This window comes from Clostridium sp. AF22-10, assembly GCF_003478725.1.
Classification (GTDB): Bacteria; Bacillota; Clostridia; order Lachnospirales; family Lachnospiraceae; genus Otoolea; species Otoolea fessa.
The window spans coordinates 57672-115342 of the sequence record NZ_QUFZ01000004.1 but is presented as its reverse complement, the minus strand read 5'-3'; the positions used below and the strand labels follow the sequence as shown (position 1 = coordinate 115342).

The following is a 57671-nucleotide window of genomic DNA, read 5'->3' as shown; positions in this document are numbered from 1 at the left end:
AAAGCCCGGTCAATCTGGAGCGGGCGATGCTGGCGGGCGGACGGTTTGGCGGACATATCGTCTCCGGTCACATCGATGGAACTGGAACCATCCGGGATGTGCGCCGGGACGGAAATGCCGTCTGGTATACGATTCAGGCCCCAGAACCGATTCTGCGGCTGATTGTGGAAAAAGGATCGATCGCGATCGACGGAATCAGCCTGACGGTCGCACGGGTGGATCACGTATCATTTTCCGTTTCCATCATCCCGCATACACTGCAGGAGACAGCGCTTGCGTTTAAGAGGGCAGGCGATATCGTCAATCTGGAAAATGACTGCATTGGAAAGTATGTGGCGAAGCTGATGGGAGTAGAAGAAGAGGATAAGGCAGGAAAGGGCATGACAAGAGAATTTCTGCAGCGATATGGATTTTAATAGAGGAGGAGAACAATGAAGCAGTTTGATACAGTTGAAAAGGCTCTGGACGAGCTGAAACAGGGACATTTAATCCTGGTTACGGATGACGAGGATCGCGAAAACGAAGGCGATCTTATCTGCGCGGCAAGTTTTGCCACGACAGAAAATGTCAATTTCATGGCGACGCATGCGAAGGGCTTAATCTGTATGCCGATGAGCGCAGAAATCTGCCGGAAGCTGCAATTCCCACAGATGGTGATGGATAACACGGATAACCATGAGACGGCGTTTACCGTATCGATCGACCATAAAACGACGACCACCGGTATTTCTGCCGAGGAGCGCGGTATTACGGCGCGCGCGTGCGTGGATCCGGACACAAAGCCGGAGGATTTCCGCCGTCCGGGACATATGTTTCCGCTGATGGCGAAGAAAAACGGCATTCTGGAGCGCAACGGTCACACAGAGGCGACGGTAGACCTGATGCGGCTTGCAGGGCTGCCGGAATGCGGTCTGTGCTGCGAGATCATGCGCGAGGATGGAACGATGATGCGGTCGGAAGAATTATTTGCGATGGCAGAACAATGGGGTCTGGCGATGATTTCCATTAAACAGCTGCAGGAGTACCGCAAGAGACATGAAAAGCTGGTCGAGTGTGTGGCAGAGACGCGGATGCCGACGAAATACGGCGAATTCCGCGCGTATGGCTACCTGAATCTCTTAAATGGAGAACACCATGTGGCACTCGTCAAGGGCGATATCGGAGATGGGAAAGATGTACTCTGCCGCGTGCATTCGGAGTGCCTGACCGGCGATGCATTTGGTTCCCTGCGGTGTGACTGCGGACAGCAGCTTGCGTCGGCGATGACCCAGATTGAGAAAGAGGGACGAGGCGTTCTCCTTTATATGCGGCAGGAGGGACGCGGCATCGGGCTTTTAAATAAGCTGCGCGCCTACAAGCTGCAGGATGGCGGCATGGATACGCTGGATGCGAACCTGGCGCTGGGATTTAAGGGCGATCTGCGGGAATACTACATTGGGGCGCAGATTTTAAAGGATCTGGGAATCAAGACGCTGCGTCTTCTGACCAATAACCCGGATAAGGTATATCAGCTTTCGGATTTTGGCATGGAAATCAAGGAGCGCGTGCCGATTCAGATGGAGGCAACGCCGTATGATGGATTTTACCTGAAAACGAAGCAGGCGCGGATGGGACATATTTTGAATTTTAAATAGAAAAAGTGACAGGCGAAAATAGATCGTCGGAAAGGATGGTACTTATGCGTACATTTGAAGGAAACGTAGTAGCGGAAAATAATATGAGGATCGGAATTGTGGCGGCACGATTCAATGAGTTTATCACCTCGAAACTGGTTGCAGGCGCGCAGGATGCGCTGCGTCGTCACAATGTCTCGGAGGAGGATGTAGATGTTGCGTGGGTTCCAGGTGCTTTTGAGATTCCGCTGATTGCGTCGGAGATGGCGAAGTGCGGAAAGTATGATGCGGTGATCTGCGTGGGTGCAGTTATCCGTGGAAGCACAAGCCATTATGATTATGTGTGCAGCGAGGTTTCGAAAGGAATCGCACAGGTTTCTCTGGCAAGCAGCGTGCCGGTTATGTTCGGTGTGCTGACGACGGATACGATCGAGCAGGCGATCGAGAGAGCGGGAACAAAGAGCGGAAATAAGGGATTTGACTGCGCGATGGGAGCAATCGAGATGGTGAATTTGCTGCGGGAGATCCGGAAGTAAAAATAATCAGGTAATCGGGCATCGAAAAAGCCAGGACTGCGGAATGCTGCAGCCCTGGTTTTTTGTCTTAGGAAAATTCGTCCATGCGCCAGGTTTTGGTGTTACCTGTTTTTGTTTGCTATCATGTTACTCTGTTTTCAACAGCCCCTGTTCCGTATAATATTTCTCAGCTCCCGGATGCAGCGGAATAGGAAGCTGGCTGCATATATATTCCGGATCAGATAAGTTACTTAAGGAGGGGTGGGCGCTGATCAGTTCTTCACGGGATTCGTCGAGAATCTTGGTGATGGTGTAGACCAGCTGTTCGTCCATGGATGCGTCCACGCAGAGAAGGCATTTGATTCCGAAGGTTTTCAGTGTCTCGGTTTGTCCCGGATAGGTACCGGCTGGGACGGTGGCGCGGACGTAGAAGGGGCTGGCTGCAAGAATTTTTTGCAGTTCTTCGTCAGTGTACTCCAGCAGGCGGCAGGGCGTCTGGCTGGCCAGGTCGGTCAGGCTGTGGACCGGGATTCCGGCGAAGCTGTGGACGGCGTCGAGTTTACCGTTTAAGACAGAGTCCACGCTGGCGGAGAAGCTGTAGTTTTCAAGGGCAGTGTTGGCAATATTGAGCCCGGCTGCCTTGAGAGCGGTGCGGGCGGAAAGCTCCGTGGTGGATCCTTCTGGTCCGACGGCAATGTGGTGTCCGGCGAGTTCATGAACGTAGGAGATATGCTCGGATTCCGGCGCCATCCAGGTGGACAGGCTTGAATAGACGGCCCCGATCGCCCGCAGGGATTCGACCGGATGACCGGAAAATTCGTCCGTTCCCTGATAGGCGGAAAATGCCACATCGCCGCTGACCAGTCCCATATCAAATTGTCCGTTTTTGATATTTTCCACGTTCGTGTAGGAACCGTTGGAGGCGCTTAAATTGACCTTGAGCTGTTCATCATGTCCGCTAAAACAGAGGCGATGGCACTGCCAACCGGGTACATGGTTCCGCCGCTGTCGGCAGTTCCGATGGTCAGAACGTGCAGCTCTTCGTCTGCTTCGTTGGGATGGTCGTTGACCCGCGCATCTGCGGAGGTGCTGCCGGAACAGCCGGAAAGTCCGAGCAGGAAGGTAAGAAGCATCATTGGTGCCAATTTTACCAGTTTTTTTATTTTCATAGATCTCACCTTTTCGTAGTTTATCAGTATATAGAAAAAAACGCAGCGGTTCTGTCGAATGCTGCCTTAGCGATTAAAAGAATATTAAAACTCTATAAAAGTATAACATAAAAAACAGTGATAAGACAAGACCAAGGAAGAGGAAAATATAAATGTAACTGTTCACAGGTAGGCACTTTTGGAACCGAAAGTGCCGTAAGAAAACGTGGTGGCAGCAGGAATTTGCCGTATTTAAATGCGAAGCCACGGCAAATTCCGTTACTGGGCACGTATGCGTGAACAGTAACAAAAAAGAGCGTCCGGTTTATGTGGGGGAACCGGACGCTCTTCTTTCAGGTTACATTTTCAATTGAGCTTTAGGTATGTTGTTATATAAAAGATGTCTTATATGAAGTGTTCCTATCTCGTCTCAGTGATTATTTTGTAATCAGGCTGGAGAAGATGGAAAGGAAAATCGGGTTGTAAATATCGTCGATGATAACTGCGAAGGACGGATACAGAACCCAAGCAACGGTGTGCCATCCATACTGATCCATAACGGCTTTCTCGTTTGCTACTGCGTTCGGACCTGAACCACAGCCCCATCCACAGTTACCAGCTGCCATAACAGCTGCACCGTAATCGCGGCCAAATACGTTGAAGGATACGAAGATTGCAAAGAGTGCCATCAGGATAGCCTGTGCAAGGAGGATGATACCCATCTGACCAGCTACCGGAGCCAGCTTTGTGATATCGATGGTCATCAGAACCAGTGCCAGGTAGAGTTCCAGGAACATATGCTCGATAGCGTCGATCTCCGGAACCGGGAATTCGATACCAGCTGCATCCATGATGTTTCTTGCGATAGCACCTGCGAACAGACAGCCGATGAATTTCGGCATCTCGATCATTGGGATGTTGTCTAACAGGCAGTAGATCGGCATACCAAGTGCTGCTACAAGCAGAGACAGGGCAAATGCTTTGATCATACGGGTGTTGTTAAGAACAGCTGCTGAACCTGCTTTTGCGGATTCCGGTCTGTCGTTCGGGTCAGATTTCAGACCGTGACGGGAAATCAGGAAAGCTGCAACCGGGCCACCGATTAAGGAACCCATGATGTTGCCCATAGTACCGGCTGCTACACCGACTGTGGTTGCATCCGGAGCACCCATGTTCTCGAAGATAGGACCAAATGCAGAAGCAGTACCAACACCGCCGGACATAGCTGAGGAAGAACACTGCAGAGCCAGAAGCGGATGAAGACCGATGGCGCTGCCTACCAGGTAACCAACGACATCCTGTAAGGTAATCAGGACACAGGCTGCAACTGCGATTGCGATACAAAGCTTTCCGCCTGCATGCTTTAACATCTTGTAGCTGAAGCCGAAACCTACGCACAGGAAGAATAAGTTCTGGCATAAGTCTTTCACGATTTTTGCATCAAAGGAAAAACCGATGATTCCGGAACCCTTGATGATAGATACAACAACAGAAAAGATGATACCGGAAATAACCGGGGCCGGTATTGCATATTTTCTGAGCAGGGCGCTGTGAGCGACAATCGCGCGTCCTAAGAAGATAACGATGGCTGCGAAACCAAGTGTGGTCAGATACTCGAACTGGAATGTAGCAATCGCACCGTCCGCTGCCGGTGTGTAAGTTCCAAAGTACCCCATAATGTGTTCTAACATAGAACTTCCCTCCATTCTTTTTTAAGAATTTGTTTATTTCTTTTATAAGCAGTTTATAAGATTGAAAAAGGGAAGTCAATTTATGTAATTTTAAATACAGTTTTGTAAGTATTGTAAATAAAAATGACTATAAGAAAGCGACTGCAGTATAGATACGGTTCTATGATGAATCTGTACAGCTGTAGCCGCGAAAAGGCAGGAAAAACCTGTATATTGCTGGAAAACGAAGTGGCTCTTATTTTCCGGAATATCGTAACTGTTCAGTACCTTCACAGTCACGCGCAAAAATCCATTAAAAATTGCCTGCGGCAATGGGATTTTTGCCTGCTGGCCCATGTTTTCGTACGGTCAGCGCAGTAAATGCGCAGACCTACTGAACAGTTACGGAATATCTATATTTAATAGAAGGGCGTCCACCGGTCTGGTAATCGATCATGCTGACCAGTTCGTTGGTTTCAACCAGGTAATTTAAGTACCGCCGGACTGTAATACGGGACAAATGAACCTGTTCCGAAATCTGTTCGCTGGACCAGACCTCCTCCGGATGTTCGGAGAGAAAGAGACGGATCAGTCCAAGGGTGTGTTCATTTAGGCCCTTTGTCAGCGGAGCGCTCTGGGAGGAGACATCCGGGACGGAGAAGAGGCGGTCGATCTCCGCCTGTCCCAGGTCAGAAGCGGACGCCGATGTTTTCAATTCCTCCTGACGTTTCGCAAATCGTTCCAGGGCAGCTTTGAAACGGTCATATTCAAATGGTTTGACGAGATAATCGGTGACGCCGCGGGAAATAAGCCGGCGGACGGTCTCTGCGTCGTTGGCAGAGGTTACCATGATGATCGCAGGGGTCATGCCAGCCGCGTGGAGCTGGTCGATAAATTCGTCACCGTTCATCTGAGGCGTGTAGTAGTCGAGAATAATCAGGTCAACCGTGCAGTTCTGCAGATACTGCAGGGCAAGGATGCCGTTTTTGAAAGTTGCCTCCACGTGAAAAGAGGAGGTCAGCTCGACATACTGTTTATTGATGGATGCAACCATCGGATCATCTTCTATAATAATGACTTTATACATTAGATTCTGTCTCCTTTCGGGTAAATGTCAGGGTGAAGCAGGTGCCCTCGCCAGGCTCTGTGTCGATATCGATGGTTCCGCCGTACTCCTCCACCAGCTCATGAACTAGGAAAAGCCCGGTTCCGCGGTTCTCGCCCTTGGAGGAAACACCTTTTTCGAAAATATGATCGAGCAGCTGTGGCTGTATGCCGTGCCCGGTGTCCTCGCAGGTGATGATGTTGACGTCTGGGCGGCAGTAGATGCCGATGTGGATCTCGCGCGGGCTTTCAGATGCGTTAATGACATCCGGACTGGCGGTGTGATCGTGGCTTAGCTCTTCAATGGCATTTTCCATCAGATTGCCGAGAATGGTGACAAATCCTTCCACCGGGATCAGCAGATCATGGTCGCGGCAGGTGCTGTCGGCGCTGACCTGCAGGCGGATGCCAAGCTCGGCGGCGTGCATCATTTTCCCGATCACAAGCGCACAGATCTTTGGAACGCGGATGCAGTTGGCTGTCTCACGGACGGACTGGCTGGAGACAAGGCTGCTGTTGGTGATAAAATTCATCGCCTGCTGAATCTCCCCGGTCTGTAGGTAGCCGAGAATGATGTGCAGCTTATTTAAAAATTCATGGTTGAACGCGCGCAGCGTGTCCAACATATTGTGGGCGCCGGAAAGCTCGTCGGAGAGACGCAGGAGGTCGGTGCGGTCAAATAAAACGATCAGGACACCTCGCGCGCCTGTTTACCGCGTCCATGGATCGGCACCTCCTTGACGATGAGCTGGCGTCCGGCGAAGCTGATGCTCTCGTGCGTTACACTTTCGCCGGTTTTTATGACCTGATCGAAAGCGGTCTGTGGAAACAATTCCTGAATCGTTAAGTGGGTGAGCGGAGGGTCGTTTGCAGGACGACCGAGTATTGTGGAAACTTTCTGGTTGGCAAAGAGAATTCTGCCGTCCAGATCGGTTGCGGCAAGTCCCTCGTCGATCATATTCATGACCTCATCCTGGCGGGTATAAATATTGACGAGTTCTTCCGGGTCATATCCCAACAGGGAGTCGCGCAGCAGGGAGAACATTGTGTGCGTCAGGGAAATGCTGACGATCATCATGATCAGGAATATAATTATATAAAAGAACAGCAGACTGCGGTGCTGGGCGGACAGAGTAGCGGTGAACAGGGAAACCATTACAAAACCGACGATCTCTCCGCTGCTGTTTTTTACTGCGTGAAAGGCGCGCCGCTGCATGCCGTGCGTGCCGTAGCCGGTTGTGATATATGGATCGCTTCCTGCCAGAATAGCGTCCTCGTCACCTGCCACGTAGGAATCGCCGGTTTTCAGACGGTTCGTGTGGTAAAAGCGCAGTCCGTTTTTATCACTGATGAGGATGACATTGATATCTGGTATATTCAAAGAAAGAGAATCCAGGTCGCGGGTCACGGTGGAATCAGGATAGCCGTTTTCCAGCATGGCGGCGACATCCGGAATTGCAGCAATATAAGAAGCAGTACCGCTGATCAGTTTGTCCATATCCTTTCGCTGTCTGGAAATATCAAAAAACAGAGTAAAACCAAGTGAGATGAGCACCAGGGTAGCGGAAAGGAGCAGAAAGGATCGGTACAGATTCTGTTCCAGCGCTGATTTTCCTTCCTTTATCTTCATATATAAAACCTCCGGAATTTATTTGATGTAGGAAATGAGTTGATCCGGTCTGCAAAATGTGTAAACCAAAACGATGATTAAAGTTATTATAGTAAAAAAAGAAACGATCTGCAAGAAAGTGTGAAAGTTTACAAGGCGCTGGATGGCGAATTGCAAAGTGGCCGGGTTATTGTTCACGGGTAGGCACTTTTGGAACCGAAAGTGCCGTAAGAAAACGTGGTGGCAGCAGGAATTTGCCGTATTCAAATGCGAAGCCACGGAAAAAGGTTGAAAAACAAGAAGAGATCGATTAAAATGAGAATAGTTCGAATTAGAGCATTTGGTTAAAAAATTATGCAAAATTAAGGCTGCCAGCACAAAATTCCATTTAAGGTATGACAATCCGTCGAAGTTGTGCGCAGCAAGAGAGAAAATACTGAATATTTGCTGCAAAATTTACAAAAAACCACTTGCTATTTTAGGAAAAGTTGGGTACAATACAAACAGGGTTGATTAATATTTAACAATCATGAAGATGAATTTCTAGGAGGAATGAGATCATGGCAGTAAAAGTTGCAATTAATGGTTTTGGTCGTATTGGTCGTCTGGCTTTCAGACAGATGTTTGGCGCTGAGGGTTACGAAGTCGTAGCTATCAACGATCTGACAAATCCGAAAATGTTAGCTCACCTGTTAAAGTATGATTCTGCTCAGGGCAGATACGATGGACATACGGTAGAAGCTGGCGAAGATTATATTGTAGTAGATGGCAAGAAGATTACTATCTACGCAAAGGCAAACGCTGCTGAACTTCCGTGGGGCGAGATTGGTGTAGACGTAGTTCTGGAGTGTACCGGATTCTATACATCCAAGGCAAAAGCACAGGCACATATCGATGCAGGCGCTAAGAAAGTCGTTATCTCCGCACCGGCAGGCAATGACCTTCCGACTATCGTATACAATGTAAACCACAAGACACTGAAACCGGAAGATAAGATTATCTCCGCAGCATCCTGTACAACTAACTGCCTGGCTCCGATGGCTAAGGCATTAAACGATTATGCTCCGATTCAGTCCGGTATCATGTCCACCATCCACGCTTACACAGGCGATCAGATGATTCTGGACGGACCGCACAGAAAAGGCGATTTAAGAAGAGCAAGAGCAGGCGCTGTCAACATCGTTCCGAACTCCACCGGTGCTGCAAAAGCGATCGGTCTGGTTATTCCGGAATTAAACGGCAAGCTCATCGGTTCCGCACAGCGTGTTCCGGTTCCGACTGGTTCCACTACTATTCTGACAGCCGTTGTTAAGAAAGCTGACGTTACTAAGGAAGCTATCAACGAGGCTATGAAGGCAGCTCAGACTGAGTCCTTCGGCTACAACGAGGATGAGATCGTTTCTTCCGATATCGTAGGTATCCGCTATGGTTCCCTGTTTGATTCTACACAGACTATGGTATCTCCGATCGGTGATGACTTATATCAGGTACAGGTTGTTTCCTGGTATGACAACGAGAACTCCTACACAAGCCAGATGGTTCGTACAATCAAATACTTCGCAGAGCTGGCATAATTTTATCGATTCGATAGAAAATCATAAGGATTCAAGATGGGTCCGGTCCTCGGTCGGGACCGGACCTGTTTTTTATTCTTTTATAATGTAAAGGAGACAGGATATGCTGAATAAAAAATCCGTGGATGATATCAATGTAAAGGGCAAACGCGTTCTGGTACGCTGTGATTTCAACGTACCGTTAAAAGAAGGAAAGATCACCGATGAAAACCGTCTGGTGGCAGCGCTTCCGACGATCAAAAAACTGATTGCGGACGGCGGAAAGGTAATTCTCTGCTCCCATCTTGGCAAACCGAAGGGAGAGCCGAAGCCGGAGCTGTCTCTGGCACCGGTAGCCGTTCGTCTGTCTGAACTTCTGGGACAGGAAGTGAAATTTGCAGCCGATCCGGAAGTGGTTGGAGCGAACGCAAAGGCAGCCGTTGAGGCGATGAAGGATGGCGAGGTTGTTCTGCTTGAGAACACCCGTTACCGTGCCGAGGAAACCAAGAACGGTGAGGCGTTCAGCAAGGATCTGGCATCCCTGTGTGATGTCTATGTGGACGATGCATTTGGTACTGCACACCGCGCACACTGCTCAAACGTAGGCGTGACCCAGTATGTGGACACCGCAGTAGTTGGTTACCTGATGCAGAAAGAGATAGATTTCCTTGGAAATGCAGTAGATAACCCGGTCCGCCCGTTCGTTGCCATTTTAGGCGGCGCGAAGGTAGCCGATAAATTAAACGTTATCTCCAACCTGCTGGAGAAGTGCGACACGCTGATCATCGGCGGCGGCATGGCATTTACCTTCTTAAAAGCACAGGGCAAGGAGATTGGAAAATCCTTAGTCGATGATACAAAGTTAGATTATTGCCGTGAGATGGTAGAGAAGGCGGCGAAGCTTGGCAAGAAACTGCTTCTTCCGGTTGATGCAGCTGTAGCAGCATCCTTCCCGGATCCGATCGATGCACCGATCGAGGTACAGAATGTATCGGTTGACGCTATCCCGGCTGATACGATGGGACTTGACATAGGACCGGAAACTGCAAAGCTGTATGCAGACACCGTAAAATCTGCTAAGACAGTTGTATGGAACGGACCGATGGGTGTATTTGAGAACCCGACTCTGGCACAGGGTACAATCGCAGTTGCAAAAGCACTGGCAGACACCGAAGCGACCACGATCATCGGCGGCGGCGATTCTGCAGCAGCGGTCAACCAGCTTGGATTTGGCGACAAGATGACCCATATTTCTACCGGCGGTGGCGCTTCCCTGGAATTCTTAGAGGGAAAAGAGCTTCCGGGCGTAGCGGCAGCGAATGATAAATAAATAGAAAAGAGGAATAGAATAGTCATGGCTAGAAGAAAGATCGTAGCAGGCAACTGGAAAATGAACATGACGCCGTCGGAGGCAGTAGCTCTGGTAGAGCTTCTGAAGCCGCTCGTTGTTTCGGAAGATGTAGACGTTGTATTCTGCGTACCGGCGATTGATATTATCCCGGTTGTAAAAGCGTGCGAGGGAACCAACATCGCAGTCGGCGCTGAAAATATGTATTTCGAGGAGAAAGGTGCTTACACCGGCGAGATTTCCCCGAATATGCTGACCGATGCAGGCGTTAAATACGTGATTATCGGACATTCCGAGCGCAGAGAATACTTTGCAGAGACCGATGAGACGGTCAATAAGAAGGTACTGAAAGCATTTGAGCACGGTCTGACCCCGATCATTTGCTGCGGCGAGACTCTGACCCAGAGAGAGCAGGGCATCACGCTTGACTGGATCCGCCAGCAGATCAAGATCGCATTCCAGAATGTGACCGCAGAGCAGGCAAAGACAGCTGTGATTGCATACGAGCCAATCTGGGCGATCGGTACCGGCAAGGTAGCGACCACCGAGCAGGCTGAGGAAGTGTGCGGCGCGATCCGTGCGTGTATCAAGGAAGTGTACGATGAGGCGACCGCAGAGGCGATCCGCATCCAGTACGGCGGTTCTGTATCTGCAGCATCGGCTCCGGAGCTGTTTGCACAGCCGGATATCGATGGCGGTCTGGTAGGCGGCGCATCCTTAAAGGCAGATTTTGGAAAGATTGTAAATTATAAATAAGAGATGGGTAAAAGGGGGCTGTCGCACGTGTGAGGCGTGGCAGTCCCCTTTTTGCCAGTAAAAAAAGAAGGTGAAGGTTTTGACCTGAAACAATCAAAATTGTTGGTTCATCCGGTTGTTTCAGAAAAAACGGTTCATTTCATGGAAGGAAAGGAAGAAGAAAGAGATGAAAAAAAAGCCAACCGTATTAATGATTCTCGATGGATACGGCATGAGAGATACCTGTGAGCACAATGCCGTGTGTGAGGCAAAGACACCGATCATGGATCAGCTGATGAGCCAGTGCCCGTTTGTGCGCGGCAATGCCAGCGGTCTGGCGGTCGGTCTGCCGGACGGACAGATGGGTAACTCGGAGGTTGGACATTTAAATATGGGTGCCGGACGTATCGTGTACCAGGAGCTGACCCGTATCACGAAATCAATCGAGGATGGCGATTTCTTTGAAAATCCGGAATTTCTGGCAGCCGCAGACACCTGCAAGAAAAATGATTCCGCCCTGCATCTGTTTGGACTGGTATCAGACGGCGGCGTTCACAGCCATCTGACCCATTTATTCGGACTTCTGGAGTTCGCAAAACGTCAGGGACTTAAAAAAGTGTATGTGCACTGTTTCCTGGACGGACGTGATACACCGCCGACCTCCGGCAAGGAGTTCGTAGCAGAATTAGAGAAGAAGATGCAGCAGCTTGGCATCGGCGAGGTGGCTTCCGTGATGGGACGCTACTATGCGATGGACCGTGATAAAAACTGGGATCGTGTCCAGAAAGCTTACGATGTGCTGACAAAGGCAGAGGGTGAGAAGGCAGAAAGTGCGTGTGCAGGCATTCAGGCATCCTATGATAAAGAGGTAAACGATGAGTTCGTCGTACCGTTCTATGTAGAGAAGGACGGAAAGCCGATTGCAACGATTCAGGATGGCGATTCCGTCATTTTCTTCAACTTCCGTCCGGACCGTGCAAGAGAGATCACCCGCGCATTCTGCGATGAGGGATTTACCGGATTTGCGAGAGAGAAGAAGCTTGACCTGACGTTTGTATGCTTTACCGATTACGATGAGACGATCGGGAACAAGCTGATTGCGTTCAAGAAGGAAGAGATTAAGAACACGTTTGGAGAGTTCCTGGCTGCGCACCATATGACGCAGGCACGTATCGCCGAGACCGAGAAATATGCACACGTAACATTTTTCTTCAATGGCGGCGTGGAAGAGCCGAACGAGGGCGAGGACCGCATTCTGGTTCCGTCTCCGAAGGAGGTCCCGACCTACGACCTGAAACCGGAGATGAGCGCACCGATCGTGTGCGATAAGCTGGTGGAGGCGATTGAGTCCGGCAAATATGATGTCATTATCATCAATTTTGCAAACCCGGATATGGTAGGTCACACGGGCGTGGAGTCGGCTGCGATCAAGGCGATTGAGACTGTCGATGCCTGCGTAGGACGTGCAGTTGAAGCCATCAAGCAGCCGGAGGCGTTCTCTTTATCTGCGCCGATCACGGTAATGCAGAGGTGATGGTCGATGAGGCAACCGGCGAGCCGTGGACCGCTCATACGACCAATCAGGTACCGTTTATCCTGGTCGGCGCTGACCCGGCGTACAAGCTGCGCGAGGGCGGACGCCTCTGCGATATTGTGCCGACGCTGATTGAACTGATGGGACTTGAGAAGCCGAAGGAGATGACGGGAGAGTCGCTGTTGGTGAAATAGGGAGAATTTTCGAATATATTAGGAAAGTATAAATATAACCGTCAATAAGAATCGGGAAAACTGCCATAAAGCAAGAAAAGATCATGAACAGAGAAATGGTCGGGGCTTGTTTTGTGGCAGTTTTTGGTTACTTCTCTCTTCCATTTCATAAGAAAATAGGATAAAATAAAATCATCTATGTGAACCGCTCGGAGGCTGTTCCAGGGCAGACATTTTTAGAAAAGAAAGTGTTATGCGGAAAGGAAAATGGGATGGCAGCAGATTCACAGGGAAAACAGGAGGAAACAAGCATGAAGGTAGCGGTTGTTACAGACAGCAACAGCGGAATTACACAGGCACAGGCGAAAGAGATGGGCGTATATGTCCTGCCGATGCCGTTTATGATTGATGGAACCGAGTATCTGGAAGATATAAATTTGACACAGAAGGAATTTTACGAGCATCTGAGCGGGGATCACGATGTGAGCACATCCCAGCCGTCCCCGGAGACGATCTTAAATCTCTGGGAAAAACTTTTGGAGGAATACGATGCAGTTGTGCACATCCCGATGTCCAGCGGGCTTTCGAGCTCCTGCCAGACGGCAAAGATGCTGGCAGATGATTTCGACGGAAAAGTACAGGTGGCGGATAATCACAGGATTTCCGTGACCCAGCGCCGTTCGGTGCAGGATGCGCTTGACATGGCGGCAGCCGGCATGGACGCGGAGGCGATCTGCAAAAAGCTGGAAGAGACAGGTTTGGATTCAACTATTTATATCACGGTTGACACATTAAAATATCTGAAAAAGGGCGGTAGAATCACACCAGCGGCAGCAGCGCTCGGAACACTTCTCCGTTTAAAACCGGTTCTGACGATACAGGGCGAGAAGCTGGACGCATTTGCGAAGGCGCGGACGATGAAACAGGCGCGTTCCATGATGATCACGGCGATCACCCGCGATCTGGAAAATCGGTTTGATGATATGACGGGAGAAAAAACGTATATTGATGTAGCGCATACCGACAATGATGAGATGGCGCAGGAGCTGGCAGCCGAGCTTCGGGAACTTTTCCCGGAGACGGAAGTCCGTGTAGAGCCGCTGTCCTTAAGTGTAGCCTGCCATATCGGACCGGGAGCGCTGGCGATTGCGGCAACGAAGAAGCTTGAAATCGGATCGTTGTTGTGAAAAACGCAGTTACAGAGCAGCATTTCGGGGTTACAGTTCACAGCCAATGTCAGGAAGTTAAGCAACCCAAGTAAGAGCGCGTGAATTGTAATCGTTCAGGACAGGAACATGAGAAGAATAGCAGAACATAAAAGAAAGATATGGAAAGCGATGGAGCACACGATCGGGATGAGAATCCCTCTGTTCCTCGCCTTTCTGATTCTGACGCTGGTTCCGCTTCTGGTACAGGTTCGTTTTACATCGGGGTATTTTTACCAGAGCCACGTGGAAGAACGGATGGCGGAAGCGCAGAACCGGTGTCTGATTTTAGCAAACAAGATACGCAGCAGTGATTATATCAATGTACTGCTGTCGGGAAATCCCAATCCGGCGCTGGATGCGGAACTTAGTACAACGGCGGATCTGATGAACGGAAGAATCGTGCTGGTGGACGACAGCTTTAAGATTTTGAAAGACACATTTGGTCTTTCCAGAGGGAAAACGCTGGTTGTATCGGATGTGTTAAAGGCATTTGACGGGGAAACTTCCAGCTATCTGAACCAGAAGAAAAAGTATTTCTATGTAGCGCAGCCGATTCAGGCAAAAAGCACGGATGCAGCGCCGATCGATTCGGATGTGGCAGCCGGAAATGGGAAAAATACGGCAGGCGTGCAGGGAGTCCTTCTTCTGATGGCGTCCACGGAAAATTCGGCGCTTTTGCAGGAGAAAATTGTGCAGAAGACGGGATTTTTGCAGCTCGTTATGTTCTGTTTTATTCTGATCGCAGATTTATTGGCGGCGGCTTGCCTGCTGAAACCATTCCGCCGCCTGCAGCAGCAGCTCGATATGGTGGCAGAGGGAAATCTGGATCAGGATATTGATGTAAAAACGTACCGGGAGACGCGGGACATTTCGGAGGCAGTCATGCAGACCATCCGGAAGCTGAAAAACCTGGATCAGTCGCGTCAGGAGTTTGTTTCCAACGTGTCGCATGAGCTGAAAACACCGCTGACTTCGATAAGGGTGCTGGCGGATTCTCTGATGGGGATGGAGAACGCCCCGGTGGAGTTATATCAGGAGTTTATGCAGGATATTTCGGCGGAGATTGACCGCGAGGGCAAGATTATCGATGATCTGCTGACGTTAGTCAAAATGGATAAATCATCGCCGGATCTGAATATTGCCCAGACTTCGATCAATGGTCTTCTGGAACAGATTTTAAAACGTCTGACCCCGATCGCGAAGCGGCGGAACATTGAGATCACGTATGAGAGCAAGCGGGAAGTATCGGCAGATGTGGACGAGGTAAAGTTGAGCCTGGCACTTTCGAACCTGGTGGAAAATGCCATCAAGTATAACCGCGAAGAGGGAAAAGTCTGGGTGACGCTGGATGCTGACCACAAGTTCTTTTATGTGAAGGTAGAGGATAATGGCGTGGGAATCCCGAAAGAATTCCAGGAGCGCGTATTTGAGCGTTTTTACCGTGTAGATAAGGCGCGCTCACGCGAGACAGGCGGTACCGGGCTGGGGCTTGCGATCACAAAGAATATTATTCTTCTTCACCAGGGCGCGATCCGCCTAAAGAGTGAAGAAGGCAAGGGAGCAACCTTTACGGTGCGGATTCCGTTGAATTATATTCCGTAGACAGCGTGGTTCTGGGCGGTTTAGAGGTTCGAGAGGGTTGCTGGTGCTGCGGTGTTCGAATATTTCGGTGTTTGAATGCTGCAGTGTTCGGATGTTTCAGTGTTTGAATGTTGCAGTATTTGAGGGTTGCAGTGTTCGAATGTGCGGTCAGGGCAATGTCTATTGTGAGATAGATTGCAAAATAACAACAGGAAATAATAAATGGAGAAAATAAGAAAAAAAAGCTCTGGAAAATGGGCAGGAAGCGTAAGTTTGTGGCTGATCCTTTGCCTGGCATGTCTGCTTCTTCTGAGCGGATGCCGAAAAAAAGAAGAGGTGCATCCGACGGCGGGTGAGGACGGCGTCTATCAGATTTATTATCTCAATTCGACGCGCACGGGGCTGGCGAGTGTTTCCTATCAGACGGAGACGGCGGACGCTGAGATCCTGATCGGGGAGCTGGCGGGGCAGATCCTTGCGGCACCGGAAAACCCGGAGTATCAGGCAGTTTTAAGCGATAAGGTTGAATTCCTGGATATTAACCGGGACAATAACGTGCTGACGTTGAATTTTAATCAGGAATATATGAATACGAAAGCGTCGCGGGAGATTCTGTGCCGGGCGGCGCTGGCAAAGACCTTTACACAGGTTAAGGGAGTCGATTATATCAGCATTAATTGCGAGGGACAGCCGCTCCTGGACACACATGGAAACCCGGTGGGCGCGATCGCAGGAAGTGATTTTGTAGACAGTATTTCGGATGTCAATTCGTATGAAAAAGTAGAGCTGACCCTGTATTTTGCCAATGAAGAAAAAGATGGTCTGGTGGCAGAAAAACGGGAAGTATTTCACAGTATGAACACGTCGCTGGAACGCCTGGTAGTGGAACAGCTGCTGGCAGGTTCCCAGAATGGCGGGCTTTCAGTGATGCCGAAAAATACAAAGGTATTAAACGTATCACTGACAGATAATACCTGCTATGTCAACTTGGATAGCAGTTTTATTTCCGGGGATATCGATGTGGCGGAGTATATTCCGATTTACGCGATCGTCGATTCGCTGACAGAGCTTCAGACGGTAAATAAAGTACAGATCACGGTCAATGGCTCGGCAGATGTGACGTACCGGAATGTGATTTCGCTGGTGCAGCCTCTGGAGAGAGAGGAGAAGTATATTGTGAAGTAACTGTCAGACAGAATGTATATGCCATGTTTGGAAGAGAGCAGCAATGGGATTTTGTTGATGTTTTGTAGAATACAAGAAAAGAGGAATTGAATATCAAACGACCGGTAATGTGGATGATGGTGGCTTTCGTACTTGGAGAGGTCGCAGCGTACCAGATGGGCATGACGGTGTGTTTTATAATTGCAGCAGCGCTTTTTGTGTTCATAGGAAATTGTGTCCTATGAAACACAAGGCACATTCTTTTTCACCTGCAGTTATAAAAACAGCAGAAGGACGGGTAGATTCGGACTTTCAGACAGACGCAGAACGCGTCTGGAATTGGAAAGATCCGATGATGTGCCGTGTCTTTCTGCTGTTTTTCTGTTTCCTGGCAGGATGGGGACGGATGATGGTGGAAATGCGCCCGGATGTGCTGGAACGGATGGTAACGCAGAAGGGCGGTTCGGCAGAGGTGGCGGTATCTGGAACACTGGATTCTGTTTCGGAAAAAAATGGCTGGTGTACGATGATTTTGACGGGGGTGGAGGTAGAGGATGAAAGTGTAAGAAAGGTACTGATATCGTGTAAAAGAGATTTACTGGAGAAGTATGAAGAAAAAGTTCTGCCACCCTGCGGAAGTCAGATTCATCTGACGGGAACTGCTGAGTTTCTGGAAGAAGCGCGCAATCCGGGGCAGTTTTCGTATCGGATGTATTATCGGGGACTAGGAATCAGAAACCGGGTAACGGCGGATCGGATTTTTATTTCAGAAGGAAAAAGTTCCCCTCTCCGAAGTCAGGCAGAATGCTTCCGGGCGTACGCGACGGCTGTTTTTCAGGAAATCTGTGTTCCAGAAGATGCAGGGATTTTCCAGGCAATTTTGCTGGGGGATAAATCCGGGTTATCGGAAGAGCTGCGCGAACGGTTTCAGGATAATGGGATTGCACATATTCTGGCAGTCAGCGGGCTTCATGTCTCTTTGATTGGCATGAGCGTTTACAGCGCACTGCGTTTTTGGGGCATATCGTATGGATGGGCGGGGCTGGGTGCTTCAGCGCTTCTTACCTTTTATGGTTTAGTAACCGGATTTGGAGCATCGGTATTCCGGGCGGTATTTATGGTAGAGGTGTCCTGTCTGGCGGCATATCTGGGGCGGAGTTACGATCTGCTGAGTGCGCTGTCGCTATCTTTGATTTTACAGGCGTGGCAGTCGCCGTATCTGCTCTTTTCGGCGGGATTGCAGCTTTCCTATGGCGCGGTTGCCGCGATTGGGCTGGAGACGGAGCGGCTGCGGAAAGTGGGAAAAAAGAGAAAAGAGCGGGAAGAGGAGGAACAAGAGAAAGAAAAAAAGAAAGGATATGAAACATTCATGCTCAGCTCGGCAATTCAGCTTTATACGATGCCGATTCAGCTGTATCACTATTTTACATTTCCGATGTTGGGAATTTTTCTGAATCTGATCGTGATACCGCTTCTCACGTATGCAGCCGGAAGCGGTCTGCTGGCGCTTGGAATTTACAGTATAGCGTTTGTAGGAGGAAAAATTGGGGGGATGGGCGGAGGCAGCAGCATTGCGGGAGTACTTTCGGCTTTTGGAGGTGCGGCATCGGGAATATCAGAAATACCAGAAATATTCAGAATAGCGGCAAGTGCATGTACGGGTCCGGGGCATTATATTTTTCAGTTGTATGAATGGCTTTGCATCCAGGTGGAACGCGTGCCGTTTCATTCCATCGTGGCAGGACGCCCGGAAATGTGGAAAATAGGGGTGTTTTATGTGGCGCTGGGGATTCGATATGTATGGAGTGTGGGAGAAGCAAGAGATAATTTAGGGAGAAAAGGGATTTTTCGGTTTCCAAAAGACTGGAATGCACAGGGAAAAAATAGTGTGTTTATTGCTGTGGCAGTAGTCTTTTTAGTAGTTCAGCCTGTTCATGGCTTTCAGATCTGGTTTCTCGATGTAGGACAGGGCGACGGCGTCTTTCTGCGGACGCAGGATGAGGCAATTCTTTCGGACTGTGGCAGCAGCCAGGATAAAAAAATCGGGAAAAATGTGCTGGAACCATTTTTGAAAAGTCAGGGAATCCGCACGCTGGACTGGATTCTGGTCAGCCATGCGGATGCGGATCACACGAACGGGATCGAATGGCTTTTGAAGGAGGAGGCAGATATCCGGGTGCGGAATCTGGCACTTCCGGCGGCGGGAAAAGGACAGGAGGCATATAAAAAAATGGAAACTCTTGCCAGAAAACGGGGGGCGGAAGTCTATTATCTGCATCGGGGAGAAACGGTGCGGGCGAAAAGCCTGGCGCTTCGGTGCCTGTACCCGGAGGCGGGGGAAAAGCCGGCCGAGGAGCGAAATAGTCATTCACTGGTGTTTGATGTCACGTATGGAAAGTTTAGTATGCTTCTGACTGGAGATATTGGAGTGGAGGACGAAAGAGAAATTCTGGCGATGGAAGAGGACAAAAAGGGGGAAAAGGTGACACTGTTAAAAGCTGCACACCATGGTTCGAACGGTTCTTCCTCAGAGGAGTTTTTGGAGTGCTTTTCCCCAGCTTTCACGGTGCTCTCTTATGGAGAGGGAAATACTTACGGGCATCCGGCGCCGGAGGCGGTGGAACGTCTGGAACAGACGGGGACGGAGATCTGGAGAACGGCGGATTCGGGGGCGGTGAATGTGTGGACGGACGGGAAACGTATGTATATCAAGGGATATAAGAAACAAGATTATGGGAAGGAAAGAGATAAAAACAGATAAAAAACTAATTGTTAACTATATAAAAATAATAGGTTGACAATAGAAAAAGGCTATGTTATGCTTGCAATCAGTTCTGCATCTGTTTCGACTACCCGGGATCTGGAACGGCCGCTGCTGTTTTAGATGGTTGGAACAGGGGTTGCGGAGAGAAATTTATGTACATGTGCGAGAATAGAATGGCTTCGGATGCCTGAAATCATTCAGATACCCAAGGAGGAAAAAGGTTTGAAACACATGAAGACAAAAGATTTAGTTTTGTGTGCGATGTTTGTCGCACTGATTGCAGTGGGAGCATTTATCAAGATACCGGTTCCGGTGGTTCCATTTACATTGCAGTTTTTATTTACGATGCTGGCAGGTCTGCTTTTAGGTCCGGTCAACGGGGCGCTGGCGGTTGTGGTTTATATCGTATTAGGTTTAATTGGACTTCCGGTTTTCACTCAGGGCGGCGGACCGGGATATATTTTCCAGCCGAGTTTTGGATATATCATTGGATTTGCGGTTGCGGCGTATGTGAATGGTAAGATTGCCAATGCCAAGACGCATCCGAGTTACCGGCGCCTGCTGGGAGCTAATTTTCTGGGACTTTTTATTGTCTATGCATTTGGAATGATTTATTACTACGTGATCAGCAATTTCTATCTGAATTCGCCGATCGCGTAGGAGCGCTGTTTTTATATTGCTTTGTTCTGGCAGTTCCGGGCGATATCGTGCTCTGTATTGTGGCTGCCATCATAGGAAAACGGATGATTCCGCTGATTCAGGGAGGGAGACTTGGATAAAAGATGAGCAAGGGGATTTTTATAACAGGTACGGGAACGGATATTGGAAAAACGTATGTGACAGGATTGATTGTGAAAAAACTGCGGGAGAGCGGCGTGAATGCGGCGTATTATAAAGCGGCAATGAGCGGCAATGAGCGGCGTGCGGATGGAAGCCTGATTCCAGGAGATGCCCTGCAGGTAAAAACAATGTCGGGAATCGGGCAGCCGCTTGAGGAAATGTGTCCGTATGTGTACGAGACGGCGGTATCGCCGCATCTGGCATCCCGTCTGGAGGGCAACCCGGTCCAGATGGAACGGGTGCTGGAAGATTTTCACAAAGTCTGTGAAAAATATGAGTATGTGACGATGGAAGGAAGCGGCGGAATTCTCTGTCCACTCTGCATAGACGAGGCGGATATCCGTCTTCCAGAAGTAGTAAAAGCGTGCGGGCTTGGATGCCTGCTGATTGCAGATGCGGGGCTTGGGACGATCAATGGCGTGGGGCTTACTGCCTATTATCTGAAACAACAGGGAATTGCCCTGAAGGGAATTATTTTCAACCATTATGAGGCGGGAAATCTGCTTCATGAGGATAACCGGAAAATGTGTGAATATTACACGGGCGTTCCGGTGGTTGCCTGTGTGGCGGATGGAGATATGGAGCTTTCCATGGATGTGGAGACGCTGAAAGGGCTGTATGCGTAAGAAAGAAGATAAAAAGGAGAAGAAAAATGATCTGGTATCCATATGAACAGTTAAAAACAATGAAAGCGCCTTATGAGATCGTGGATGCGAACGGGGTATATCTTTACACGAAGGATCAGAAGCTGATTGATTCGGTTTCGTCCTGGTGGAGTGTGATTCATGGATATAAACATCCGGTGATCAATCAGGCAATTATTTCACAGGTAGAAAAATTTTCTCATGTGATGCTGGGCGGGCTGACGCATGAGCCGGCGCGCAGGCTTTCAGAAAAACTGGCGTCCTGGCTGCCGGGCGATCTGGACTACTGCTTTTTTTCAGATTCCGGTAGCGTGGCGGTTGAGGTAGCGCTGAAAATGGCGCTGCAGTATTATATGAACCGCGGCGATGAGAAGCGGACGATGATTCTGGCGTTGGAACACGCGTACCACGGCGATACCTTTAAGACAATGGAGGCAGGCGATGATGAGGACTACCATTTTGTGCTGAAAGCCTATGGTGCAAGCCCGTATGTGGTTCACATTCCGACTGAGATCCCGGCGCTGGAGAAAGCATTTGAACAGTATCATGACAAGTTGAACTGCGTGCTGGTGGAACCGCTTTTACAGGGTGCTGGCGGAATGCGGATGTACGACATTTCATTTTTGGAGAAGGCAAGGGAACTCTGTGATAAGTACGGCGTGCTGCTGGTTTTTGATGAGGTGGCAACCGGATTTGGCAGAACCGGAAACCGCTTTGTGGCAGATCGGGTGCTTCCGGATATTCTGGTCCTCGGAAAGGCATTGACCGGCGGTTACATTGGTCATGCGGCGACTGTGGCAAATAAAAAGGTATTTGATGGATTTTTCGATGATAACCCGGAACATGCGCTGATGCACGGACCGACCTTTATGGGAAATGCCCTCGCGTGCAGTGCAGCGCTTGCCTCGATCGAGCTGTTTGAGACGCAGAACTATATGGAAAAGATTCAGAAGATCGAAGCTATCACCCGCCGGGAGATGGAAGGATTTACCGATCCGAGAATCAGGGAGGTCCGCATGATGGGCGGATGTGTCTGTGTCGAGGTATATGATCCGGCAGTCCTGAAAGGGTATCAGGAATATGCGTACAAACGCGGCGTGTTCAGCCGTCCGTTCTTAAATTATCTGTACGCGATGGTTCCGTATATTATCAAGGAAGAAGAGCTGGTGCAGGTGCTTCAGTGCATGAAAGACTGGTTTGCGCGGGGATAGGTAACGAAGAAACGTAACCGTTCACAGGCAGGAATTTTCTGAACTGAAAATCCCGTTACTGGGAACACATGTGTGAACAGTGAAACATCTACCTTAGAATAAAAATCTTAGAATAAAAAAAAATTAAGTATTTCTTTCTGAATGAATTTCATTTATGATAAAAGGAATGGAGTATTGTTTTAAGAAACGATACATGGATTGTGTTGCCTGCGATTGTGAATGGATAGGACAGAAGCAATCAGAATTCTAGTATAAAACTTACATTCGGGGAGAAATTAATATGAAAGAACAAATGAAGAAAATAGCGCTGCTATCGCTGTCATTGATACTGACATCGGCGTATTCTGTTTCGATCGTGCTGCCATCGCTGCTGCAGCATTTCAGTGAATATACAACCGCACAGGTGGAGATGTTGATCTCAGCACCGTCGTTTGCGATCACTGTCATGATCGTGCTGAATGCATGGCTGTCGCGTTATATGAAAGACCGTCCAATGATTGTGGGCGGTCTGCTTCTTTTATCGGTCAGCGGCATGGTACCGGTGTTTGTACAGGAATATCCGGTGATGTTCGCGTCCAGGATTTTCCTGGGGATCGGGATTGGGCTCATTAATGCGAAAGCAATCAGCATTTTCAGTGAATATTATGAAGGCAGGGAAAAAGCGGCGCTGCTCGGATACCGCGGATCGGCGGAGGTGCTGGGAAGCGCGGTTATGACGCTGGTTGCTGGAAAATTGGTGTTGATCCGGTGGAATCTGGCATTTTGGGTGTACGCGCTCGGATTTGTGATTGTACTTCTGTATCTTGTATGGGTTCCGGGGAATATGGAGATGGGAGAGAGTGCGGGCTCACAGAGTGCAGGGGCAGAGAAAGAAAGTCTGGAAGCGGAGGCAGATGGAAAAAGAGAATGCTGGAAAAAAGAAGTCCTGCCCATTGCTTATGCACTGTTTGCGGGATTTGTCATCTGCATCTACTGTTCCAATTCCCTGCGTGTCCCGATGCTGATTTTGGAGAAGAAACTTGGAACGGAGTCGGAAGCCAGCATCATTCTCACGCTCATGATGCTGATGGGAATAGCTGCCGGTGTTTATTTTGGAAAACTGACGATGTGGTGGAAGGAAAAATTGCCGGGGGTTGGATGCCTGATGCTTGGAGCGGGGATGCTTCTGACCGCATATGCGGGCAATCTGCCGCTGATTGGAATTGGCATTAGTATCGTTGGATTTTTCTATACCGTTCTGGTTACCTATTCCTTCCACCAGATTTCCGAGCAGATTCCGCAGTCTTCTATCAATACAGCCACATCAATCGTGCTGGTCGGCTGCAATCTGGGAGCGGCGTGTTCGCCGTTTGTGCTGAAATGGATGGGAAGATTCAGTGAGGGCGTGAGCGTGCCGTTTGTGGGGTATGCTGGGATGATGGGAGTATTAGGAATCGTTCTGATAGTAGTCACGGGAAGAAAGAAATAATACAGTAAACCAATAATAGGAATGACGGCAAAATCTGCAACCAGAACTGTATCGTACGGAATCTTCAGTTTAGAAAATTCAGAAAATTCCTACCTGTGAACAGTTATCTGAAATCGAACGTTTGTACTGATTTGTTCTGCTTTTATGTATACATTCATGAGTGGATTTGGTATAATAGAAATACTTAATGGGATTTTTTGTGTACTAGGAAATTCCTTGGAATCCCCTATTACACAAAAAGGCACATTCTTTATTTGTGAATTATATCAAATCAGGAGAAAGCAATGGATCATTTTGAGTTGGTATCAGAATACAGCCCGACCGGCGACCAGCCGCAGGCGATTGAAAAGCTGGTGGAGGGCTTCAAGGAAGGAAATCAGTTCCAGACATTACTGGGTGTAACGGGCTCTGGCAAGACGTTTACGATGGCAAATGTGATTCAGAAGCTGAATAAGCCGACGTTAATTATTGCACATAATAAGACGCTGGCAGCCCAGCTTTATTCGGAAATGAAGGAATTTTTTCCCAATAATGCGGTGGAATACTTTGTCAGCTACTATGACTACTACCAGCCGGAGGCTTACGTCCCGTCCACGGACACATACATCGAGAAGGATTCCTCCATCAACGACGAGATCGATAAGCTGCGGCATTCAGCGACGGCGGCGCTGTCAGAGCGTCAGGATGTGATTATTGTGGCATCGGTTTCCTGTATCTATGGTCTGGGAAGCCCGATCGATTACAAAAACATGGTTATTTCCCTGCGTCCGGGCATGGAGAAGGACCGCGACGAGGTCATTCACAAGCTGATCGACATTCAGTACAGCCGGAATGACATGGATTTCAAGCGAGGTTCGTTCCGGGTGCGCGGCGATGTGCTGGAGGTATACCCGGCGTATTCGGGCGGCGATGCGTACCGGATTGAGTTTTTCGGGGATGAGGTAGACCGGATCACAGAGATTGACACGCTGACGGGCGAGATCAAGGCGCAGTTAGGACATATCGCGATTTTCCCGGCATCGCATTATGTCATCCCGAAAGAGCGGATGGAGATTGCGGCAAACAATATTTTAGAGGAAATGAAGGAGCAGGTCGCTTACTTTAAGAGTGAGGATAAGCTTCTGGAGGCACAGAGAATCGCGGAGCGGACGAATTTTGATGTGGAAATGATGCGGGAAACAGGCTTCTGTTCCGGTATCGAGAATTATTCGCGTCATCTGATTGGTTCGAAACCGGGAGAACCGCCGTGTACGCTGATGGATTATTTCCCGGATGAATTTCTGGTGATTGTGGACGAGTCGCACATCACGCTGCCGCAGGTGCGCGGTATGTACGCGGGCGACCAGTCGCGCAAGAAAACGCTGGTGGAATATGGCTTCCGCCTGCCGTCGGCGCTGGATAACCGACCGTTAAATTTTGAAGAATTTGAGAGCAAACTGGATCAGATTCTCTGCGTTTCAGCAACACCGGGCGAGTATGAGGCAGATCATGAGCTTCTGCGGGCAGAGCAGGTGATCCGTCCAACGGGACTTCTTGATCCGCCGATTGAGGTGAGACCGGTCGAGGGACAGATCGACGATCTGATTTCGGAGGTCAACCGGGAGGTGGATCGAGGGTTTAAGGTGCTTGTTACGACGCTGACAAAGCGGATGGCAGAAGACCTGACCGACTATATGCGCGATGCGGGAATCCGCGTCAAATATCTGCATTCGGATATTGACACGTTGGAACGCGCCCAGATTATCCGGGATATGCGTCTGAATGTCTTCGATGTGCTGGTCGGCATCAACCTGCTTCGTGAGGGTCTGGATATCCCGGAGATTGCGCTGGTGGCGATTCTGGATGCGGATAAAGAGGGATTCCTGCGTTCGGAAACGTCCCTGATTCAGACGATCGGCCGAGCAGCGCGAAATTCTGAGGGGCATGTTATCATGTATGCAGATTCGATCACGGATTCGATGCGGGCGGCGATCGAGGAGACGGAGCGAAGACGCGCGATTCAGCAGGCGTACAATGAGGAACATCACATTACGCCGACGACGATCAAGAAAGCTGTCCGGGATCTGATCACGATCTCGCAGGCAGCCGAACCGGTTACGAATAAGGTAACGAAGGATCTGGAATCGATGGATCGCCAGGAATTAGAAAAACTTGTAAAGGAACTGACGAAGAAGATGAATCAGGCGGCAGCCGAGCTGAATTTCGAGGAAGCGGTCGTGTTGCGTGACCGTATGGTAGAGGTCAAGAAAATGTTGCTGGATTTGGAAAATTCGTAAATCAGAGGGTGGTTGGTATGGAATATGGCGCGCTGATGGAGATGGCGGTCCGGGCGGGGGAGATCATGCTGGCGAGCGGAGCGGAGGTCTACCGTGTGGAGGACACGATTCACCGTATTTTAAAGCATTCAGGGATTGCACGGGCAGATGTGTTTGTCGTGACGACGGGGATCGTGGCGACGATTGCGGATGCATCACTTCCGCCGCTTACCTTGGTAAAAAGGGTGGAAAACCGGGCAACGAATTTGAACCGCATCTATCAGGTAAACAATGTTTCAAGGGAATTTTGCAGCGGAAAATTGTCCGTCGGGGAGGCGCAGGAACGACTGGATCGGATTGCTAATACGACATTATACGGATTCTGGAAGAAATGCATTGGCTATGCGGCAACGACGGGATTTTTTGCGGTGATGTTTGGAGGCGGTCCGGGCGAATGCCTGGTGGCGGCTGTCGTGGGAGTCGTTCTTGCGTTTGTCCTGCGGGCGGCGTCCAACCTTATGCTGAATGATTTCTGTCAAAATGCACTTGGCTCGTTTGCACTGGCGGTTGCGGCGTATCTGCTGCGCCGTGGGGCATTTCTGGGAATGAGCCTGGATGTAGTGATTATCAGCGCAATCATGCCGCTGGTGCCTGGGGTCACATTTACGGCGGCAATCCGCGATACGCTGAATGGAGATTACAGTTCGGGAGTCGCGCGGATGGCGGAGGCAGTCGTGGTGGCGCTGGCGGTTGCGTCGGGCGTCGGTCTGGCGATCGTGGCAGTCCGGCTGGCGGGAGGATCGGTATGACAGAGATGATAAGAGAATTGATGATCCAGAGCGTGGGGGCATTTCTGGCGGTTTTTGGTTTTTCCCTGCTGGTCGATATGCCGCGGAAATATCTGGTTTATGCGGGCATTACCGGAGGTGCCGGATGGCTGGCGTACCTGGTATCGATGCAGGTGGGAACCTCGCAGGTGGCGGCGGCATTTTTTTCCAGTCTGGCAGCGGCTCTGCTGAGCCAGGTATTTGCACGCGTGTTAAAAGCGCCCGTCACGATCTTTCTGGTGGCAGGAATCCTGCCGACGGTGCCGGGCGCATCGATCTACCGGAGCGTCTATTTTCTGATACAGGGACAGACAAAATGGTACAATTTTTATCTGATCCAGACGATCCAGATAGCGGGGGCGATGGCGGTTGCCATCTTTATTGTGGATTCACTGTTCCGTCTGCTCCGGAATAAAGCGTCGTAGTGGAACTGGGCGGCAGGTAGAGACAGCCCTGAATCCTGCTAAAATAATAAATATGATCTGACAGGCGCTCTTCAGCGGGCACATCCGACTGATTGATCGCCTGAACCATTTCATTGAGTTCTTCCGGCGGAAGAGAGACGTTGCTGGGAGTGAGAAGCACTTCATGGATGCTGGACGGAAGGATAATCAGATCTTCGCCCAGGCTTTCGGCAAACTCTTTTAAGACGCGGGGATAGAGCATGCAGGCAGCGCCGTTGATGCCGCGCGAATTTGTCAGAACGTAGAGAGCGACCGATGGAAGAGCTTCCGTTTCAACGATGTCCTCCATTTCGAGCTGATTGAGGGTGGATTCGATGGAGCTGATGTGGTACGGCAGTATGCGAGGTGTGTTTTCTTCCGCCAGTATGCCGATCTCTTCCAGAGAAATATCCCACAGGGCAAGATGGTCGCTGTGTACCAGGGTCGTCATCTGTCCCTCCTCATTGTCAGTGAGGATCAGATAGAAAACGATCGCCAGATCGAGATACGGAATATGTGGGATGTGGGAGAGAAGCACCTTATTTTTAGCGGCGTGGATCAATTTGTAGGCAATCCGGCCGCGTACGGCATCAAAATCACGCAGTTCCTCGCAGATATCCTCCGAAAATCCTGGATTTGTCTCATACACCATCAGGATCTGATCGGTAATAATGGAGAGCGGCATCCCTTCCTCCGCTTCATTATAGTAGGCGTTCAGATAGACAGTCGGTGATAACCGTGAGCCGGGTTTCGTAAAGCTCAGCCCGTCGAGCATCAGTCCATTATTTTTCAGAACCCGCCGCAGGGAGACGTTGGCTTTTTTATTGAGGCGCGTCTGCACCATCGACTGGATTGTTTTCAAAAAAGTTTCATAGACCATAGAGTACCTCCTGAAATAAAATTGCAGATAGGGGATGCCCGCTTGCTCATGTAGGTTATGAATTTCAGCAAAATGAGAAACAGTTTCCCCGTGTGAATAAGTTTTAAGGAATCAAATCAAGAAGCAGTCATGAAGTTTGAGATGTGAAGAAAGATTGCTTAGTGATTAAAAAATAAATAAAAAGTTCAGAGTTTTAGCGTTTACCTTTTGAGTGCGTAAGTATGAAAATGGTCATGGAAATCATCGAAAAAACTGAACATGAGAATCGCAGGAACCAGTAAGATGTGAAAAAATTGCCTGCATATAAAGAAGCAGGTGCCAAATGCACCGATATCATGATTATACTGGAAAATGGGAAGATTGGCAAGAAAAATAACAGGGGAAAAGTGAAGTTCTGGTTGCGGATTTGTTGCTGTTCACGCATACGTTCCCAGTAACAGTTTGCATGACGCTCATAATGTGTGAACGATGGTAAATAAAGAGATAAGATGGCGTGACTGCGAGATGAAAACTAATAGCTGGCATTCGTGGTGGAAATAAAACTGAAAAATAACAAGAAAATACAAAATTAGTATTGACAAAATGCGACATATGTATTAGAATAAAACCATCAAAAGAAACAAGAAATAAAACAAAAAAAGAAGGGAGCTGATTCCACCGAAAACATAAAACTGGTTCAATTTTTTAATAAAAAAAATTGAACAAAGGAAAACCAAAATCAACAAGTAAAAATCAGTCAATCATCTATCATACATATTTAGAAACAGGATTCGGTTTAGTGATATGACGAGAAAGTATCATTAAAAAGAAGCGTTTTTTAAAAGAGAGATAGATAAGTGAAAAAAGAAAAAAATAAGATTGAACGATTCAGAAATTGTTGAAAAAGGAATCAAAATTGAATAAAGGAAAAGTTCAAAGAAAGAGGTATCATCCAATGGACGAGATAGTTTAAAGGGTATCGATAAAATGTCAATTTATCGATACCCTTTTTCTGGTTCATGGAAAGGCATCAAGAAGGATCTTTTCTTATATAAATATCAAATCCCTTGCAATTCAAACGGCGGCGTGTATTCTTCTTTTGCGCTGCTTTTTTCCTGCATAAAGCCTGTGTGAGTCCCAGCTCAATCGCGGCATCGACGACTTTCTGGTATTCGTAGCTTGTGATGCGACGGTTGATTTCCGGATATCTGCTGCTCTGGTAGAAGGGGGTGTACTGGCTCATAAGGCTTACCAGAAAATGCCCCTCCGGGAGGTTGTCGTGAATCCAGTGGAGCAGGCGGATGGAATCGTCTTTGTGTTTTGGAAGAACCATATGCCGCAGGATCACGCCGCGCTTCATGAGCTGGCAGGCCTGGCCATTTTCGGAGAAATCTTCCAATACCAGCGGACCGGTGTGCTTGATCATCCGTTTGACTGCTGCGGAGGCGACCGGAAAATAGTCCGGGGCGGCGGAATAGCGGGCGGACAGTTCGGAAGAGTAATATTTTAAATCCGGCAGCCAGATATCGATATAGGGAGCCAGCGCATCAACCGCCTCCAGCGTCTCATAACCGCCGCAGTTGTAGACGATCGGGATGAAAAGCTGCGGTTTGACCCGTTTTAAGACGGGCAGTAGCGACGGAAGGTACTGCGTCGGCGTCACCAGATTGATATTGTGCGCGCCCTGTGCCTGCAGTTCCAGAAAAATTTCCTCCAGGCGCGTTCCGGAAATATCTTTTCCAAAGCCTTCGCTGCTGATCTGGTAGTTCTGGCAGAAACAGCAGCGCAGTGTGCAGCCGGAAAAAAAGATGGTACCGCTTCCGTGCAGACCGCTGATACACGGTTCCTCCCACGGATGAAGCGCCGCGCGTGCCGCCCGGATACCGGCAGGGCTGTGACACCAGCCCTGTTTTTTTGTGCGGTTGATCTGACAATTTCGCGGACAGCAATGGCAGCTTTCGTAGGAGTAGGCGGCTGGTTCAGAGAACTGGACAGGCGAGCCGGCACTTGAATTGGGTAGGGGAATATATGTGTTCATAGGTTTTGCTTCCTTTTTTTATAAGATTTTTTGTAAAGGTAATTCCTTCAAAGCTTTTTTACATAGTTCAAATCTGTGTTGAATCCGAAAAATCGATCGTTATAATGTATTTATTCTACTAAGAAAGATGAGCAGTGTCAAATGTGATTACATTTAATACGAAAGGGCTGGACTTTGCACTGACGGCACTGTTTGTAATGATTTTTACGGAACAGTGGATCGGACAGAAGCGCCATTGGCCGGCAGGGACTGTATTTTATATGATTCTGGTGCAGATGGTATTTGTTTAGATGCAGCGTGTTTTTGCCCCGTGTGCATTGTCTTCGGAAACAGTGCTTTTTGTTTCAGATCCGGGTTTCCCCAGGATCTGGTTGATACATTTCCAGGCATCTGTCAGCCGGTCGAGGTTCCAGGCAGCGTTGGCAGGGCTGGTGGACGGCAGTTTGATTGCCTCAATGCCAGTCTGTTTACGGCAGAAGCGGTCGTACATTTTTCCGGACAGCCCGCCGTTTGTGTAAATCGCCTGGATGGAAGCGTGATCCAGGATAGAGGCGAGGTCGTTTGGAACAACATCGCGGATGGAACTGTCGCTGGATCCTTCGATGGAACAGCTATGGATGGTGTCCCAGACGGCGATGTGGTTCCGCAGCAGAAATTCCTTCTTTTCCTCGATGGAGGATGGAACGTCTTCCTTTCGCAGGCGCGCTAAGAGCTTCCAGAAACGATTCTGCGGGTGCCCGTAGAAAAAACAGCTTTCTCGGGATTTGACTGACGGAAAGGAACCGAGGATTAGGATGCGGGAGTCGGCGTCAAAAACAGGTGGGATTGGGTGGATGATGTGGGATGGCATGGTGGAATCTCCTTTTTGCGGATTATTGTTGTCAATTATAATAAATACGAAATCAATTTTCGACTTTGATCTGGCTTCATTTGGTACATGGACATGATACTCACGAACCCGCGCTATCGCGCTCTACCGCCCTGCTTCGCAGGACGGTTCGTTCGTTAGTGGCGCAAGAAAAGAATATGTCTGCTTTACAGCCGCATTCTTTTCTTCTGCGCTTATTATACCATGACCACTAAATTCGTGAAACACCTCATTAAGTGGTCAGGTATATGTTCTCACTAGACTCGAAAATACCTCGTCAAGTGTTCACATTATATCATAGATCAAAAATGATAGAATGTTTTTTTGAAACTCCCTTTTTACAAAAGTGTGTCTGATGCATACTAACTCATAATTATACGAAACACCACACTTTTATTCGTTTTCTATTCATTTCCGGCTAATGGGTATTCATTTTTACTCTAAGTTATCATGCAATTTATTAGAATGGAATTTTTGAAAGAGCCAGCACCTTGAATGGGCTGACTCTTTCAATGTCACCTGTAATTGACAAACTGGAATTGTTCTACTTCTTTATCTTTTTAATATCCTGATACAGCCCATATCCCAGAAACAGGATTCCAATAATAAACGCAATACCAGCCGCTATTGCTAAAAAAGGACCTACATATTCAAGACCTGCTGCAAATAAAGTGGCATTCCACGAAGCTACTCCACTCATAAATATCGCAGCAGAAATATATCGTGCAGAAATTAAAACTGCTGACATGAAACAGAAAATAGCACCTACAATTTTGTTTTCCATTTAAATCACCTCCAAATTCCGATTTTTCGTTCTCTGTGACTTCCCAATAAACGGGAATTTATCGTTTTATTCTGGTATAAAACTCTTTTTCATCTTGGTGATGAATATAGGCCCCATTTTTAATCTGCACACGCAAAGATGCCATATTATCCCTATGAACAGACATATATATTTCGTCTTCTTTAATAATGTGCCAGGCTTTTTCGATTGTCAATCTCAACCCTTCCGAGGCGTATCCCTTGCCTCTGAATTCTTTCTTTATTCCATATCCTATATGGCCTCCTCCGTTTGCAAGTGCAGGAGTAAGGTAATGACGCACGCGAAATAATCCTACTATTTTCTCATCATCCCATAAGAAAAAATCCGTTTCTGGAACCCATCCATCAGCCAGATCAATTCCCTTTTCAGCATTAATATAACCAGGCAATATTTTTATTTCAAATTCCTTTCTTGAACATCCAGACGCAAAATTCGTAAATCCATTTTCATTGGAAGGGGTATTAGTAATAAATTCGTATTCCTTTTCAATATCTTCCAAATTAGCTGATTTTAAGTACAACATAAAAAGCTGCTTCCTCCTATTTTTCTCAAAGAGTTCGGTCAATCCCGATTTGTATAACAGTAGTCTAACACACGTTGTTTAAAAATACTACAGCCAAGCCAATGTCTGTAATTTGCCCTAAAATTTCATTTTATGGAATTTGGACTACTTGATTTTCTAATTGCATACGCAATTCGTGAAATGTATCATTATACTGTTGATACATCAGACACACAAATGTAAATAGGGACTTTTTAAAAAGCAATTTTTCGAATAACTGTGACGAGGTAACTGTATCGGGAAGAGATACACAGCGGATAGTTTTGATGGCATTTCATATATGCAGAGAAAACACCTATATTTTATAAGGAGTTCACAAGTTTTTAATATTTTCACTTCTTGATTTATAGGCAATCTGCCACTATAATGGATAAGAGTACGCAGAAATTTGCGCGCTGACGGGGAAGAAAAGCGGGCATGAAGCCGGATGAGAAGCAGATGCGGCAGATTTAGAGGGCTTTTTAGTAACCTGATGTGGCAGATTCCGGATGTACAGTGACACAGAATGGAGAAAGTGTATGGATAATAAGGGAAACCAGAATAAAAATGGAAAAAATCCCCGCGGTCAGAATTATGCAGTGCTGATCATGACGATGCTGTTTACGCTTCTCTGCGTGGCGATGATGCACAACCTCTGGCAGGGCAGTCGCACGCACAAGATGCCATACAGCGAGTTTAATCAGATGCTTAAGGATCACGAGGTAGAATCGGTTGTGATTGGCAATGGAAAGATTCAGATCACGCCGAAGGAAGATTCGAAGAAATATGGCGGCAGCCAGGGAAAATACGGAAATCTGGTAGGAATGGAGTACTACACGATTCCGATCAACGATCCGGATTTGGAAAAGAAGCTGGATGAAGCTGGTGTTACGACCTATGAACAGGCAGAAGTGGACGCGACAGGCAGTATTATCATGCTTCTGCTCGAGTGGGTGCTTCCGATTGCAGCGATGTTCGTCATTTTCAATATGATGATGAAGCGCATGGGCGGCGGAGGCGGCATAATGGGTGTCGGCAAGAGCAATGCCAAAGTATATGTACAGAAAGAGACCGGCGTTACGTTCAAGGATGTGGCAGGCGAGGATGAGGCGAAGGAGTCTCTGACGGAGATTGTTGATTTCCTGCATAACCCGGGAAAATATACGAAGATTGGTGCGAAACTGCCGAAGGGTGCGTTGTTAGTCGGACCGCCAGGAACCGGTAAAACACTTCTTGCCAAGGCAGTAGCTGGAGAGGCGAAGGTTCCGTTTTTCTCTCTGTCCGGTTCAGATTTTGTGGAAATGTTTGTCGGCGTCGGCGCATCCCGTGTGCGTGACCTGTTCAAGCAGGCGCAGCAGTCGGCTCCGTGTATCATTTTCATCGATGAGGTGGATGCGATCGGTAAAAGCCGTGATTCCCGTCTGGGCGGCAACGATGAACGTGAGCAGACGTTAAACCAGCTCCTTTCGGAGATGGATGGATTTGATTCCTCCAAGGGTCTTTTAGTCATGGCGGCGACGAACCGCCCGGAGATTCTGGATCCGGCGCTGCTTCGTCCGGGACGTTTTGACCGCCGAATTATCGTGGATAAGCCGGATTTAAAGGGGCGTGTGCAGATTTTAAAGGTACATTCCAAGGATGTAAAACTGGATGAGACGGTTGATTTCGAGGAGATCGCGCTGGCTACATCTGGCGCTGTAGGTGCGGATCTTGCCAATATGATGAACGAGGCGGCGATCACAGCCGTTAAGAATGGCAGGAAAGCCGTTTCCCAGAAGGATTTATTTGAGGCAGTTGAGCTGGTTCTGGTTGGCAAAGAGAAGAAAGACCGCATCCTGAGCCAGGAAGAGCGCCGGATTGTTTCGTATCATGAGGTTGGTCATGCGCTGGTCAGCGCCCTGCAGAAGGATTCGGAGCCGGTACAGAAGATCACGATTGTGCCGCGTACCATGGGTGCGCTCGGCTATGTCATGCAGGTGCCGGAGGAAGAGAAGTACTTAAATACTGAGAAGGAAATCCGCGCGATGCTGGTCGGATTTTTAGGCGGACGTGCGGCTGAGGAGATCGTTTTTGATACGGTAACGACAGGTGCGTCAAATGATATTGAAAAAGCAACCCGGATCGCGCGTGCGATGGTAACCCAGTACGGTATGTCCAAGAAGTTCGGTCTGATGGGACTGGAAAGCCAGGAAAATCAGTACCTGAACGGGAGAACCGTCCTGAATTGCAGTGATATGACAGCGGCAGAGATTGACAAGGAAGTCATGCATATTCTGAAGGTTTCTTATGAGGAGGCAAAACGCCTGCTGAGTGAAAACCGCGAGGCGCTTGATAAGATTGCGGCGTTCCTGATTGAGAAAGAGACGATCACCGGTAAAGAGTTCATGAAGATTTTCCATGAGGTAAAGGGAATTCCGGAGCTGGAGGAAAAGAAACAGGAAGGCGAGGACCGGATTGAGATGCCGGAGGCTGAGAAGACAGGCGATGAGGTGCAGCCGGTAAAGACTGCGGAGGAAACGAACGCAGAAAACTCACAGAACCAGCAGAAGCTGGAAGGAAAACCGGCGGATGAAGCACCGGCAGACGAAACACCGGAATCGGCAGAAGCTGTAGCATCAGAGAGTCCAAATGAGGATGAGATGCGCGGTGGAAGCTCGTTCGACCGGAAATAAAAGTGATGTATAGCATAAAAGAAATATTTATACAGTAAATAGAACGGCTGTATTTCAGCAATGTGAATCCATATATTGAAAAATCTATGAGTTCTGTTTTGCTGAGATACAGCCGTTATTTATATAGGATTATATCAATTACTGGTACAGGCGGTTGTGCTCATATACCGGCTCGGAGGTCAGTTCGATGCCGAGACGTTTGAAGGTCTTGATATCAACCTCCGACAGCATGACGGAGGTGTGAACCTGGCAGCCGCGCAGTTTTTCGAGCTGTTCCAGGGCGATCTGCGCGTGTTTGTTGGTAGCGGCGCACATGGACAGTGCGATCAGAACTTCATCGGTGTGGAGACGCGGGTTGCGGCTTCCGAGGTACTCGACTTTCAGCTTCTGGATCGGCTCGATCGCGATCGGGGAGATCAGGTGCTCATCGTGCGGAATATTGCCAAGTACCTTGACAGCATTCAGAAGCAGGGCAGCGGAAGCGCCGAGCAGGTTGGTTGTCTTTCCGGTAGCGATGGTTCCGTCCGGAAGTTCGATGGCAGCAGCCGGAGCACCGGTTTCTTCGGCGCGTTTCAGGGCAGCCGGAACAACCTTGCGCATATCGGTGGTCAGTTTTGCCTGCTTCATCAGAAGTTCGATCTTATAAACTTCCTCTTTGCCGACATCCTCTTTGACAACGCGGTTTAATGCCTGATAGTAGCGGCGCAGGATTTCCTGACGGGATGCCTCGCAGCAGGCTTCGTCGTCAATGATGCAGTTTCCTGCCATGTTGACGCCCATATCAGTCGGGGATTTGTACGGGTTCTCGCCGTAGATTCCCTCGAAAATAGCGCTCAGAACCGGGAAAATCTCGATGTCACGGTTGTAGTTGACCGTTGTCACACCATAAGCCTCCAGATGGAACGGATCGATCATGTTGACATCGTTTAAGTCAGCGGTCGCTGCCTCGTATGCCAGGTTGACCGGGTGCTTTAACGGGATATTCCAGATCGGGAAGGTCTCAAATTTGGCATATCCAGCCTTGACGCCGCGTTTGTTCTCGTGGTAGAGCTGGGAAAGGCAGGTTGCCATTTTTCCGCTTCCCGGTCCCGGCGCGGTGACAACAACGAGTGGACGTTTGGTTTCAATGTAATCATTTTTACCATAACCTTCATCGCTGACGATCAGCGGAACATTGCCCGGATAACCGTCGATGGTGTAGTGGCGGTAAACCTTGATGCCCATGGATTCGAGCTTGTGTTTGAAGACATCCGCAGTGTTCTGCCCGGAATAGTGGGTGATTACAACGCTTCCAACATAGAGTCCCTTGTCGGTAAAGGATTGAATCAGACGGAGTACGTCTACGTCGTAAGTAATGCCGAGGTCGGAACGTACTTTGTTTTTCTCGATATCCGCAGCACTGATGACGATGACGATCTCCGCCTGATCCGCTAACTGCAGAAGCATCCGCAGCTTGCTGTCAGGTGCAAAGCCCGGAAGAACCCGGGATGCGTGGTAGTCATCGAACAGTTTTCCGCCAAATTCGAGGTAGAGCTTATCACCGAACTGGTTGATACGCTCACGGATATGTTCCGACTGCATTTTCAGGTATTTGTTGTTGTCAAAACCGATTTTCATCTAATCCTCCGTTCTTAGTTTCGTCCCGCACAGAATACCGGTATCGCGGTGGGGGCAGATGCCGGTTTCCATCTGGTGGGATGAAAATCATATGTTTGTATGGATGATTGCGCCGCCAGGTCACAGTCCATGTCCGGCACAGACTGCCATTCGCAGTTGTTTATGTCGATGCTCTTTGTGTGAAATGAACGCAGCACAGCAGACCGCAAAGAATCACAATTAGTACTATTATCCTACAAAAAAGTCTATTTGAGTAGAGGAAAAATAAAAAAATTTTAAAATCGGAAAAATGACGGATTTGGTTTTCGGAAATGTAATATTTTCTGGCGAAAATTTTTGTGTACAGGCGATGGGGATGGAGGAAAGAAAATCTGGATGTAAATTGATAAAAAACAGAAAAGGGCATACAAAATGTGATATAATGAGCGCAGAAGAAAAGAATGCGGCTGCGAAGCAGACATATTCTTTTCTTGCGCCATTAACGAACGAACAGCCATGCGAAGCAGGGCGGTGGAGCGCGATAGCGCGGGTTCGTGAGTGGACGGGTGAGAATACGTTCTTATGATATAATGAGCGCAAGTGAGCCAGAAAGCTGCTTGCAGATTTAAGGCGAACGGCGAATCGTGATATAATGTGAACACTTAGCGAGATGTTTTAAGGAGGTATCAGCATTCATGCGGGAAATTCCAAAGCCGGGCGAGCGGTACCGGCATTTTAAAAATAAAGAATATCAGATTCTGGCGGTGGCGACCCACTCGGAAACGGGGGAAAAGATGGTTGTCTATCAGGCGCTCTATGGAGAATATGGCGTCTGGGTTAGACCGCTTTCTATGTTTATGGAAGAGGTAGATCGGGTAAAATATCCGGAGGCGGCGCAGAGATACCGGTTTGAGCGGATTGCGGCGGGTCCGTGGGAAAATTCGAAACAGCAGGAAATAAGGACAACCAGAACGACTCATGTCGTAAATGAAGGTGTTCGCCGTTCGAAAATGTCTGACGCAGCCACTCATTCCTGGGACATACCGCAGGAGGAACCGGAGCTGCATCCGCTTGTGGCAGAGTTTCTAGATCAGGAAACGACCGAGGGCAGGCTGGAAGTACTCCAGAGAATGAGCGGCAAGGTGGCCAAGCGGGATCTCGACAGTCTCTGCTTCTGTCTGGATATGAATCCGGTCGGTGGAAGCGTGGAGGAAGAGCTTGACGCGATCCGTCAGTGCATCCGGATGCAGCAGAGGTACGATGCACCGCGCCTGCGGTATGGAAAATGAGCGGCTGTCTGGCAGAAGAGTCTGGGTAACTGTTCACGGGTAGGCACTTTTGGAACCGAAAGTGCCGTAAGAAAACGTGGTGGCAGCAGATTAGAAAACAGGATGGTTTGAGATGTTTCAAATAGAAGAAGAACTGAAAAAACTGCCGGGGCAGCCGGGTGTTTATATTATGCACGATGCGAAGGACGCGATCATCTATGTCGGCAAGGCGATCAGCCTAAAAAACCGAGTCCGCCAATATTTCCAGAGCAGCCGGGATAAGACGGCGAAGATCAAGCAGATGGTCTCGAAGATAGCACGTTTTGAGTACATCGTGACGGATTCGGAGCTGGAAGCGCTGGTGCTGGAGTGCAACCTGATCAAAGAGCACCGCCCACGCTACAATACGATGCTCAAGGATGACAAGACGTACCCGTACATCAAGGTGACGGCTTCGGAGGAGTACCCGCGGATCTTGTTTTCACGCCAGATGAAAAAGGATAAAAATAAGTATTTTGGTCCTTTTACGAGCGCGGGAGCAGTCAAAGACACAATCGAGCTGATTCGGAAGATATACCGGATCCGGGCGTGCAGCCGGAAGCTGCCGCAGGATATGGGAAAGGACCGTCCGTGCCTCTATTACCATATTCACCAGTGCGACGCGCCATGTCAGGGGTATATTTCACAGGCAGATTATCAGAAATCGGTGAAGCAGGCGGTCGGTTTTTTAAATGGACAGTATGAGCCGGTCATGAAATATCTGGAAGAAAAGATGAGGACGGCGTCCGAGACGATGGAGTTTGAGAAGGCGATTGAGTATCGGGATCTGCTTGAAAGTGTCAGAAAGGTGGCGCAGAAGCAGAAGATTACGAGCCAGAGCATGGAAGATCGGGATATTATCGCGATGGCGAAGGATGAGCGCGATGCGGTTGTGCAGGTGTTTTTCGTGCGCGATGGCAAGCTTATTGGGCGGGAACATTTCCATATGAATCTGACCGGCTCGGAGAGCAAGGCAGAAATTTTAAACAGCTTCGTCAAACAGTTTTACGCGGGAACGCCGTTTGTGCCGCATGAGATCTGGGTGCAGGAGGAGTTAGAGGACGCGGAGGTTATCGCCAGCTTCCTGACGCGCGCCGGGGACAGAAGGTGCGCTTTGTCGTGCCAAAGATGGGCGAGAAAGAGCGGCTGGTCGAGCTGGCGGAGAAGAATGCGAAGATGGTGCTCTCCCAGGATAAGGAGAAGATCAAGCGCGAGGAACTTCGGACGATCGGGGCGATGAACCAGATTGGATCGTGGATCGGACTTTCGGGAATCAAGCGGGTAGAAGCCTACGATATTTCCAATATCAGCGGTTTTGAGTCGGTCGGTTCGATGATTGTCTACGAAAATGGACGTCCGAAACGCAATGATTACCGCAAATTTCGCATCCGGACGGTGCAGGGACCGAACGACTACGCTTCGATGCGCGAGGTGCTGCTGCGGCGGTTTTCACATGGCCTGGAGGAGACGAAGAAACTGCAAGCCGAGGGCGGCGATCTGGCGATGGGAAGTTTTACGCGTTTTCCAGATCTGCTGATGATGGATGGCGGACGCGGACAGGTTAATATCGCGCTGGAGGTATTAAGAGAGCTTCAGCTGGAAATCCCGGTCTGTGGCATGGTAAAGGATGATAACCACCGGACGAGGGGATTGTATTATCAGAATGTGGAAATTCCAATCGATCGCCATTCGGAAGGATTTCAGCTGATCACCCGGATTCAGGACGAGGCGCACCGGTTTGCGATCGAGTACCACCGGAGTCTTAGGGGCAAGGAGCAGGTGCGCTCCGTGCTGGATGATATCAAGGGCATCGGACCAGCGCGCCGTAAGTCTCTGATGCGGACGTTCAAGACGATCGAAGCAGTCCGGGAGGCGAGCGTGGAGGAGCTGGAAGCTGCGCCACAGATGAACCGGGCAGCCGCCGAGGCAGTCTATATATTTTTCCGTGATGACAAGCAGGGGAAGATGTGATAGGATGTAGACAATAGTAAAAATAAAAGGAGACAAAAGTATGGGTGGAGTGACGATAACAGAACTGATCGATAAGATGGGGCTTCGCAATATGACGCCGGAGCTGGAGACGGACAATGTTATGCTGGTGCATGCGGATGTGAACCGTCCGGCATTGCAGCTGACTGGATTTTTCGACCATTTTGACAAGGACCGTGTGCAGATCATCGGTTATGTGGAAAATGCGTACATCTCGACCCTGACTCCGCAGCGCCGCCGGGAAATGTTTGACAAACTGCTGTCTTCGGGTATACCATGTCTGGTATATAGCCGCGGCATGGCACCGGAGGAGGAAGTGCTGGAGCTGTGTAACCATTATGGGGTTCCGTGCATGGTATCGGAGAAGACGACTTCGGATCTGATGGCGGAGATCATCCGCTGGCTGAACGTCAAGATGGCGCCGATGATCAGCATTCACGGCGTACTGGTCGATGTATTTGGCGAGGGTGTTCTGATTATGGGCGAGAGCGGTATCGGCAAGAGTGAGGCAGCGCTGGAACTGATTAAGCGCGGTCACCGTCTCGTCAGCGATGATGTGGTCGAGATCCGCCGCGTCAGCGATGAAACCCTGATCGGTTCGGCACCGGATATTACCCGTCATTTCATCGAGCTTCGCGGTATCGGCATTATCGATGTCAAGACGCTGTTCGGTGTAGAGAGCGTAAAGGATACACAGTCGATTGACATGGTAATCAAGCTGGAAGAGTGGGATAAGGACAAGGAGTATGACCGCCTTGGCATGGAAGATCAGTATACCGAGTTCCTTGGCAACAAGATTGTATGCCATTCAATCCCGATCCGTCCGGGACGTAACCTGGCAATCATCGTAGAGTCGGCGGCAGTCAACTATCGTACCAAGAAGATGGGATATAATGCGGCGAAAGAATGTACAAGCGGGTACAGGCGAATCTGGCAAGAAGAGATTGATGGAACGCTTCACGCAGTCGGATTCGTGTGATTTAGTGCGGAAATCCAGACTTGCAAGGGATGGAGCCGTTATGAAATGAATAAAGGAAAATAGATATGTCTAATTTTTATCAGAAACTTTGTGATGCCATCGGCGCTGCTTCCGTGCGGGAGCAGGAGCCGATGAGCGCACATACGACCTTTCGGGCTGGTGGACCAGCCCGCTATTTTGTGACCCCGGAGGGCGAAAAAGAGCTGGCGGCAGTGCTGGCGGCGTGCCGGGAGGCAGAGAAAGCGTATTACATATTAGGAAATGGAAGCAATCTGCTTGTCAGTGATGCGGGCTATCCGGGCGTGATGATCCTTCTGGGAAGCCAGTTTACAGAGGTGGTTCGTCCGGAGAGCGAACCGGGCGTCTATGAGCTGGGCGCCGGTGTGCTGCTTTCGCGTGCCGCCAGGGAGGCGCAGAAAGATGGAATGACCGGATTTGAGTTTGCAGCCGGGATCCTGGAACCGTGGGCGGCGCGGCGGTCATGAATGCGGGCGCTTACGGCGGAGAATTAAAGGATGTGCTGGAATCTGTGCGCGTGATGACGCCGGACGGCGAGGTAAAAGAGCTTAAAACGGAAGAACTGGATCTGGGTTACCGCCACAGCTGCATCCCGGAGCGCGGATATATCGTTTTATCGGCGCGGATCCGTCTGGAGAAAGGTGATCCGGAAGCGATCCGGGTGCGGATGGATGAACTGGCAGCCAAACGGCGGGAAAAACAGCCGCTGGAATATCCGAGTGCCGGAAGCACCTTTAAGCGCCCTGAGGCTATTTCGCCGGAAAATTGATCGAAGATGCCGGACTTCGCGGCTATCAGGAGGGCGGCGCACAGGTGTCGGAGAAACACTGTGGTTTCGTTATCAACCGCGACCATGCGACGGCTTCGGACATCGCGGGGCTGTGTGGGACGGTGCAGAAGCGCGTGTATGAGCAGTTTGGGGTGAAACTGGAGACGGAAGTAAAGATGCTGGGCTTTTAAGATATAGATATATAGAGTATGGAAAAGGGAGGAACAATATGCGGCTTGTGATCGTAACCGGTATGTCGGGAGCCGGAAAGACGGCGGCACTGAAAATGCTGGAGGACATGGGATTTTACTGTGTTGACAATCTCCCGATCCCGCTGGTGGGAAAATTTGCGGAGCTGGTGCAGAGCAGCAGCGGGGAGGTAAGCTGTGCAGCGTTGGGAATCGATGTCCGCAGCGGCGACGAGCTGGCACAGCTGGAGGGAACGCTGAATGATTGGAATAACATCCAGTTCCCGTATGAGATCCTGTTTCTGGATGCCAGCGATGAGGTGCTGATCAAGCGATATAAGGAAACGCGCCGTTCCCATCCGCTGGCAGGAAAAGAGCGGCTGGACCGCGGTATTGCGAAAGAGCGCCTGAAACTCGATTTCCTGAAAAAGCGGGCGGACTATATTCTGGACACCAGCACGCTTCTGACGCGGGAGCTCAAGGCGGAACTGGAACGGATTTTCATGGGGCGCGAGCGCTTTTCCAGCCTCTTTGTGACGATCTTAAGCTTTGGCTTTAAATATGGGATTCCGTCGGACGCGGATCTCGTGTTTGACGTCCGTTTTCTGCCGAATCCTTATTATGATGAGAATTTAAGAAGCCATACCGGCAATGAGAAGGCGGTGCAGGATTTTGTGCGCCGCGGCGGGACGGCAGACGTATTTTTGGATAAACTCTATGACATGATTGACTTCCTGTTTCCGTACTATGTAAAAGAAGGAAAGAATCAGCTTGTCATAGCCGTAGGATGTACCGGTGGAAAGCACCGTTCAGTTACGGTGGCGAACCGGCTCTATGAGCGCCTCAAGGAGCACTCGGAAATAGGGCTTAAACTGGAACATCGGGACATAGAGATGGATAACCGGACAAAAGGGTAAACGGAGGTAGAGGACTTTGTCATTTTCAGCCCGGGTAAAGGAAGAGCTGTCGCATCAGCTGAGCAAGGCGAGGCACTGCCAGATTGCAGAGCTGGCGGCGATTTTGAGCCTTTGCGGCAAGATTCATATCGATGAAGAGGATCATTTCAGTATACGGATCCACACGGAAAACGTAGCGGTTGCACGAAAATACTTTACATTATTGAAAAATACATTTAATATTAAGGCGGACATTTCGATCCGGCGCAATGCATTTTTAAAAAAGAGCCGTTCTTATACGCTTCTGGTGCGCGATCACGAAAATGCACTCCGGGTGCTGGAGGCGGTCAAGATGGTGGATGCGCAGGGAAATGTCGGGGAAAACCTTTCGGTGGTGCGGAATCTGGTGATTCAGAATGCGTGCTGCAAGAAGGCATTTATCCGGGGCGCTTTTCTGGCAGCCGGATCCTTAAGCGATCCGGAGAAATTTTATCATTTTGAGATCGTATGCGCGTCGCTTGAAAAGGCGGTGCAGCTTCAGAATGTGATTCTGACATTCGACATCGATGCGAAAATAGTTGTCAGAAAGAAGTATTATGTGGTATATATAAAAGAAGGCAGTCAGATTGTGGAACTTCTGGGACTGATGGAAGCGCATGTGGCATTGATGGAGCTGGAAAATATCCGGATCCTGAAAGAAATGCGAAACAGCGTCAACCGTCAGGTCAACTGCGAGACTGCCAATATCAATAAGACTGTTTCGGCGGCAGTCAAGCAGCTTGCGGACATCACATACATCCGTGATACGGTCGGGCTGGATTACTTGCCGGAGCTTCTTTCAGAGGTAGCACAGGTTCGTCTGGAGATGCCGGATGCGACCTTGAAGGAATTGGGGGAGAATCTGAGCCATCCAGTTGGAAAATCGGGAGTCAATCACAGGCTCAGAAAGATAAGTGCAGTAGCTGAAAGCCTCCGCGAAGAGCGGGGCGAGTAAAGTTAGGTTATTGTTCACAGGCAGGAATTTCCCGGATGGAAAATTCCGTGCGATACAGTAGTGGCAGCGGATTTTGCCGTTTTTTTCGAGCGGGGCTCGATGAGGAGGATATTATGACAAGTAAGGAAATCAGAATTGGTTTGAGTTCAGGTCTGGAGGCACGTCCTGCGGCGATGCTGGTGCAGGTGGCAAGCCAGTATGAGAGCAGCATCTATGTGGAAAGTGAAGAAAAACGCGTCAATGCAAAGAGCATCATGGGCATGATGACGCTGGGACTGGCAGAGGGCGCGCACGTAAAGGTAACGGCTGATGGCAGCGACGAGGAGAGTGCGATCGAGGGAATTGAGAAATATCTGAGCAATCAGTAGAAATCCAGATTTCTGACCGTTTTTCGGAAAGAGACAGGGGACGTAACAGTTAAACAAGAGCTTTGATAGATGAGGGGGTGTCGTTTCGCGGGAAACGGCAGTCCCTTAAAAGATCTGAATGGGAGGAAAAAGGTGGCATTTACACATCTGCATGTGCATACAGAGTACAGTCTGCTTGACGCATCGAGTAAAATAAAAGAACTGACCGCCCGGGCGAAGGAACTGGGGATGGACAGTCTGGCGATTACCGACCACGGCGTCATGTACGGCGTGATCGATTTTACCGGGCAGCCAGAGAAAATGGGATCAAGCCGATCATCGGCTGTGAGATCTATGTGGCGCCCGGATCGCGTTTTGACCGGGAGGCGGGAAGCGGCGAGGATCGCTATTATCATATGATTCTGCTGGCGGAAAATAATACCGGCTATCAGAATCTGATGAAGATCGTCTCCAAGGGCTTTGTCGAGGGATTTTATTATAAACCGCGTGTGGATGACGAGGTGCTGAGAACCTACCATGAAGGCATTATTGCACTCAGCGCGTGTCTGGCGGGCGAGATCCCGAGGTATTTGTCGAGAGGCATGTATGAGGAAGCGTGCAAGTCGGCGCAGAAATACCGCGATATCTTTGGACCGGACAATTTCTTTCTGGAATTGCAGGATCACGGCATCCCGGCGCAGCGGACGGTCAACCAGGGCTTGATGCGGATGAGTCAGGAACTGCAGATTCCGCTGGTGGCGACGAACGACTGCCACTATATTTATAAAGAAGATGTGGAATCGCACGATATTTTGCTCTGTATCCAGACGGGCAAAAAAGTCACGGACGAGAACCGGATGCGCTATGAGGGCGGGCAGTTCTATGTCAAATCCGAGGAGGAGATGCGTGCGCTGTTTCCGTATGCCCAGGAAGCACTTGACAACACGCACAAGATCGCCGAGAGGTGCAATGTCGAGATCGAGTTTGGCGTGACGAAGCTGCCGCAGTATGATGTCCCGGACGGATATACGTCCTGGGAATATCTGCAGAAGCTCTGCGGGGAGGGCTTTCACAAGCGCTACCCGAACGACGATGGGACGCTGCGGGAGCGCCTGAGGTATGAGCTGGATGTTATCCATTCGATGGGATATGTCGATTATTTTCTGATTGTGTGGGATTTTATCCATTTTGCAAAATCAAACGGTATCATGGTCGGTCCGGGACGTGGTTCGGCGGCGGGCAGTATCGTCGCGTACAGTCTGGAGATCACGGACATCGACCCGATCCGCTATCAGCTGATTTTCGAACGTTTCCTGAACCCGGAACGAGTTTCCATGCCCGATATCGACGTCGATTTCTGTTTCGAACGGCGTCAGGAGGTTATCGACTATGTCGTGCGGAAATACGGAAAAGACCGCGTCGTGCAGATTGTTACCTTTGGTACGCTGGCGGCAAAGGGTGTTGTCCGCGACGTGGGGCGCGCGCTCGATATGCCGTATGCACAGTGTGATGCGATCGCAAAAATGATTCCGGGTGATCTCGGCATGACGCTAGACAAGGCGCTCAAAGCCAGTCCGGATCTGCGTGAGGCGTATGAGTCGGATGATTCGGTCAAATATCTGATCGACATGAGTAAACGTCTGGAGGGGCTGCCGAGACATACCTCCATGCATGCGGCGGGCGTTGTCATCAGCCGTGCGGCGGTCGATGAGTATGTGCCGTTGTCCAGGGCATCTGACGGTTCGATCACGACCCAGTTTACGATGACGACGCTGGAAGAGCTGGGACTTCTGAAAATGGATTTCCTGGGTCTTAGAACCCTGACGGTTATCCAGAATGCGGTTCGCCTGGTGGAGAAAACGACCGGAAAACCGCTTGATATAGATAAGATCGATTACAACGATAAAAAGGTGCTGGATTCGATTGGAACCGGCAAAAATGACGGTGTGTTCCAGCTGGAGAGTTCCGGCATGAAAGGATTCATGAAAGAGTTAAAGCCGGAAAACCTGGAGGATCTGATCGCCGGTATTTCCCTGTATCGTCCGGGTCCGATGGATTTCATTCCACGTTATCTGAAAGGCAAAAATGACAAGGCTTCGATTGTCTATGAGTGCCCGCAGTTAGAACCGATTCTGGCGCCGACCTATGGCTGTATCGTCTATCAGGAGCAGGTTATGCAGATCGTGCGCGATCTGGCTGGCTATACCTGGGGACGAAGCGACCTGGTGCGCCGTGCGATGGCAAAGAAAAAAGCGGCAGTCATGGAGAAAGAACGCCAGAATTTTGTCTACGGCAATGCACAAGAGGGCGTAAAGGGCTGTATTGCGAATGGGATCGACGAGAAGACGGCGAACCATATTTACGATGAGATGATCGATTTTGCGAAATACGCCTTCAACAAGTCGCACGCGGCGGCGTATGCGGTTGTCTCCTACCAGACGGCATATCTGAAATATTACCATCCGGTCGAATTCATGGCGGCGCTGATGACCTCGGTCAAGGATAATGTTACGAAGGTATCGGAATATATCATGAGCTGCCGTCAGATGGGTATGAAGATCATGCCGCCGGATATCAATGAGGGCGAGGGCGGCTTCTCTGTTTCGGACGGCGCGATCCGCTATGGTTTATCGGCGATCAAGAGTATCGGTCAGTCGGTGGTGGATGAGATCGTGCGGGAGCGGACCGAACATGGAAAATTCCGATCGCTGGAAGATTTCATTGACCGGATGTCGGGCAGGGAGGTCAATAAGCGCACATTGGAAAGCTTTATCAAATCCGGTGCGATGGACGGGCTGCCGGGAACCCGCAAGCAGAAATGTATGGTCTGCGGCTCGATGGTCGATCAGAAGAATAAAGAGAAGAAAAATACGATGGAAGGGCAGATGTCACTCTTTGATTTTGCAGCGGAAGAGGACAAGAAGAGTTTTCAGATCACATTTCCGAATGTCGGAGAGTATTCGAGGGAAGAATATCTGGCATACGAGAAAGAAATGCTGGGCGTCTACGTCAGCGGGCATCCGCTGGAGGAATATATCGGCACCTGGGAGAAAAATGTGACGGCGAAGAGCTCCGATTTTGTTGTGGATGAGGAGACAGGTTCGGCGGTGATTCACGACGGCGCGTATGTGACGATCGGCGGAATGATCACCGAGAAAACGGTTAAGACGACCCGGAATAACAAGATGATGGCGTTCCTGACGGTGGAAGATCTGGCGGGAAGTGTGGAAGTGCTGGTATTCCCGAAGGATTATGAAAAACGGCGCGATATGCTGATCAAGGATGAAAAAGTCTTTATCCGCGGGCGCGCATCGGTCGGCGATGAGCCGGTCGGAAAACTGATCTGCGAGCAGATTATCCCATTTTCGCGGGTGCCGCGCGAGCTGTGGATTCAGTATGCGGACAAGGACGCGTATCTGGCGGGCGAAAAAGAACTTCTCGACCTCCTGAAAACAAGCGATGGAAATGACACCGTGATCATTTACCTGGGACGCGAGCGCGCGAAAAAGGTTCTGCCGCGCAACTGGAATGTGCGGGCAGGCGAGGCGCTGGTGACGACGCTCAGCGAGATGCTGGGCGAGAAGAACGTCAAGGTGGTGGAGAAGCCGCTGGGGAAGATTTCTTCATAAGTGTTAAAATTTGCATTGGACATTGAAAGCTTTGGTAACTGGGCACGTATGTGTGAACAGTAACACGCTTTGGCGACATGTTAAAAAAATATCATAAAAAATCTTGAAATGACCTATAAAATGAATTACAATAAAATTGTTTGAAAATTGTGGTAGCACGCAGTGCAGAACAATTTGGTATCAGAAGGGTCAAAAGATTCGAAAATAAAACGGCTGGTTCACGGTTGGGGATGTGAAGCGGAAAGCCTTAGGACGGAGGAATAAGCGATGGCAAAAGAGGTTAAAACGATTGGTGTACTGACAAGCGGCGGCGATGCGCCGGGTATGAATGCAGCGATCCGTGCGGTGGTCCGGACGGCGATCAACAAGGGCATGAAGGTAAAAGGTATCATGCGTGGTTACGCTGGACTTTTGCAGGAAGAGATTGTGGACATGGACGGAACCAGCGTGGCAGATACGATTGGCCGTGGCGGTACGATCTTATACACAGCCCGCTGTCCGGAATTTATGACCGAGGAAGGTCAGAAGCGCGGCGCAGAAATCTGCCGCAAGCACAACATTGACGGTCTGGTCGTCATCGGCGGCGATGGTTCCTACCGCGGCGCCGGAAAGTTATCCGCGCTGGGAATCAATACGGTAGGTCTTCCGGGCACGATCGATCTGGATATTGCCTGCACCGATTATACGATCGGGTTTGATACCGCGATCAACACGGCGATGGAGGCGATCGATAAGGTAAGAGATACTTCCACCTCCCATGAGCGCTGCAGTATCATCGAGGTTATGGGACGCCACGCGGGATATATCGCCCTGTGGTGCGGTATCGCTAACGGCGCCGAGGATATTCTGCTTCCGGAGCGGTACGATGGCAATGAGCAGATGCTGATCAACCGCATCATCGATAACCGGAAACGCGGCAAGAGACATCATATTATCATTAATGCCGAGGGCATCGGACATTCCGCGTCGATGGCGAAGCGAATCGAGGCGGCAACCGGCATCGAGACACGTGCGACGATCCTTGGTTATATGCAGCGAGGCGGCGCGCCGACCTGTAAAGACCGCGTCTATGCGTCCATCATGGGCGCCAAGGCGGTGGAGCTGCTGGAAGAAGGAAAGACCAACCGCGTGGTAGCGTATAAGCACGGCGAGTTTCTGGATTTTGATATTCAGGAGGCGCTGAATATGAAGAAGGATATTCCGGAAGATCAGTATGAGATTAGTAAGCTGCTGATTCGTTAAGGAATTTGATGGCTGCTTGTGAGATGGGCTGGCATATGAACGGAGAACAGGCTTCTCAGGGATAAAGGGAGAGCCTGCTCTCCGTTCGTGCGTCAGCCCTGTTTGTGGGCAATGGAAAATGAAACAGATGGAGGTGCAAGAAAATGGCAGAAATGCAGAATCCCAATACAGATGGGGACTCCACCGTACTCTGCGGTGCGAATTCGTATGTGGAAAAATATTATCTGAATGAGCAGTTTTCGGGGCTGCCGGAGTCAATTAAGCAGGAATTGCAGATCATGTGTGTCATGTACACAGAGGACATCGGCGGTATTATTTTGCTGGAGTTTATGCCGGATGGCAGACTGCAGTTTAAGGTTGAGGCGGAGGAGAATGATTACCTCTTTGACGAGATCGGAAGCGCGCTTAAAATCAAGCAGTATCAGGCGGAGAAGCGTGAGCTGCTGGAATCGCTGGAGCTGTATTATAAGGTGAAGGTGCTGGGAATCCCGGCGGACGAACTGTTAGACGACGAGCAGATGGAACGGTATCAGGAAGATTAGAAATAAAATGAAGATTGGAAACGTAGAATTAAAAAATGCAATCGCTCTTGCACCGATGGCAGGGGTAACGGATCTGCCGTTCCGTCTGCTCTGTAAGGAGCAGGGATGTGGTTTGATGTACACGGAGATGGTCAGCGCGAAGGCGCTTCTTTACAAGAACCGCAATACGAAGCCGTTATTGGAGACGCGGTCGGAAGAAGAGCCGGTTGCGGTGCAGCTGTTTGGCTCAGATCCGGAGATTATGAGCGAGATGGCGCTGCAGCTGGAGGAAGGACCGTATGCCATCATCGACGTCAACATGGGTTGTCCGGTGCCAAAGATTGTCAACAACGGCGAAGGTTCGGCACTGATGAAGGATCCGAAGCTGGCAGAGCAGATTTTGACGGCGATGGTAAAGAAACTTCATAAACCGGTTACGGTTAAATTCCGCAAGGGATTTAATGATTCGAATATCAATGCGGTTGAGTTTGCGAAGATGGCAGAGAGCTGCGGCGTGGCGGCGGTAGCCGTGCATGGACGGACGAGAGAGCAGTATTATTCCGGAAAGGCGGACTGGGACATTATCCGTCAGGTCAAAGAGGCGGTTTCAATCCCGGTCTGGGGAAACGGTGATGTATTTACACCGGAAGATGCCAAGAGAATGAAGGAAGAAACCGGCTGCGACGGCATCATGGTGGCGCGCGGCGCGAAAGGAAATCCATGGTTGTTTAAACGGATTCTCCACTATCTGGAAACCGGAGAACTTCTGCCGCCGCCGACTGCAGAGGAAGTAAAGAGGATGATTGTCCGCCATGGGACGCTTCAGACGGAATTTCGCGGCGAGGAGATCGCAATGCGGGAGATGCGTAAGCACGTGGCATGGTATACGGCAGGATTTCCACATTCGTCGGCGCTTCGCAATGATATAAACCAGGTGGAGACGCTGGAGGAGCTGGAACGGCTGGTGGATGAGAGAATTTAAGAGAAGGATGAATGTGTGGAATCAAAACGATGGTTGTGTTACATGGGTGGACGAAATCGGAAGGCACAGAAAAAGCACGAAAATGTAGGATTTTCCCTTGTTTTTAAAGCCATTATGGCACTTTGTGATTCTTGACATTACACCAAGAATCATGTATAATAGTGCGATGCAATTATTAGGGGATTCAATGATGAATCGATAGAAGGAAGGATAGCTGTCATGGCAGAAAAGAAGAACATTTTAACTTACACAGGACTGAAAAAGTATGAAGATGAACTTCATGATCTGAAAGTAAATAAACGCCAGGAGATTGCACAGAAGATCAAAGAGGCGAGAGAGCAGGGCGACCTGTCTGAGAACGCTGAGTATGATGCAGCAAAAGATGAACAGAGAGACATCGAGGCAAGAATCGTAGACCTTGAGAAACTGTTGAAAAACGCAGAGGTTGTTGTTGAGGATGAGATCGATCTGGATAAGATCAGCATCGGATGCCAGGTAAAGGTACTGGATGTCGAAGAGGATGAAGAGATGGAATTTAAGATCGTAGGTTCCACCGAGGCAAACAGCTTAGATGGTAAGATCTCCAACGAGTCTCCGGTTGGTCGTGCCCTGCTTGGCAAGAAAGCTGGCGAGACCGTAGACGTAGAGACACAGGCGGGCGTTATCCAGTACAAGATCCTGGACATCCAGCGAGTATCATAAAGAGACGAAGGAGTGAAAGAGAAAGTGGCAGAGCAGAATCAGCAGAATAAGAACGAGGAGAAGGACTTAAATCAGTTATTAAAGGTGCGCCGCGAGAAACTGAAAGACCTTCAGGACAACGGAAAGGATCCGTTCCAGATTACAAAATTTGATGTAACTGCACACAGCAGCGAGATCAAGGATAACTTTGAGCAGATGGATGGCAAAGAGGTTACGATCGCAGGACGTATGATGTCCAAACGTGTGATGGGTAAGGCATCTTTCTGCAATGTGCAGGATTTAAAGGGCAATATCCAGTCTTATGTTGCCAGAGACAGCGTAGGCGAAGAGGCTTATAAAGATTTCAAGAAGATGGATATCGGTGATATTGTCGGAATCAAAGGTACCGTATTCCGCACCAAGATGGGAGAGATCTCCGTTCACGCAGAGTCCATCGTACTGCTGTCCAAGAGTCTGCAGATTCTGCCGGAGAAATTTCACGGACTGACCAACACGGATATCCGTTATCGTCAGAGATATGTGGATCTCATCATGAATCCGGAAGTAAAAGACACCTTTGTAAAACGTTCTCAGATCCTCAAGGAGATCCGCAATTTCCTGGATGGACGCGGATTTATGGAAGTGGAGACCCCGATGCTGGTAGCTAATGCCGGCGGTGCGGCTGCACGTCCGTTTGAGACCCATTATAATGCTCTGGATGAAGATGTAAAACTGCGTATTTCTCTGGAACTCTACTTAAAGAGACTGATCGTAGGCGGCTTAGAGCGTGTTTACGAGATTGGCCGTGTATTCCGTAACGAGGGTGTTGATACCCGTCACAACCCGGAATTTACCCTGATGGAGCTGTATCAGGCATACACCGACTACGAGGGCATGATGGAACTGACCGAGAGTATGTTCCGCTACCTGGCTGAGAAAGTCTGCGGAAGCTCTGTCATCAGCTATAACGGCACTGTGATTGATATGTCCAAGCCGTTCGAGCGCATCACCATGATCGATGCAGTTAAGAAATACTCCGGCGTTGATTTCAACACTGTTAAAACTGACGAGGAAGCAAAGGCAATCGCAAGAGAGCACAATGTTGTATTTGAGGAGCGCCATAAGAAGGGTGATATCATCAACCTGTTCTTTGAGGAGTTCTGCGAGGAGAAGATGATTCAGCCGACCTTCGTTATGGATCACCCGGTTGAGGTATCTCCGCTGACCAAGAGAAAACCGTCCAATCCGGAGCTGGTTGAGCGCTTCGAGATGTATATCTACGGCCGCGAGATGTGTAACGCATACTCTGAGTTAAATGATCCGATCGATCAGAGAGAACGTTTCAAAGCACAGGAAGAGGCTTTTGCTGCTGGCGATGAGGAAGCAAATCATACGGATGAAGACTTCCTGAACGCACTGGAGATCGGTATGCCGCCGACAGGTGGTATCGGATACGGTATCGACCGTCTGGTTATGCTGTTGACCGATTCTCAGGCAATCCGTGACGTACTGCTGTTCCCGACAATGAAGTCCTTAGATGGTGTAAATAAGAAAAATGATGTAAATAATACAGCTTCTGAAGCACCTGAAAAAAATGTAAAAACTGAGTCTGAAAAGATTGATTTTTCTAAGGTAAAGGTAGAGCCTTTATTTGAGGAATTTGTTGATTTTGATACATTCAGCAAGTCAGATTTCCGTGCAGTAAAGGTTAAAGAGTGTGTTGCAGTACCGAAGTCAAAGAAATTGTTACAGTTTACGATTGATGACGGAACAGGCACAGACAGAACCATTTTAAGCGGTATTCATAGCTTTTATGAGCCAGAAGAACTGGTTGGAAAGACTCTTATTGCTATCACAAATCTTCCACCGAGAGCTATGATGGGCATTGACTCTTGCGGTATGCTCCTCAGTGCTATCCACGAAGAAGAAGGCGAAGAAAAGCTCCATCTTCTGATGGTTGATGACCACATTCCAGCAGGTGCAAAGCTCTATTAAGATGATGTAAAGATGTACCGTTTTACCGAATAGACGGGACGTACTTCATTTGATAAAAAACTAAAAAAACAGCGATTTACATCAAACTTACATCAATTGATGCAAAATTAAGTGCAAGCAAGAAAAAATCGCATAATTAGTGCAATGAGTGGGCAATTCCAATCGGAGTTGCCCATTTTTAAAACAAACAGAAATACAAATCAGAGTTTGTGATGGTAGATAATATGGAATGGTTTAATGTTTTTGGGCTGATTTTTATTGCAGTCATTATGATACCCAATGTTGTATTTGCGATTAAGTGCAAAGATGGATTTGATAATAAGTGGAATAATAAATATGTTGAGGTCACAGAACAAGTAGGGAGATTGGGTTGTTTCGGATTCATGATAATCAATATTCCGGGAACTTGGTTCGGGTGGTGGTCTGACGAAGCATTTGCACTATATCTGATTGTAGATACCATATTGGTAATGCTTTATTGTGCTATTTGGATTATATGTTTTAAGAAAAACAGCGTTTTCAGAGCATTAGCACTTTCTATTATTCCTTCAATGTTGTTCTTATTTAGTGGGATTATGAGTAGGTCAGTGCTATTGATTATTGCATCAGTATTATTTGCACCAAGTCATATTGTGATTTCATATAAAAATGTAAAATGATATTTACAAATTCAAGTTTGTTAAATTGGAAAATTAGAATTTATATATAAAGGAGAATATTGATGAAACTGTTTTTATGTTCGCACTTTTCAAGTGTAGGAAGTCTGATAAAGGAAGAAATTGAAAATAAAAAAGTCGCATTTATTCCAACAGCTTCGCTGCGTGAAGGCTACACCGGTTATGTCGGCTCGGCTCGAAAATTATTCAAAAAGTTGGGAGCAATCGTAACTGAAATTGATATTTCAACGGAGGCTTATTCAACGATACAGTCTGTTTTTGAAGATGCGGATGTGATATATTTTACCGGCGGAAATTCTTTTTTCCTTATAGACCAGCTCCGTAAAACGGGAACGGATGAGCTGTTGAAAAAAGAATTGGCAAAGGGAAAACTGATGATTGGTGAATCGGCAGGTGCGATTATATGCGCTCCAAGCATCCAATATATCGAGCAAATGGATGAAAAGCCGGAGGACTACTCACAAGAAGATGATGCAGGGCTTGATTTGATTGATTTCTATGTTCTTCCGCATTATCTTACAGCACCATTTAAGAAAGTTACCGAGAAAATAATGATTGAATTTTCGGATTTGAATCTATGCCCTATTAACAACCATCAGGGAATTGTAATTGATGGTGAAGGTTCAAAGGTTATTTGCAAAGACTAATTTGAAAAATCCTTTTTTTGAAACTGGAAAATCGGAAGCTGAGGAGATAGACTATTGAGAACATATGAGAATAAAGACGAGCTTAAAAACGAGATAAATAAAAGCTTTGCAAAGTATATTTCAGAATTTAATGATATTCCGGAGCATTTAAAAGATAAGAGAATTGATGAGGTCGATCGAACTCCGGCAGAAAATCTTGCTTATCAGGTTGGCTGGACAACTCTTGTTATTAAATGGGAATCAGACGAAAGAAAGGGTATTCCTGTCAAAACTCCTTCGGATAATTTTAAGTGGAATCAGCTTGACGAATTATATCAATGGTTCACAGATACATATGCTCAGCTGTCACTGCAAGAATTGAAAGACAGATTGAATGAGAATATCAACTCTATTTATGTAATGATTGATTCTCTGAGTGAGGAAGAATTATTTAAACCACATATGAGAAAATGGGCTGACGAAGCAACTAAAACAGCTGTCTGGGAAGTATACAAATTCATACATGTTAATACAGTTGCTCCGTTCGGAACCTTTAGAACCAAGATTAGAAAATGGAAAAAGATTGCACTATAACTTCCAGTTTGCCAACTTGCCCTTTGAGAGAGGAGAAATCCCTTTCCCAAAGGGCTTTTTCTATTTATACGGATATTCGCAAACTACAAGATAAAGCCAAAACTTCATATACTCTAAGCACAAGGAGGTTGAGGTTTGGCTATGAACAACAGTTTAGCAGAAGTACACCCAGAGCTTATTACGGAATGGTCGGAGAAGAATTTACCGCTTACACCTGATGATATTACCTTTGGTTCAAATAAAAAAGTATGGTGGAAAGGTACTTGCGGACACGAATGGCAAACAAGCGTTAAGGCTCGTTCTAATGGAGAAAAATGTCCGATATGTTCCGGTGCGAGAGTGATTGCAGGTATTAACGATTTGGCGACATTAGAGCCACTATTGGTAAAGCAGTGGTCGAAAAAGAATAAGATAAAACCGACAGAGGTTTCTATTGGCTCTCATAAGAAAGTGATTTGGAGATGTGAGAAAGGACACGAGTGGGAAGCTGCCGTTAAGAGCAGGACAATAAATAAAACAGGTTGTCCGTACTGCTCTCATAATAAAGTGTTGGCAGGATTTAATGACTTTGCAACACTTCTGCCGGGTATAGCTGCCGAGTGGTCGGACAGAAATTATCCGTTACTTCCAACTCAGGTTACGGTCTTTGCCAATCGTAAGGCGTGGTGGAAGTGTAAGGATTGCGGCAGAGAGTGGAACACCCTTATTTCTACCCGTTCCGGTGGGAGTAAATGCCCGTATTGCAGTGGGTACATATTCTCGAAAGGGTTTAACGATTTGCAGACAACACACCCTGAAATTGCTTCGGAGTGGTCGGAGAAGAACTTGCCTTTGAAACCTGATGAAGTAAATGCAAAGGCGAGAAAAAATGTCTGGTGGAGGTGCAGTAAATGCGGTAACGAGTGGAAATCTGTTATCAATGCCCGTGTGAAAGGTACGGTATGCCCCGTTTGTGCAGAGAGAGAAGTCCTTGCCGGATATAATGATTTGGCGACAACGGACAGTCAGCTTCTCAGTGAATGGGATTATGAACAGAATAAATTGAAGCCGACAGAGGTATCACGAACTTCAGCAAAGAGAGCGTGGTGGAAATGCAGGCACGGTCATTCATGGAGTATGAAGATAAGTGAAAGGACGATATTGAAGAAAGGCTGCCGAATTTGTGAGCAAGAATATTTATCTCTATTTCCTGCTTTGGCTGTCAGCTATTATTCTAATAAGAAAGGCTTGAAAGCAGAACTTGGTTCTGACCGATTGCTTGGAGTTCCGCTTGAAACATACATACCTTCAGAAAAGTTGGCTATTGAGTCAGGAAGTGCCGATGAGAATTTAGAAATAATGAAAGCATATATGTGCAAGCAAAGAGGAATAAGGCTGATTAAGCTGCCGATGAAAGGCACAGAACTGGATTATGCCAATAATTTAAAGAAAGCTTTTCAGAGCGTACATATATTTATTTCTTCCGATACCGAGGAAGATGTGGAGATAATCAAAAATACATTTGAAAGATGGAGGGACAGCCAATGAGAGAGAAAACCTATCATCTATACTTAAATGAAGAAGAACGAAGCCGAGTGATACAATCGCTCATCGAACTGAAGAACAATTTAGCAGCTCAGGGGCGATACACCGACGCAGTAGATGATGTTCTATGTAAAGTGCTTGAAGCAAAGAAAAAGAAATTGAAAATTGAATACATTTAGAACGTTGATTTGCCGTCTGTTTCCTAACCGGAGCAGGCGGCTTTTTTATTTCAAAAAATTTTTAGAAAATTTCGGAAAAGCGGAGATTTTGGGTGTGCATTTCATACCCCTTTGTCCAAATGAGTGAAGGGGTTCATTCCGGATAGCAAAAACGGAAGCCTTTTCGCTTGAAAATTGAATAAGTCATTCACTAAGACTTTATTTCTGATGATAGCCACTTTAGCAGGTACGCCGTAATTTTTGTATTTCAGAATAGCGAGAACTCCGGCTATGAGTATCAGGTTGCCCCTGATATGGCGATGACAGTCAGAATGATAATGATACTTCTCTACGGAGCTGGCGGAGTACCCGGCAGAGGTTAGAATCCTATGATACAGATAAGCAGTCTGTTCCTTAGTGACTTCCCATGAGCATTTTGCTTGGCAAGGGGTGTTGAGAACAAATATTGCTATGACCGATTAGGAAATGAGTCGGTCAGGTACATAGCCATAATGCGGTGGCTATGAATTTTCAGAAAGGAGGGCAAAAAGAAGTGTCAAACTGCAAAACGATTTCCGTATGTAACCAGAAAGGCGGAGTTGGAAAAACCACCACAACAGTTAATCTTGGAGTCGGGCTTGCAATGCAGGGCAAGAAAGTATTGCTCATAGACGCAGACCCGCAGGGAGATTTAACGACTTGTCTTGGTTGGCAGGATACAGACGGCTTGGGTATCACGCTTGCAACGAAA

At 48.6% G+C, this 57671-nt stretch carries 46 protein-coding genes and 6 pseudogenes (2 of these 52 cut by a window edge); 40 read left to right on the top strand and 12 right to left on the bottom strand.

Features of this window, described 5'->3' with window-relative positions; all coding sequences use genetic code 11:
- The 3 genes in view from DWX91_RS04260 to ribE are tightly spaced (at most 44 nt apart) and all read left to right on the top strand, a layout consistent with a single transcriptional unit that may run on beyond the window.
- Positions 1-416, top strand: partial view of a riboflavin synthase gene (locus tag DWX91_RS04260; protein WP_118471970.1) — the 3' portion only. The gene continues 232 nt to the left of window position 1, outside the view; the window shows 416 of its 648 coding nt (coding positions 233-648); the start codon falls outside the window, past its left edge; it ends in the stop codon at positions 414-416.
- 15 nt (positions 417-431) lie between these two features.
- Positions 432-1634, top strand: coding sequence for a bifunctional 3,4-dihydroxy-2-butanone-4-phosphate synthase/GTP cyclohydrolase II (locus DWX91_RS04255; protein WP_107001076.1), 1203 nt, complete (start codon positions 432-434; stop codon positions 1632-1634).
- 44 nt (positions 1635-1678) lie between these two features.
- Positions 1679-2149, top strand: a complete 471-nt coding sequence (gene ribE / locus DWX91_RS04250; protein ID WP_022359479.1) for a 6,7-dimethyl-8-ribityllumazine synthase — start codon at positions 1679-1681, stop codon at positions 2147-2149.
- A 126-nt stretch (positions 2150-2275) separates the two neighbouring features.
- On the opposite strand, the gene DWX91_RS04245 is transcribed toward ribE, so the two are convergent.
- From DWX91_RS04245 to DWX91_RS17115, 6 genes are all read right to left on the bottom strand, one after another.
- A complete protein-coding gene (locus tag DWX91_RS04245) occupies positions 2276-3028 on the bottom strand; it encodes a TAXI family TRAP transporter solute-binding subunit (protein ID WP_243098964.1) in 753 nt (250 codons plus the stop codon).
- Between the two features lie 26 nt (positions 3029-3054).
- A complete protein-coding gene (locus DWX91_RS17125) occupies positions 3055-3297 on the bottom strand; it encodes a hypothetical protein (protein WP_243022575.1) in 243 nt (80 codons plus the stop codon).
- A gap of 416 nt (positions 3298-3713) precedes the next feature.
- Positions 3714-4967: a sodium/glutamate symporter gene (locus DWX91_RS04240; protein ID WP_107001073.1), complete on the bottom strand. Its 1254-nt coding sequence runs from the start codon at positions 4965-4967 to the stop codon at positions 3714-3716.
- Positions 4968-5337: 370 nt separating this feature from the next.
- The gene (locus DWX91_RS04235; protein WP_118538357.1) at positions 5338-6033 is read right to left on the bottom strand and encodes a response regulator; all 696 of its coding nucleotides are present in this window, start codon (positions 6031-6033) and stop codon (positions 5338-5340) included.
- Positions 6026-6676, bottom strand: coding sequence for an ATP-binding protein (locus DWX91_RS17120; protein WP_243098963.1), 651 nt, complete (start codon positions 6674-6676; stop codon positions 6026-6028). Before DWX91_RS17120 ends, DWX91_RS04235 begins: the two co-directional genes overlap by 8 nt.
- Positions 6677-6738: 62 nt before the next feature.
- Positions 6739-7680 carry a PAS domain-containing protein gene (locus DWX91_RS17115; RefSeq protein WP_243098962.1) on the bottom strand — a complete coding sequence of 314 codons (942 nt, stop codon included), beginning with the start codon at positions 7678-7680 and terminating at the stop codon, positions 6739-6741.
- 539 nt (positions 7681-8219) lie between these two features.
- On the opposite strand from DWX91_RS17115, the gene gap reads away from it, so the two are divergent.
- The 16 genes and pseudogenes from gap (at position 8220) to DWX91_RS04155 (ending at position 27389) form a co-directional block, all read left to right on the top strand.
- A complete protein-coding gene (gap, locus tag DWX91_RS04225) occupies positions 8220-9233 on the top strand; it encodes a type I glyceraldehyde-3-phosphate dehydrogenase (protein WP_022359484.1) in 1014 nt (337 codons plus the stop codon).
- A gap of 103 nt (positions 9234-9336) precedes the next feature.
- Positions 9337-10542, top strand: coding sequence for a phosphoglycerate kinase (locus tag DWX91_RS17110; RefSeq protein WP_118471976.1), 1206 nt, complete (start codon positions 9337-9339; stop codon positions 10540-10542).
- A gap of 24 nt (positions 10543-10566) precedes the next feature.
- Positions 10567-11316, top strand: a complete 750-nt coding sequence (tpiA, locus tag DWX91_RS17105; protein WP_022359187.1) for a triose-phosphate isomerase — start codon at positions 10567-10569, stop codon at positions 11314-11316.
- A 51-nt stretch (positions 11317-11367) separates the two neighbouring features.
- Complete coding sequence (locus DWX91_RS16915) at positions 11368-11544, top strand: hypothetical protein (RefSeq protein ID WP_207664028.1); 177 nt, start codon at positions 11368-11370, stop codon at positions 11542-11544.
- Positions 11483-13023 (top strand): annotated as a pseudogene (gene gpmI / locus DWX91_RS04210) (2,3-bisphosphoglycerate-independent phosphoglycerate mutase). Before DWX91_RS16915 ends, gpmI begins: the two are co-directional and overlap by 62 nt.
- A gap of 290 nt (positions 13024-13313) precedes the next feature.
- Complete coding sequence (locus tag DWX91_RS04205) at positions 13314-14189, top strand: DegV family protein (RefSeq protein WP_118472010.1); 876 nt, start codon at positions 13314-13316, stop codon at positions 14187-14189.
- 108 nt (positions 14190-14297) lie between these two features.
- The gene (locus DWX91_RS04200; protein WP_118538355.1) at positions 14298-15812 is read left to right on the top strand and encodes a sensor histidine kinase; all 1515 of its coding nucleotides are present in this window, start codon (positions 14298-14300) and stop codon (positions 15810-15812) included.
- Between the two features lie 201 nt (positions 15813-16013).
- Complete coding sequence (locus DWX91_RS04195; protein ID WP_107001067.1) at positions 16014-16976, top strand: GerMN domain-containing protein; 963 nt, start codon at positions 16014-16016, stop codon at positions 16974-16976.
- Between the two features lie 220 nt (positions 16977-17196).
- Positions 17197-19716, top strand: coding sequence for a ComEC/Rec2 family competence protein (locus DWX91_RS04190; RefSeq protein WP_118538353.1), 2520 nt, complete (start codon positions 17197-17199; stop codon positions 19714-19716).
- 234 nt (positions 19717-19950) lie between these two features.
- A pseudogene (locus DWX91_RS04185) lies at positions 19951-20498 on the top strand (biotin transporter BioY).
- 3 nt (positions 20499-20501) lie between these two features.
- Entirely contained in the window at positions 20502-21185 is a 684-nt protein-coding gene (gene bioD, locus DWX91_RS04180) for a dethiobiotin synthase (protein ID WP_118471986.1), read from the top strand.
- A gap of 26 nt (positions 21186-21211) precedes the next feature.
- On the top strand, positions 21212-22414 hold the full coding sequence (gene bioA / locus DWX91_RS04175) for an adenosylmethionine--8-amino-7-oxononanoate transaminase (protein WP_022359179.1): 1203 nt from the start codon (positions 21212-21214) through the stop codon (positions 22412-22414).
- A gap of 280 nt (positions 22415-22694) precedes the next feature.
- Positions 22695-23882, top strand: a complete 1188-nt coding sequence (locus tag DWX91_RS04170; RefSeq protein WP_118471988.1) for an MFS transporter — start codon at positions 22695-22697, stop codon at positions 23880-23882.
- A 284-nt stretch (positions 23883-24166) separates the two neighbouring features.
- Positions 24167-26158: an excinuclease ABC subunit UvrB gene (uvrB, locus tag DWX91_RS04165; protein ID WP_118467275.1), complete on the top strand. Its 1992-nt coding sequence runs from the start codon at positions 24167-24169 to the stop codon at positions 26156-26158.
- A 17-nt stretch (positions 26159-26175) separates the two neighbouring features.
- Positions 26176-26946: a threonine/serine exporter family protein gene (locus DWX91_RS04160; protein ID WP_107001060.1), complete on the top strand. Its 771-nt coding sequence runs from the start codon at positions 26176-26178 to the stop codon at positions 26944-26946.
- Positions 26943-27389, top strand: a complete 447-nt coding sequence (locus tag DWX91_RS04155) for a threonine/serine exporter family protein (protein WP_227589434.1) — start codon at positions 26943-26945, stop codon at positions 27387-27389. Before DWX91_RS04160 ends, DWX91_RS04155 begins: the two co-directional genes overlap by 4 nt.
- Here DWX91_RS04155 and DWX91_RS04150 read toward each other — a convergent pair.
- Positions 27343-28287 (bottom strand): DUF5688 family protein, encoded by a 945-nt coding sequence (locus DWX91_RS04150; RefSeq protein WP_118471990.1) that lies wholly within the window; start codon positions 28285-28287, stop codon positions 27343-27345. The two genes, DWX91_RS04155 and DWX91_RS04150, sit on opposite strands and share 47 nt — an antisense overlap.
- Before the next feature lie 1009 nt (positions 28288-29296).
- Positions 29297-30304, bottom strand: coding sequence for a radical SAM protein (locus DWX91_RS04145; RefSeq protein WP_412693825.1), 1008 nt, complete (start codon positions 30302-30304; stop codon positions 29297-29299).
- 143 nt (positions 30305-30447) lie between these two features.
- Between DWX91_RS04145 and DWX91_RS04140 the strand changes: the two genes are divergently transcribed.
- Positions 30448-30594 carry a hypothetical protein gene (locus DWX91_RS04140; RefSeq protein WP_243017769.1) on the top strand — a complete coding sequence of 49 codons (147 nt, stop codon included), beginning with the start codon at positions 30448-30450 and terminating at the stop codon, positions 30592-30594.
- Here DWX91_RS04140 and DWX91_RS04135 read toward each other — a convergent pair.
- The 3 genes from DWX91_RS04135 to DWX91_RS04125 all read right to left on the bottom strand — a co-directional run bounded on the left by DWX91_RS04135 (position 30591) and on the right by DWX91_RS04125 (position 32518).
- The gene (locus DWX91_RS04135) at positions 30591-31154 is read right to left on the bottom strand and encodes a DNA-deoxyinosine glycosylase (RefSeq protein ID WP_118471992.1); all 564 of its coding nucleotides are present in this window, start codon (positions 31152-31154) and stop codon (positions 30591-30593) included. The genes DWX91_RS04140 and DWX91_RS04135 overlap by 4 nt on opposite strands.
- A 562-nt stretch (positions 31155-31716) precedes the next feature.
- Positions 31717-31956, bottom strand: coding sequence for a hypothetical protein (locus DWX91_RS04130; protein WP_107001055.1), 240 nt, complete (start codon positions 31954-31956; stop codon positions 31717-31719).
- 58 nt (positions 31957-32014) lie between these two features.
- Entirely contained in the window at positions 32015-32518 is a 504-nt protein-coding gene (locus DWX91_RS04125; protein ID WP_107001054.1) for a GNAT family N-acetyltransferase, read from the bottom strand.
- Positions 32519-33075: 557 nt separating this feature from the next.
- On the opposite strand from DWX91_RS04125, the gene ftsH reads away from it, so the two are divergent.
- Positions 33076-35208, top strand: a complete 2133-nt coding sequence (ftsH, locus tag DWX91_RS04120; protein WP_118471993.1) for an ATP-dependent zinc metalloprotease FtsH — start codon at positions 33076-33078, stop codon at positions 35206-35208.
- A gap of 138 nt (positions 35209-35346) precedes the next feature.
- Here ftsH and DWX91_RS04115 read toward each other — a convergent pair whose 3' ends face one another.
- Complete coding sequence (locus tag DWX91_RS04115) at positions 35347-36825, bottom strand: DUF1846 domain-containing protein (protein ID WP_022359314.1); 1479 nt, start codon at positions 36823-36825, stop codon at positions 35347-35349.
- Positions 36826-37499: 674 nt separating this feature from the next.
- Here DWX91_RS04115 and DWX91_RS04105 point away from each other — a divergent pair.
- The 19 genes and pseudogenes from DWX91_RS04105 to DWX91_RS04010 form a co-directional block, all read left to right on the top strand.
- On the top strand, positions 37500-38093 hold the full coding sequence (locus DWX91_RS04105; RefSeq protein WP_118471994.1) for a DUF1653 domain-containing protein: 594 nt from the start codon (positions 37500-37502) through the stop codon (positions 38091-38093).
- A 112-nt stretch (positions 38094-38205) separates the two neighbouring features.
- Positions 38206-40082 (top strand): annotated as a pseudogene (gene uvrC, locus DWX91_RS04100) (excinuclease ABC subunit UvrC).
- 40 nt (positions 40083-40122) lie between these two features.
- A pseudogene (gene hprK, locus DWX91_RS04095) lies at positions 40123-41048 on the top strand (HPr(Ser) kinase/phosphatase).
- Positions 41049-41144: 96 nt separating this feature from the next.
- A pseudogene (gene murB / locus DWX91_RS04090) lies at positions 41145-42057 on the top strand (UDP-N-acetylmuramate dehydrogenase).
- A 38-nt stretch (positions 42058-42095) separates the two neighbouring features.
- A complete protein-coding gene (rapZ, locus tag DWX91_RS04085) occupies positions 42096-42971 on the top strand; it encodes an RNase adapter RapZ (protein WP_022359300.1) in 876 nt (291 codons plus the stop codon).
- A gap of 16 nt (positions 42972-42987) precedes the next feature.
- Positions 42988-43944, top strand: a complete 957-nt coding sequence (gene whiA / locus DWX91_RS04080; RefSeq protein ID WP_022359301.1) for a DNA-binding protein WhiA — start codon at positions 42988-42990, stop codon at positions 43942-43944.
- Between the two features lie 113 nt (positions 43945-44057).
- Positions 44058-44312, top strand: a complete 255-nt coding sequence (locus tag DWX91_RS04075) for an HPr family phosphocarrier protein (protein WP_107001048.1) — start codon at positions 44058-44060, stop codon at positions 44310-44312.
- 132 nt (positions 44313-44444) lie between these two features.
- Positions 44445-47920 (top strand): annotated as a pseudogene (locus DWX91_RS04070) (DNA polymerase III subunit alpha).
- Positions 47921-48187: 267 nt separating this feature from the next.
- Complete coding sequence (gene pfkA, locus DWX91_RS04065) at positions 48188-49162, top strand: 6-phosphofructokinase (RefSeq protein WP_117795852.1); 975 nt, start codon at positions 48188-48190, stop codon at positions 49160-49162.
- A 143-nt stretch (positions 49163-49305) separates the two neighbouring features.
- Positions 49306-49704: a DUF6145 family protein gene (locus DWX91_RS04060; protein ID WP_022359305.1), complete on the top strand. Its 399-nt coding sequence runs from the start codon at positions 49306-49308 to the stop codon at positions 49702-49704.
- Between the two features lie 7 nt (positions 49705-49711).
- Positions 49712-50665, top strand: coding sequence for a tRNA dihydrouridine synthase DusB (gene dusB, locus DWX91_RS04055; protein WP_118471997.1), 954 nt, complete (start codon positions 49712-49714; stop codon positions 50663-50665).
- Positions 50666-50884: 219 nt separating this feature from the next.
- Positions 50885-51367, top strand: coding sequence for a transcription elongation factor GreA (gene greA / locus DWX91_RS04050; RefSeq protein ID WP_107001044.1), 483 nt, complete (start codon positions 50885-50887; stop codon positions 51365-51367).
- 24 nt (positions 51368-51391) lie between these two features.
- Entirely contained in the window at positions 51392-53341 is a 1950-nt protein-coding gene (lysS, locus tag DWX91_RS04045; protein ID WP_118538425.1) for a lysine--tRNA ligase, read from the top strand.
- 212 nt (positions 53342-53553) lie between these two features.
- The gene (locus DWX91_RS04040) at positions 53554-54000 is read left to right on the top strand and encodes a hypothetical protein (protein ID WP_005330834.1); all 447 of its coding nucleotides are present in this window, start codon (positions 53554-53556) and stop codon (positions 53998-54000) included.
- 62 nt (positions 54001-54062) lie between these two features.
- Positions 54063-54665 (top strand): Type 1 glutamine amidotransferase-like domain-containing protein, encoded by a 603-nt coding sequence (locus DWX91_RS04035; protein WP_118538351.1) that lies wholly within the window; start codon positions 54063-54065, stop codon positions 54663-54665.
- A 54-nt stretch (positions 54666-54719) separates the two neighbouring features.
- Positions 54720-55238, top strand: coding sequence for a ClbS/DfsB family four-helix bundle protein (locus tag DWX91_RS04030; protein ID WP_118538349.1), 519 nt, complete (start codon positions 54720-54722; stop codon positions 55236-55238).
- A 141-nt stretch (positions 55239-55379) separates the two neighbouring features.
- Positions 55380-56765, top strand: a complete 1386-nt coding sequence (locus tag DWX91_RS04020) for a zinc-ribbon domain-containing protein (RefSeq protein WP_118538347.1) — start codon at positions 55380-55382, stop codon at positions 56763-56765.
- Positions 56762-56941: a hypothetical protein gene (locus tag DWX91_RS04015; protein ID WP_002594660.1), complete on the top strand. Its 180-nt coding sequence runs from the start codon at positions 56762-56764 to the stop codon at positions 56939-56941. The genes DWX91_RS04020 and DWX91_RS04015 overlap by 4 nt, the downstream gene beginning before the upstream one ends.
- Before the next feature lie 532 nt (positions 56942-57473).
- Positions 57474-57671: the 5' portion of a ParA family protein gene (locus tag DWX91_RS04010; RefSeq protein WP_118538345.1), read on the top strand. 627 nt of this gene lie beyond the right edge of the window; the window shows 198 of its 825 coding nt (coding positions 1-198); its start codon is at positions 57474-57476; its stop codon lies off the right edge, out of view.

What these genes read in the sequence shown, in the direction of transcription:
- DWX91_RS04255 (WP_107001076.1), top strand. Translation starts at nt 432, where the DNA reads ATGAAGCAGTTTGATACAGTTGAAAAGGCTCTGGACGAGCTGAAACAG.
- ribE (WP_022359479.1), top strand. Translation starts at nt 1,679, where the DNA reads ATGCGTACATTTGAAGGAAACGTAGTAGCGGAAAATAATATGAGGATC.
- DWX91_RS17125 (WP_243022575.1), bottom strand. Translation starts at nt 3,297, where the DNA reads ATGAAAATAAAAAAACTGGTAAAATTGGCACCAATGATGCTTCTTACC.
- DWX91_RS04240 (WP_107001073.1), bottom strand. Translation starts at nt 4,967, where the DNA reads ATGTTAGAACACATTATGGGGTACTTTGGAACTTACACACCGGCAGCG.
- DWX91_RS04235 (WP_118538357.1), bottom strand. Translation starts at nt 6,033, where the DNA reads ATGTATAAAGTCATTATTATAGAAGATGATCCGATGGTTGCATCCATC.
- DWX91_RS17120 (WP_243098963.1), bottom strand. Translation starts at nt 6,676, where the DNA reads ATGTTGGACACGCTGCGCGCGTTCAACCATGAATTTTTAAATAAGCTG.
- DWX91_RS17115 (WP_243098962.1), bottom strand. Translation starts at nt 7,680, where the DNA reads ATGAAGATAAAGGAAGGAAAATCAGCGCTGGAACAGAATCTGTACCGA.
- gap (WP_022359484.1), top strand. Translation starts at nt 8,220, where the DNA reads ATGGCAGTAAAAGTTGCAATTAATGGTTTTGGTCGTATTGGTCGTCTG.
- DWX91_RS17110 (WP_118471976.1), top strand. Translation starts at nt 9,337, where the DNA reads ATGCTGAATAAAAAATCCGTGGATGATATCAATGTAAAGGGCAAACGC.
- tpiA (WP_022359187.1), top strand. Translation starts at nt 10,567, where the DNA reads ATGGCTAGAAGAAAGATCGTAGCAGGCAACTGGAAAATGAACATGACG.
- DWX91_RS04205 (WP_118472010.1), top strand. Translation starts at nt 13,314, where the DNA reads ATGAAGGTAGCGGTTGTTACAGACAGCAACAGCGGAATTACACAGGCA.
- DWX91_RS04200 (WP_118538355.1), top strand. Translation starts at nt 14,298, where the DNA reads ATGAGAAGAATAGCAGAACATAAAAGAAAGATATGGAAAGCGATGGAG.
- DWX91_RS04195 (WP_107001067.1), top strand. Translation starts at nt 16,014, where the DNA reads ATGGAGAAAATAAGAAAAAAAAGCTCTGGAAAATGGGCAGGAAGCGTA.
- DWX91_RS04190 (WP_118538353.1), top strand. Translation starts at nt 17,197, where the DNA reads ATGAAACACAAGGCACATTCTTTTTCACCTGCAGTTATAAAAACAGCA.
- bioD (WP_118471986.1), top strand. Translation starts at nt 20,502, where the DNA reads ATGAGCAAGGGGATTTTTATAACAGGTACGGGAACGGATATTGGAAAA.
- bioA (WP_022359179.1), top strand. Translation starts at nt 21,212, where the DNA reads ATGATCTGGTATCCATATGAACAGTTAAAAACAATGAAAGCGCCTTAT.
- DWX91_RS04170 (WP_118471988.1), top strand. Translation starts at nt 22,695, where the DNA reads ATGAAAGAACAAATGAAGAAAATAGCGCTGCTATCGCTGTCATTGATA.
- uvrB (WP_118467275.1), top strand. Translation starts at nt 24,167, where the DNA reads ATGGATCATTTTGAGTTGGTATCAGAATACAGCCCGACCGGCGACCAG.
- DWX91_RS04160 (WP_107001060.1), top strand. Translation starts at nt 26,176, where the DNA reads ATGGAATATGGCGCGCTGATGGAGATGGCGGTCCGGGCGGGGGAGATC.
- DWX91_RS04155 (WP_227589434.1), top strand. Translation starts at nt 26,943, where the DNA reads ATGACAGAGATGATAAGAGAATTGATGATCCAGAGCGTGGGGGCATTT.
- DWX91_RS04150 (WP_118471990.1), bottom strand. Translation starts at nt 28,287, where the DNA reads ATGGTCTATGAAACTTTTTTGAAAACAATCCAGTCGATGGTGCAGACG.
- DWX91_RS04145 (WP_412693825.1), bottom strand. Translation starts at nt 30,304, where the DNA reads ATGAACACATATATTCCCCTACCCAATTCAAGTGCCGGCTCGCCTGTC.
- DWX91_RS04135 (WP_118471992.1), bottom strand. Translation starts at nt 31,154, where the DNA reads ATGCCATCCCACATCATCCACCCAATCCCACCTGTTTTTGACGCCGAC.
- DWX91_RS04130 (WP_107001055.1), bottom strand. Translation starts at nt 31,956, where the DNA reads ATGGAAAACAAAATTGTAGGTGCTATTTTCTGTTTCATGTCAGCAGTT.
- DWX91_RS04125 (WP_107001054.1), bottom strand. Translation starts at nt 32,518, where the DNA reads ATGTTGTACTTAAAATCAGCTAATTTGGAAGATATTGAAAAGGAATAC.
- ftsH (WP_118471993.1), top strand. Translation starts at nt 33,076, where the DNA reads ATGGATAATAAGGGAAACCAGAATAAAAATGGAAAAAATCCCCGCGGT.
- DWX91_RS04115 (WP_022359314.1), bottom strand. Translation starts at nt 36,825, where the DNA reads ATGAAAATCGGTTTTGACAACAACAAATACCTGAAAATGCAGTCGGAA.
- DWX91_RS04105 (WP_118471994.1), top strand. Translation starts at nt 37,500, where the DNA reads ATGCGGGAAATTCCAAAGCCGGGCGAGCGGTACCGGCATTTTAAAAAT.
- rapZ (WP_022359300.1), top strand. Translation starts at nt 42,096, where the DNA reads ATGCGGCTTGTGATCGTAACCGGTATGTCGGGAGCCGGAAAGACGGCG.
- DWX91_RS04075 (WP_107001048.1), top strand. Translation starts at nt 44,058, where the DNA reads ATGACAAGTAAGGAAATCAGAATTGGTTTGAGTTCAGGTCTGGAGGCA.
- pfkA (WP_117795852.1), top strand. Translation starts at nt 48,188, where the DNA reads ATGGCAAAAGAGGTTAAAACGATTGGTGTACTGACAAGCGGCGGCGAT.
- DWX91_RS04060 (WP_022359305.1), top strand. Translation starts at nt 49,306, where the DNA reads ATGGCAGAAATGCAGAATCCCAATACAGATGGGGACTCCACCGTACTC.
- dusB (WP_118471997.1), top strand. Translation starts at nt 49,712, where the DNA reads ATGAAGATTGGAAACGTAGAATTAAAAAATGCAATCGCTCTTGCACCG.
- greA (WP_107001044.1), top strand. Translation starts at nt 50,885, where the DNA reads ATGGCAGAAAAGAAGAACATTTTAACTTACACAGGACTGAAAAAGTAT.
- DWX91_RS04040 (WP_005330834.1), top strand. Translation starts at nt 53,554, where the DNA reads ATGGTAGATAATATGGAATGGTTTAATGTTTTTGGGCTGATTTTTATT.
- DWX91_RS04035 (WP_118538351.1), top strand. Translation starts at nt 54,063, where the DNA reads ATGAAACTGTTTTTATGTTCGCACTTTTCAAGTGTAGGAAGTCTGATA.
- DWX91_RS04020 (WP_118538347.1), top strand. Translation starts at nt 55,380, where the DNA reads ATGAACAACAGTTTAGCAGAAGTACACCCAGAGCTTATTACGGAATGG.
- DWX91_RS04015 (WP_002594660.1), top strand. Translation starts at nt 56,762, where the DNA reads ATGAGAGAGAAAACCTATCATCTATACTTAAATGAAGAAGAACGAAGC.